Here is a 57,671-nt window from a genome sequence, read left to right as displayed (position 1 = left end):
CAAAGAGGCGAACCCGGACGTGACGATCCCGATCATCTATGTGTCGCTCGCCCTAGAGGGCGTGAGCCCTGAAGATGGCGAGCGTCTCTTGGTGCGCCCCATGGAGCAAGAGCTTCGTGGCATCGAGGGGCTGCGTAAGTTCACCGCACAGTCCAGCGAAGGGCACGGTTCGGTGACGCTGGAGTTCGACCCCGGATTTGATCCCGATACCGCGCTGGCCGACGTCCGTGAGCGTGTCGATATTGCCCGCAGCAGCCTACCCGACGAAGCCGAAGAGCCTCGGGTGATGGAGGTGAATGTCTCCGAGTTTCCTGTGCTGAGCATTGGCCTCTCCGGTGAGCTGGATACCCGCGAGCGCATGACCATTGCCCGGCGCTTGAAAGAGGAGATCGAAGGCATTGCCGATGTGCTCGAAGTGGACATCGCGGGGGAGCGGGAGGACCTGTTGGAAATCGTCGTCGACCCATTGGTGCTGGAGAGCTACGGCGTCGATTTCGATACGCTGTTCAATCAAGTGTCGCGTAATAACCGCTTGGTGGCCGCGGGCAGCCTGGATACCGGTGCAGGGCGACTAGCGCTAAAAGTGCCTGGGATCATCGAGTCGCTGAACGACGTGATGAACATGCCGGTGAAGGTCGAGGATGACCAAGTCGTCACCTTTGGCGATGTGGCTTGGATTCACCCGACCTACAAAGAGGCGGAAGGGTTCGCCCGGATCGATGGCCAGCCTGCCGTGGTATTGGAAATTTCCAAACGCGCCGGGGCCAATATCATTGCCACCATCGAGGCGGTGCGGGCCACTTTTGCCCAAGCAGAGGAGCTGCTGCCGGAGCAGCTGCGTGTCACCACCATTCTCGATGAATCGGTGACCGTGCAGAACATGCTCTCGGAGCTGCTCAATAACGTATTGACCGCCGTGGTGCTGGTGCTGATCGTGGTGGTGGCCGTGATGGGCTGGCGGATGGCGCTGCTGGTAGGGCTGACGATTCCAGGGGCGTTTTTGACCGGCATTCTGCTGGTGTGGGCGTTTGGCTTCACGCTCAACATCGTGGTGCTGTTTGCACTGATTTTGGTCGCGGGCATGCTCGTGGATGGGGCTATCGTCGTCAGCGAGTTGGCCGACCGGCATCTGCACGACGGCCAAGCGCCGCATCAAGCGTGGCTCAATGCCGCCTCACGCATGAGCTGGCCGGTCATCGCCTCTACGGCAACGACCCTCGCCGTGTTCATCCCGCTGCTGTTTTGGCCGGGCGTGGTGGGCCAATTCATGAAGTACCTGCCGGCTACGGTGATTCTATGCTTGCTGGCCTCGCTGGCCATGGCGCTGGTGTTTCTGCCTACGCTCGGCCGATTGTTCACCCGCACTTCGCACGCTAGCGGCTCCGGCCCGATAGACGAAAGCACGGCGCTCGGGCGTGGTTATCGTCGCCTATTGGGCCGCCTGCTGCAGCATCCGGCCTGGGTACTGCTGTTTGCGGTACTGCTCATCGCCCTGCTCTACACCGGCTATGCCCGTTTCAATCATGGCGTGGATTTCTTTCCTAACGTCGAACCCGACAGCGCCCAGGTGCTGGTTCGCGCTCGCGGTGATTTCTCGGCGGAAGAGACGGATGCCATCCTGCAGCGCGTAGAGCAGCGTTTGGAAGGCATGGGCGAAGTGGAAGCGCTCTATGCGCGCTCTTACGCCGTGCCCGATCAGCAGATGGGCAGCGATGTGATTGGCATGCTGCAGTTTCAGTTCATCGACTGGTACCAGCGCCGCCCGGCGCGCACCATTTTGGCGGACATGGCCGAGCGTACCCAAGACATCCCAGGCATTACGCTGGAATTCCAAGAGCAGGAAATGGGTCCCGGCGGCGGTAAGCCCATCGTGCTGGAAGTCAGCGCGACGGACCCAGAGGTGGCCGATGCGGGGGTCGATCAACTGACGGCCATGATGCGCCAGCTGGGCGGTTTCACCGATATTCAGGATAACCGCAGCCTGCCGGGCGTGGAGTGGCAGGTGAATGTGGACCGCGAAGCGGCCGCACGCATGGGGACCGACATCACCACGATTGGCAGTGCCGTGCAGCTACTCACGACCGGCCTGCAAGTGGCGTCTTACCGCCCGCCCATGGTCAACGACGAGGTGGACATTCGCGTGCGGCTACCGGAGAACTGGCGCACGCTGAACCAGCTCGAACGTTTGACCATCAATACCCCACGGGGCCAGGTTCCGATTTCCCACTTCGTCGAGATCACTCCTGCGCCCAAGGTGGGTACGCTCAACCGCATCGATGGCCGTCGCGCCATTACGGTCGAAGCCGACTTAGCGCCAGGATTCTTAGCCGATGAGCGGCTGCGCGCGCTATTGGACGCTGGCCAAGGCCAACTGCCCGACGGTTTGATGGTCAACGTCGCCGGTGAGCAAGAGGATCAGCAGGAGTCGATGCAGTTTCTGGTCAGCGCTTTCTTGGTTGCGATTGGCTTGATGGCACTGATTCTGGTGACGCAGTTCAATAGCTACTACCAAGCCGCGCTGGTGCTGTCGGCGATCGTTTTCTCGACCGCCGGGGTGTTGATGGGCTTGCTGATCACCGGCCAAGCCTTTGGCATCGTGATGGTGGGTATGGGGGTCATCGCGCTAGCGGGTATCGTGGTGAACAACAATATCGTCTTGATCGATACCTATAACGAGCTGCGCGCCGAGGGCATGCCCCCCGCTCAAGCGGCCTTGGAAGCAGGCTGTTTACGCCTGCGCCCGGTGCTACTCACCGCGATTACGACCGTACTGGGGTTGATGCCGATGGTGTTGGGCGTCAACGTCAATTTGTTTGCCCCGGCATTAGGTTTCAACGCGCCGTCTGCCCAGTGGTGGACACAAATGTCCAGCGCCATTGCCGGCGGCCTCACCTTCGCCACTGCCCTCACCCTCCTGCTTACCCCGTGCATGCTAGTGATAGGAGGTAAGTTAAGGCGTGATAAATAAATGGTGAGTGGTGAAGCATTGTGCATCAGGCAGCGGGCGCGCTGCCTGATGATGAGATGTTAGGCGGGGGATTTGGCCTGCTGGGGGCTGTGGGCAGCGTGCAAGCGGGCGATGAGCTGGTCTTCCAGGGCAAAGCGCTCGGTCAGGCCTTTGGCGAGGCGGTCGATCCAGGCGGGGAGGCGCGCTAGGTTTTGCTGGCAGCGTACTGAAGAGGCGAAGTCCTCGTCGAACTCCAGCACCATGGCCGTGGACATCTCTAGCCGTTCGAGCAATTTACCGGCGATTTGCAGCGCGCTATCGTCGTCGAAGGCTTTGGCTTCTTCCGCAAGCTGCGGATACACTTCGAAGTGACCCGCGCTGATGTAGTCCATCAGCAGCTCGCTAAAGGTGTCGATGCGCGCCTTGCTCACGGCTTCCAGCTCCGCGTCACAGGCATCTTTTAGCTCAATGAAGCTCACCAGCAGCGCTCGGCGTTGATCCAGCCAGCGGTCGATCAGGCTGTGCACGCCCCCCCAGCGCTCCAGGGCATTTTTGCAATCTTCGAGCATGGGGCTTTCTCCTTGCAGATAGCCGCCTTGAACAGGGCTAGACTCGCTTTTCCTTCTACCTCTGTCAATCCTGGCGGGAATGATTTCCTTGATACTGGAGAGTACGTCTTCGATAGTCAACGCTTGCGTTAGTCAGCCGTCGATAGATCGGCTGCCTAACGACTATGCTAGCGCTTGATGGCTAGCCACAGCATACGCAGCGGCGCCAGGGCCAGCACCAGAAAACCGATCAGCGTCCAGGCAGGCAGTGACAGCCCTAACAGCATGAAGTCGATCTCAGCGCACTCGCCTGACCCTGTCAGCACCATGGCGACAACGTCCTGCATGGGCAGGATATCCATCATGTAATCGAGCCCTGGGCCGCAGCTCGGCACTTCATCGGCAGGCAGCCCCTGCAGCCACACATGCCGCCCAGCAATGAAGGCACCAGTGCCTACGGCCGCCAGCCCCAATACGCCGTAGATGCCTTTGCCAACACCGCCTTTGGGGTTATGGATGGCCGCCATGGCTAGCACCAAGCCTGCCGCGATGACCGCTACGCGCTGAAAAATACATAGCGGACATGGCTCCAAGCCAGCAATGTGCTCTAGGCTCAAGGCAACGGCCATCATCAATACGCAAAAGGCAACACCGGCAAGTGCCGCCGGACGAATAGCGGAAGGGGTCATTAGGCATCCTCGGAGGGTAAAGCGGACAGCGCCCGTGACTCACGCGCCTTGGCAAAATAGCTCTCAAGAAACGCGCTGAAGCTCTCTTGGTCGGCCTCTTCGATATCCCGTTGCTGCTGATGCGAGGTATCGATCAACTGCGCCAGCAGTGCTTCGCGCGAGCGTAACATGGGCGTGGCTTTTAGCTTATCGGCTTGCGCCTGCGCCATTTCAAGCAGCGTATCGCTCAGTGAGCCATTGCTTTCCTGCAGACGCGCCAGCATCTGCCCTGACGGTGTTAGCGATGGATTCTGAAGGCGTGGCGCCAACTCGTCGAGCGCAGCAGCGTGGGGCTCGCCCTCTTCGACCGCATCGAGCAGCCGCGCCACATCGGCCATCTCCGCAAAGATTTGCTCGCCCCACTCAGGCAGTGTGACCGACTCGCCATCCCGCGTGAGACGAAGCTCCGGATCGCGCCCACGCTCTACCACTAAGCGACGGTTATCGTCCAAACGGTCGCACTCCTCGTCGGAAATCCATGGGCTATCGCTAAGTAGACACCACATCAAGAAGGTATCGACGAAGCGCATCTGCGTTTCGGTGACGCCCAGCGGGTCGAACGGGTTGAGGTCCAGGCAGCGCACTTCGATGTACTCGACGCCACGCGCCTCCAGGGCTTGGCTGGGGGTCTCGTTCTGTTTGGCAACACGCTTGGGCCGAATATCACTGTAGTACTCGTTTTCGATCTGCAGGATATTGGCATTGAGCTGCCGCCACTCGTCGCCGTTTTTCACGCCGAGTGCTTCGTAGTCGGGCCAGGGAGTGGAAATGGCATGACGCAGCGTATTGACGTAGTTCGATAGCGAGTTGAAACAGATTTTGAGCTGCGCCTGCACCTTGTTCTGGTAACCAAGATCCGACATGCGCAGTGTGGTCGCATAAGGCGCGTAATACGTGTCGTCGCTCAGCAACTGAAGTTTATCCGGCACGTGGCCATTCGGCAGAAAGCTCTTGTCGATGGCCGGCGAGGCGCCAAACAGATAGAGCAGTAGCCAGCTATGGCGACGGAAGTGGCGAATCATCCCGAAATATCGGGTCGAGCGGTAATCATTGAAGGGAATATTGGTGGCTTTTTCCATTTCCCGTAGGGCGTGCCACATATCCTCTGGCAACGACACGTTGTAATGCACGCCTGCAATGGCCTGCATGATACGCCCGTAACGCACGTCCAACCCTTTGCGGTAAACGTGCTTCATGGTGCCCACATTGGAGCGACCGTAATCAGCAATGGGTACGCTGTCGTTGCCAGAAAGACGTGCTGGCATGCTGCCCGGCCAGATCCACTCGCTGTCTAGATGATGATAGGTAAATGTGTGCAGATCAGATAAGAAGGCCAGTGCCTCCTTCGGCTCGGAGTAGACCGGGGTGATGTACTCCAGCAGCGCTTCGGAGTAATCGGTGGTGATATGCGGGTGCGTCAGTTTCGATCCAAGCGCGTGCGGATGAGGCGTTTGGGCGATATGTCCATGGGCATCGACCCGCAAACCCTCTTTTTCCAATCCGCGACGCAGGCGACCCAAACGCCCTAACCGCGCGCTCGGCAGCAGCCGCTCTACCTGGGCGGTGAGCGAGGGTGGCACAGTGAGTGGTTCAGACAAGGTGAACACTCCTTGTTAGTAAGGTCTGCATCGCGCAGGCCTCGTTGAGATCAGCTGGCATCGCCATAACCATTACCCTGCTTTCTAATCGAGAATAGACAGCAGGATATGGCGGCAATGGTGAAATATTCAAGACACGCGACTATTTGCCCCGCTTGGCTTTGAGCAGCGCAGCACCGAGCGCCCCCATGGCGGCAGGGGCTTCATCTTGCTGTCTCGCTGGACGCTTGCCACCTTGGCGCTGGCTTCGGGCAGGCTTGCGCGGCGCTGGCGAGGCCGGACTGCCCGACACCTCGGGCTGTTCCGGTTCGTCATCCAAGCGCATGGATAGCCCAACCCGTTTACGCGGAATGTCCACGCTCATCACTTTCACCGTGACGATATCCCCCGCCTTGACGATGCTGCGCGGGTCATCGATGAAGCGGTCGGACAGCGCCGAAATATGCACCAAGCCGTCTTGGTGAACGCCAATATCCACGAAGGCCCCAAAGTGGGTCACGTTAGTGACGGTGCCTTCCAACACCATGCCCAGCTTCAAATCGTTGAGGGTTTCGACGCCCTCACGGAATTCAGCGGCCTTGAACTCCGGGCGCGGGTCGCGACCGGGCTTATCCAGCTCTTTGAGAATATCGCTTACGGTAGGCACACCAAAGCGCTCATCGGCGAAGTCGGCGGGCTTGAGCGCTTTCAGAGTGGCGCTGTCGCCAATCAGCCCTTTCACGTCGCGGCTGTTCTGCTTGGCAATGCGCTCCACCAGCGTGTAGGCCTCGGGGTGAACCGCACTGGCGTCCAGCGGGTTCTCGGCGTTGCTGATACGCAAGAAGCCTGCGCACTGCTCGAAGGTTTTCGGGCCCAGGCGGCTCACTTCAAGTAGCTCTTTACGGCTCTTGAACGCCCCCTGAATGTTACGCTGCGCCACGATATTGTCGGCGATCGCCGCGCTGAGGCCTGCCACACGCGATAACAGCGCGCTGGAGGCGGTATTGAGATCCACGCCCACAGCGTTCACGCAGTCTTCGATGACCGCTTCCAGGCTGCGCGAGAGCTGCACTTGAGAAACGTCGTGCTGATATTGGCCAACGCCGATGGATTTCGGTTCGATCTTCACCAGCTCGGCCAAGGGGTCTTGCAAGCGGCGGGCAATCGAGACAGCGCCGCGAATGGTCACGTCGAGGTCCGGCAGTTCGCGCGCGGCGTACTCGGATGCCGAATACACCGATGCGCCCGCCTCGGATACCATTACCTTGCTCAGCCGATGGGCTGGGGCCAGCGCTTTTACCAGCTCGCCCGCGAGCTTGTCGGTTTCCCGGCTGGCGGTGCCGTTACCCACGGCAATCAATTCCACGCCATGCTGCTTGACCAACTTGGCGAGCACGCTGAGCGCCTCGTCCCAGCGGTTTTGCGGCGCATGGGGATAAATGGTGGCTTGGTCGACGAACTGGCCGGTGGCATCGACCACCGCTACTTTACAGCCGGTACGTAGGCCGGGGTCGAGCGCCAGGGTCACTTTCTGTCCGGCCGGTGCGGCGAGCAGCAGATCCTTCAAATTGGCGGCAAACACGTCGATGGCGGTCTGTTCGGCCTGCTCGCGCAGGCGGCCCAGCAACTCGGTTTCCAGCGCGGTATAAAGCTTCACACGCCAGGTCCAGCGCACCACTTCATTCAACCACTTATCCGCTGCACGCCCCTCATCGCTAATGCCCACCTGCTTGGCAATCGCTACCTGGGCGGGATGGATGGGCGCGTCGTCTTCGCCCGGCAAGCGGATCGCCAGGCTCAAGATGCCTTCGTTGCGGCCGCGGAACATGGCCAGCGCCCGGTGCGAAGGCACTTTCGCCAGCTTTTCGTCGTGCTCGAAGTAGTCGGAGAACTTCGCGCCCTCCTGCTGTTTGCCCTCCAGCACGCGCGCACTCAGCTCGCCCTCTTGCCATAGCCGCTCGCGCAGTTGACCAATGAGCTCCGGGTCTTCGGCAAAGCGCTCCATCAGAATCTGCTTGGCGCCATCCAGCGCCGCTTTGGCATCGTCGATGGCGGGGATATCCCCCTCGGCTTCACGCAGGTAGTGGGCGGCTTCGCTTTCGGGCTCGAGCGCTGGATTCGCCAGCAGCGCGTCGGCCAGGGGCTCCAACCCCGCCTCACGGGCAATTTGCGCTTTGGTGCGGCGCTTTTTCTTGAAGGGAAGGTATAAATCTTCCAAACGCTGCTTGGTATCGGCGGCTTGAATGGTCGCTTTAAGGCTCGCATCCAGTTTGCCCTGCTCATCGATGGCGGCTAATACCGCCTCACGACGCTCTTCCAGCTCGCGCAGGTAACGCAGGCGTTCGTCCAATTGGCGAAGCTGCGTATCGTCCAGCGCGCCAGTGACTTCTTTACGGTAACGGGCAATGAAAGGCACGGTAGCGCCCCCATCCAGAAGCTCTACCGTGGCGGCGACCTGTTCCGGCCGGACGCTTAGCTCTTCGGCCAAGCGTGCAGTAATGCGTTGTTTGACATCCATAACGTGCAACTAACTCATGCAGCATTCGAGGTGCCGACAAGGTACCACAAACCACCTAGGGTGGCATGGCTTGGGTCGCATGGGCTGCGTGGCCGACACCCGATACCGCTAGGCAGGCACGAAGCGCAGCGCCACGCCGTTGTTGCACCAGCGCAGGCCGGTTGGCTCGGGGCCATCTTCGAACACGTGCCCCTGGTGACCGCCGCAGCGGGCGCAGTGGTACTCGGTGCGCGGCCAGACCAACTTGAAATCCAGTTTGGTCAGCAAGTGACCTTCGACATGGTCGAAGAAACTCGGCCAACCGGTGCCCGAGTCGTACTTCATGGCGCTGGTGAAGAGCAGCAAATCGCAGCCTGCACACCGGTACTCGCCCTCACCGTACTGTTCATCCAGGGGGCTCGAAAACGCCGCTTCGGTGCCCTCTTCGCGCAGTACATAAAAGGCGTCGTCAGAGAGGCGCTCCCGCCACTGCTCTTCACTCAGCTCCAGCGTATCCAAATCCGGGGCGGCTTCGAGATCGAGACGGGGAAAACCGAACGAGACTCCCGGCAATACACCGGCCAAACCGGTCAACCCTGCCAGTCCTAGGAAGTGGCGACGTTTCATTGGCGTGACTCCCATCGACAACGGTCGAATAGCAAAGAGAAACAAGCAGATAAGAAAAAGGGACGGTGCCTACGCACCGTCCCTTTCTGACTACTTAGTTGCCCTTACGTTCGGCAACTGTTCGCGAGACGTAAAAAATCACGTCAGCTGCGGGCCTGCTTGAATGATCGCGTCGTTGACGCCTTCGAATTTCTTGAAGTTATCGACGAACTTTGTGGCCAGCTCCTGCAGGTGGCGGTCGTAGGCGTCGCGGTCTGCCCAGGTGTCACGCGGATCGAGCAGGCTGGAGTCGACGCCCGGCACGGCGACCGGTACATCTAGGTTCAGGCCGTCGATGTGTTTGGTCTCTACGTCACGCAGAATGCCCGACTGAATGGCGCTGATGATCGCGCGGGTGGTCGGAATGGAGAAGCGCGAGCCGCCTTCACCGTAGGCACCGCCGGTCCAGCCGGTGTTGACCAAGTAGACCTGAGCGTCTTTTTTCTCGACGCGCTTGATCAGCAGGTCCGCGTATTCACGGGCCGGACGCGGGAAGAACGGTGCACCGAAGCAGGTGGAGAACGTCGCCGCCAGACCTTCGGACGAACCCATTTCGGTAGAGCCGACCTTAGCGGTGTAGCCCGACAGGAAGTGGTAAGCCGCCGCTTCTTTGGACAATATGGAGACGGGTGGCAGCACGCCCGACATGTCGCAGGTCAGGAAGACAATGGCGTTCGGCTCACCTGCCAGGTTTTCCGCCACGCGCTTCTCGACGTGCTCCAGCGGGTAAGCCGCACGGGAGTTCTGGGTCAGGCTGTCGTCGGCGTAATCCGGCTCGCGACGGTCGTCGAGGACGACGTTTTCCAGCACGGTGCCGAACTTGATCGCGTTCCAGATGACCGGCTCGTTCTTCTCGGACAGGTCGATGCACTTGGCGTAGCAGCCGCCTTCCATGTTGAAGACGATACCGTCGCCCCAGGCGTGCTCGTCGTCACCGATCAAGAAGCGCGCCTGGTCGGCAGACAGGGTGGTTTTGCCGGTACCCGAGAGGCCGAAGAACAGGCAGGTCTCGCCATCTTCACCGACGTTGGCCGAGCAGTGCATCGGCAGCACGTCGGACGCTGGCAGCAGGAAGTTTTGGACGGAGAACATGGCTTTCTTCATTTCGCCTGCATAGCGCATACCCGCAATCAATACTTTGCGCTCGGCGAAATTGATGATGACACAACCATCGGAATTCGTGCCGTCACGGTTCGGGTCGCAATCGAAACCGGCAGCGTTAAGGATCGTCCATTCGTCTTTCGCAGCTTGGTTGTAGGCCTGAGGGCGCACGAACATGGTACGGCCAAACAGGTTCTGCCAAGCGGTTTCCGTCGTGACGCGTACTGGCAGGTAGTGCGTGGCATCGCTGCCAACGTGAAGCTCGGCGACGAAGTGATCACGACTCTCCAGGTGCTCTTCGACCCGTGCCCACAAGGCGGAAAACTTGTCGGCGTCGAAGGGACGGTTGACGCTGCCCCAGTCGATGCTATCGCGGGTGGTCGGCTCATCGACAATATAACGATCTTTCGGTGAACGCCCAGTGCGTAGTCCTGTATTGACTACCAGGGCACCATTGGCGGACAGGCGGCCTTCACCACGGGCCACGGCGCGCTCGATCAGTTCGGCGCTGCTGAGATTGACGTGGGCTTGGGGGGCGGCTTGAGTCGTGGTCATGTCGATTCCTGGGTCTCTAATTTACCGGGCGTCGCCGACGCCTTGAGAAATCATCCTAGCCGCTGGCAGGGTGGTCACAGCTGACTAGGTGCGCTGAAGTCCGGCGCATTATGGCAAAAAGAAAACCCCCGGGAAACGGGGGCTTCGAGCAAATATCTTGTAGTTAAACTACTACAATACCACTACATTTTGTGTTGCAGCGCAGTAACTTTTCAAACAACCGTTTGCCCGCCTGGCGCTAGACGGGACCACCTGGGAGGTCTAGACGATAGGCCAAACAACATGCCCAGCCAGCGCCGACTACACAATTAGTGAATCACCGGCGGCGGCGCACCTGGGTCTTCCAATAAAATTTCAATATCGGCGGCGGTGTAGTGATATTTCGTGTGACAAAAATGGCATTGAGTGTCGATGGCGCCTTGCTCGTGCAATATATCGCGCAGTTCGTCCTTTCCTAATGTATAGAGCGCGTGGCTCATGCGCTCCCGCGAGCAGGTGCAGCCAAAGCGGAGCGTTTTGGGATCGAAGACCCGTACGGTTTCTTCATGGTAAAGACGGTAGAGCACGTCACGCTGCTCCAGACCCAGCAGCTCCTCTGACTTGATGGTGTCGGCCAGGTACACGCTGCGCTCCCAGGCGTCGACGTCTTGATTTTGCGACGCATCCGGCAGGCGCTGAAGCAGCAGGCCGCCTGCCCGCTCACCATCGGCTGCGAGCCAAAGCCGGGTCGGCAACTGCTCGGATTGGCCAAAGTAGGCTTCCAGGCAGCCACCCAACGTGTCGTGGTCCAGCGCGACGATCCCTTGATAGCGGTGGCCCTCTCGCGGGTCTAGGGTAATCACGATTTGCCCCTCCCCGACCAGCTCGCGGAAGCTGGCGTGCTCGCTGGGCAGCGCGGCGTCTTCGGCAATGCGCGCGATCGCTCGCAGCTCGCCACCTGGGTTGGATTCCGCCATGAGCAGAGCGAGCGCCCCTTGGCCACGCACTTCGATACTGAGCGTGCCATCGAGCTTGACGGTATCGGTCAGTAGCGCCACCGCCGCCAGGAGCTCACCCAGCAGTTGGTTCACTGCCGGTGGGTAGGCGTGTCGGTCGAGTACCTCCTGATAGGCGGTACCGAGCGTGACGATTTCGCCACGCACGTTGGTTTGGTCGAACAGAAAACGTTGGATTTGATCGGACATAACGAGACCATGAAAGAGAGAGTCAAAAGAGAGCGCTGGGAGTCAGCCGCGGCTTACTCCCCTTGTTGACGCTGAAAACGCTGGATATCGCGCCGCTGCTTTTTGTCAGGACGCTTGAGGGGGTGCTGCATGACTTCATTGGTCAGCCGCCGCGCCTCGGCTTCTTTGGCACGTCGCGTCGCGCTCTCTTGGGTTTCTGCATAGAGTTTGCGCGCCTCGGGGGCACCCCGACGCTGATCCGAGAGCGCCGTTACCTCCACTTCGAAAATATCCCAGCCCTGCGGAACGCGGATCAGCGCGCCCAGTTCGACGTTCTTGCTGGTTTTGACGCGGGCGCCATCGTAGTGAACTTTTCCGCCTTCAATGGCTTTTTTGGCTAAGGCGCGGGTTTTGAAAAACCGCGCTGCCCATAGCCACTTATCCAAGCGAACGCTATCACTCATTCACGCTCTCCTCAGGTGGGTGGATGCTGCCCTGGCAGATCGGCTGGCAGCAGTTGGGCAAATCGATCCAGAGCGATGAATTCCTGCAGCTCTTTTTCGGGGCGCTGACTATCGGGCTGCTTGATACCCAACAGATGCTTGATACCGAACTCGCGAGCGCTCTCTAAAACGCGGGGGTTATCATCGATGAAGAGCGTACGAGCAGGATCGAACGGCTCCCGTTCTTGCAGAGCCAACCAAAACGCCTGCTCCTCTTTGGCTGCCCCCACGTCTTCCGATGAGATGATGGCGTCCAGGTAGTTTTCCAACCCCGTGAGGGGGAGTTTCAACGCTAAGCTTGCGCGGTCGGCGTTGGTCGCCAATACGACCCGGGGGTGCGACTGGTTTAGCCACGTCAAAAAATCGTGTGCATCGCTGCGCAGACCAATCAAGTGTTGCACTTCGCGCTTGAGCGCGACGATGTCGACATCGAGCTCGCGGCTCCAGTACGCCAGGCTATACCAGTTCAGCGTCCCCTGCTCCCCCATGATGCGGGTTTTCAACGCGTCTTGACTGGCTTGGTCTAACTGGTGCAGCTCGACGTAGCGACGTGGCAGATGCTCGAGCCAAAAGTGGCTGTCGAAGTGGAGGTCCAGCAGCGTGCCATCCATATCGAGCAGGACGGTATCGATCTCTCGCCAATCAATCATTGCCGCTCCAGTCTGAAAGAGTAAGCGTGCTATTGTAGCGTAACCCGTTTTTTGCAGCCACGGAGGCAGGATGTCACGCGACGATACAGCACACGGCGATACGCCAAACGGCTACCCACGCAAGCCGCAAATCCTGGGGCGCCAGCGTGTTGCGCAAAGCCGCTTGTTCCAAATCGAAGCGCTGGACTTACGCTTCTCCAACGGAGAGGAGCGACAGTTCGAGCGGTTGACCGGCGCTGATCGAGGCGCGGTCATGATCATTGCCATGCCCGACCCAGAGCACGTGTTACTCATTCGGGAGTATGCCGCAGGGTTCGAGGACTACGTGCTCACGCTGCCCAAAGGCTTGGTCGACCCCGGTGAAGACATCGTGACCGCCGCGAATCGCGAGCTAATGGAAGAGTGCGGTTTCGGTGCGCATCGCATCGAACCGCTGGTCGAGCTGTCGTTGGCACCTAACTACATGCGCCACCGTATGCAGGTTCTCATGGCGACGGACCTCTACCCCAAGCGCTTACCGGGCGACGAGCCCGAGCCGCTGATCGTCGAGACCCATGCCATCGAAGAGTTACCCGCGCTACTGATGCGCGAAGACTTCCATGAAGCGCGCGCCATTGCAGCGCTCTATATTGCGCGGGATAAGTTGCGCGAAGAGAAGCGCCGTAGTGAGATGGATTTGCTCTAACCGCCTGGTTCAACAGCCAGAACGCGCCGGGCGTTCTGGCTGTTGAGCATTACAGATGATGCTTGAGCGGAATCCAGCGACGCTGGCGGTGGCTGTCTAGGCCCGCTTCCAGAAGCGCCATGCTACGAAGGGCGTCATCGATATCCACTGGAAGCGGCGCTTTATCACGAATCGCCGCGCTCACCCCTTGGTAATAGGCGAGATAATCACCTGGCAGCGAAGGATGATCGTGGCGCACCAGTGGCGCCTCCTCGCCTTCTCCCTCGCGCAGCGTGAGTATGCCAGGGCCATCTGCGCCCCAAGCGGCTGACGGCGTCTCCCCGGCTTTCAGACGATCTTCCTGCGGGTCTAGGCCGTATTTGATGTAGCTCCCCTTCGTGCCATGCACGCGGTAGCGCGGCGTCGGCTCGGCCACCAGCGTACCGGCACTCAAGCTGACACGTCGATCGTCATACTCCAGCAAAGCGAGAAAGTCGTCGTCGGCCCTGGCACCGTCGCGGCGTGCGCCTAGCTCGAGCAAAATGGCACTGGGCATGCCAAACAGTTCGCAGGCTTGATCGAGGAGGTGCGGTCCTAGGTCGTACCAAATACCGCCGCCAGGGGTGGCTTTTTCCCGCCAGCGATCACGCACTTCGGGGCGAAAGCGATCGAAGCGCGACTCGAACCCCGTTACCCGCCCCAGCGTCCCTTTTTCCAAAAGCGCTTTGAGCGTCAGGAAATCGCTGTCCCAACGGCGGTTATGAAACACCGATATCAACCGCTCTTTGTCCATTCCCAGGGCTTTTAACTGCTTGGCCTCGGAGAGCGTGACGGTGAAGGGTTTATCGACCACCACGTGCTTTCCAGCAGATAGCGCCGCTTTGGCCAACGGGAAGTGAGTGTCGTTTGGCGTGGGGATGACGATCAGGTCGATATCCGGTCGCTTACATAGCGCCAGCGCTTGGCTTTCTACCTCTACATTGGGCAGGTCTGCCTGCACTTTGGCCGCATCGCTCGATGAGACGGCCACTAGGTCCATCCCTTCGGTTGCTTGGATGAGCGGGGCGTGGAACGTCTTGCTCGCAAAACCATAGCCAACGAGGCCAACGTTGATGATCGCCTTCATTACAATCCTTAGTCGATGTGACGGTTCAGGCTGGCAAAAAAACAGCCCGCACGAGACGGGCTGTGGTGTCACTTAATCTAGCTTGGACAGATCGCGCACCGCGCCTTTGTCCGCAGAGGTAGCGAGCAGCGCATACGCCTTGAGCGCAGGTGTGACCTTACGCGTGCGCTGCTCGACGGGCTTCCAGGCATCTTTACCTTTGGCGTCCATTGCCTCGCGGCGCTTGGCCAGCTCGGCATCGCTCAGTTGCACGTTGATCGCGCGGTTGGGAATGTCGATCAAGATGGTGTCGCCCTGCTCGACCAAGCCTATGGCGCCGCCCGCCGCTGCTTCTGGGGAAACGTGGCCAATCGACAGCCCCGAGGTGCCGCCAGAGAAGCGGCCATCGGTGAGCAGCGCGCAGGCTTTGCCTAGGCCTTTCGATTTCAAGTAAGAGGTTGGATAGAGCATCTCCTGCATGCCCGGCCCCCCTTTGGGACCTTCGTAGCGGATAACCACCACATCCCCCTCTTTCACCTTGCCATCCAAGACGTTGGCCACCGCTTGGTCTTGCGACTCCACCACGTGGGCTTTGCCCTCGAAGACCAGAATGGAGTCGTCGACGCCAGCAGTCTTCACCACGCAGCCATCCAGCGCGATGTTGCCGTAGAGAACGGCCAAGCCGCCCTCGCGAGAGAACGCATGCGCCAGGTCGCGAATACAGCCGGTGGCACGGTCGCCGTCCAGACTCGGCCAGCGGGCGCTTTGCGAAAACGCGGTTTGCGTGGGAACGCCGCCGGGGCCTGCTTTAAAGAACTCCACCACATCTGGGCTTGGCGAGCGCATGATATCCCACTCATCCAGCGCCGCTTTCAGGCTGTCGCCATAGACGGTCGGCACCGAGGTATCCAATACGCCCGCGCGGTCCAGTTCACCCAGGATGGCCATGATCCCCCCGGCACGGTGAACGTCTTCGATGTGGTACTTCTGGGTATTGGGGGCCACCTTGCATAGCTGCGGCACTTCCCGAGAAAGACGGTCGATGTCCGCCATGGTGAAGTCGATTTCCGCTTCTTGGGCGGCGGCCAGCAGGTGGAGGATGGTGTTGGTCGAGCCGCCCATGGCGATGTCCAGCGTCATGGCGTTCTTGAAAGCGGCTTTGCTACCAATCGCGCGGGGTAGCAGGTGCGCCTCTTCACCTTCGTAATAGCGTTTGGCCAGCTCGACGATGCGATGCCCCGCGGTCTCGAACAAACGACGACGGTCAGCGTGGGTCGCCAGCACGGTACCGTTACCCGGCAGCGCTAGCCCTAGCGCTTCGGTCAGACAGTTCATGGAGTTGGCGGTGAACATGCCCGAGCAGCTGCCGCAGGTAGGGCACGCACTGCGCTCGACTTCGGCGAGGGTTTCGTCATCGACACTGTCGTCGGCCGCCATGACCATGGCATCGACGAGGTCGAGGCCGTGATCCAGCAGCTTGGTCTTCCCGGCTTCCATCGGGCCGCCGGAGACAAAGATGACCGGAATATTGAGACGCATCGCAGCCATCAACATGCCTGGTGTGATCTTGTCGCAGTTGGAAATACACACCAGCGCATCGGCACAGTGGGCGTTACACATGTACTCGACGCTATCGGCGATGATGTCGCGGCTCGGCAGCGAGTAGAGCATGCCATCGTGGCCCATGGCGATCCCGTCATCCACGGCGATCGTGTTGAACTCTTTGGCCACGCCTCCCGCTTTTTCGATCTCGCGCGCCACCAGTTGTCCCATGTCTTTTAAGTGCACATGCCCTGGGACGAACTGGGTAAACGAGTTAGCAACGGCAATGATCGGTTTATGAAAGTCGTCGTCTTTCATACCGGTGGCACGCCAAAGGGCACGAGCGCCAGCCATATTGCGGCCAGCGGTGGTGGTACGGGAGCGGTACTCAGGCATGGTGTCCTCTACATCTTTATCGTGGCCTGCCGCATACGTGGCGGCAGGCAATTGAATCCAGCGGCCTTAGATTGTGGCATGAGCGCACCGCCTAGACTAGATGTAGAGGGCAACCAAACGCGTGGGGTGCTGATGCCTCCTTAAAAGGTCTCCCACTCCTCCTCGGCAGGAGCCGTTTCTCGACGCTTGGGCGCAGGTGTGGATAGCGCCTCTGCGCGCGCTTGTAACGCATGTTGCGACGGTAGGCCGGGAGCTGGATCGTTACGCTGAGACAGTCGCATCCGCGCTGTCTCGCTGCTCTCTTCCTCCGCGCCCTCTAACCGGAAGGCGGCAATGACGTTCGCTAGGTCTAGCGCTTCGTGGGTCAAGCGCTGGGCGGCGCTGGAAATCGACTGCACTTTGGTCGCGTTCTGCTGGGTGACATGATCCATTTCAGAGACCGCCGTATTGATCTGAGCAATGCCGCTGCTCTGCTCGTCCGAGGCGGTACTGATCTCTTCCATGATGTCGCTTACCCGCATCACTTGGTTGACCACCTGCTCGATAGATCGCTCGGCCTCTTTGACGGCATCCGCGCCACCGGCAATCTCTTGAGAGGAGGTATCGATCAATCGGCGAATCTCGCCCGCCGCATCGGCACTGCGCCCGGCCAAATTGCGTACCTCGTTGGCGACTACGGCAAATCCTCGGCCCTGCTCACCTGCCCTAGCGGCTTCGACCGAGGCGTTCAAGGCCAGGATGTTGGTCTGGAAAGCAATACCATCGATGACCGTGATGATATCGTTCATTTTAGCGGCGCTTGCCGCGATGCGCTCCATCCGCTCCACCAACGCCTGCATGCGCTCACCCGTTTCGCGGCTGGTCGTCGCATTTTGCATGGCCAGTTGATTGGCTTGACGCGCGTTTTCGGTATTTTGCTGCACCGTTGCGGTCATTTGGTCCATGCTGGAGGCCGTTTGCTGCAGCGACGAGGCCTGCTGTTCGGTGCGTGAAGCCAACTCCTCGTTTTGCTGATGGATGTGCTCCGAGGCGGGCGTGACGATCTCCACTTTGTTGCCGACTTCGGTAATCAATCCTGAGAGGCTGGCACGCATGGTTTCCAGAGAAGCCAATAGCTCGCCAAGCTCATCGTTTCGCTTGAGGGTGACCCGATTGGCCAAATTACCTGCTGCAATTTGAAACGTGACGCGACGTGCTTCATTGAGCGACTTGATCAACGACCGTAGCACGGCCACGCTGAGCCCTACCATCAGCAAAATACCGAAGAGTAAGACGCCCAACTGCCCCCACAAGAGCCATTGCTGCTGACGCTCTGCATTGGCCATGAGTGTTTGAGCCGCGGCACGCTCGTTATCGACCAGCAAATTGATGGTGGCACTAATGCTATCGGAGGTCGGCTTCACGACATCGTTGAACGCCTCGAACGCCGCAAAGCCATTGCCATCGCGTATCGCGGTGAATGCCGTCTCAGCGCCGCTCAAGAACGTCGTCAAATGCGCCGTCAGCCCCTGCTGAACGCCACTGGTTTCCGTGCGCTGGGCGGTGAACCCCTGCCATGTTTGGTTGATATCACCTTGGAGTGTGTTCAACTGCTCTTCGAGCAGATCCAGATCGGCACGTCGCGGGTTACGCACGGCAGGCTCCAGCGCCTGCAAGAGCTGGGCGGTACCCTGCTCGATTTGCTGCAGATTGGCCACCCCTTCGAGCCCGGTTTGGTTCAGTGTGCGCAGCCGGTCAGCAGAGCTGGTGATGCCATACACGCCGGCGGCCCCCGCCACGGCCAGCAGCGCAATAGCGGCAATGACCATCCCCATCAGTTTGGCCTGCATACTGCTGAAGCTAAAACGCTGCACCCATCCGCGCACCCCGGTGCGCCGTAATGCACCATGATGGAGCTTGAACCCTCGGCTTCGGCCCTGTTGCATAGTGCTATACGCCCTGGCGGCGCGGGCAATGGCTTTTTGTCCGGCTTTACGGCGAATCGCCGTATAGCCTGCCACTCGTTGACCATCGAGTAACGGTGCTACCGTGGTATGTACCCAATACGTGTCGCCATTTTTACAGCGATTTTTGACGACCCCTTGCCACGTTTTTCCCTTTTCGATGGTCGCCCACATATTGCTGAAAACCATCGCAGGCATGTCCGGATCACGAAAGATGCTGTGGGGTTCCCCCATTAGCTCTGTCTGCGCGTAGCCACTGACATCGACGAATGTCTGGTTCACGTAGGTGATCTTTCCCTGGCGGTCAGAGCGTGAAATCAACACCTGATCATCAGAGAGTTCGAATGCTGCTTGGCTGGATATGCTCATCAAGAACCCCACCTGTTATTTTTGAGAAAGGCCTGTTTTGCCTATGACCCAGCGACGTCCTTTTTACCAAGCCGTGACCTGACGTCGAGCCGCTTTCCGACCAACGCCTCACACCAAAAGATGCAGCAAAAAATATGCCACCCGGCGGGTGGCATATTCAAATGATCGATCATGCGATACATCAATGGTGATTAAACGCAGCGCTGCGCCTCACCTCATTCAAAACGCATCCCACTCCTTGTTCTCATTTTGAGCCGGCGTATGCCCGCGCTGGCGAGCGCTCGATTCTTGCGTCGGCGCGTCACTCGGCAGGGCTGCTACGTTCTGCTTGACGGCTTTCTGAGCCCGCGCCAGCTTTTCACGGGCCGTGCTGGTGCTCTCGGCCTGAGCGCCTTCGAGGCGGAAGGCATCGACGACGTTGGCAAGCTCGAAGGCTTCCAGCGCCAGGTTGTCTGCCGAGGCCGCGATCGACTGCACTTTGGTGGCGTTTTGCTGGGTCACCCCATCCATTTCGGCAATGGCGGCGTTGATTTGACCAATCCCGCTGCTCTGTTCGTTCGATGCCGTACTGATCGAGGCCATGAGCTCGCTGACGCGGCTGACCTGCGCCACGACGTTCTCGATGGCGCTCTCGGCTTGCTCGACAGCGCTACGCCCGCCGCTCACCTCTTGCGTCGTGCTATCGATCATTTTGCGAATTTCCTGGGCGGCATCGGCACTACGACTGGCTAGGGTGCGTACCTCACTGGCGACCACGGCAAAGCCCCGGCCATGTTCGCCCGCACGGGCGGCCTCTACCGAGGCGTTGAGCGCCAGGATATTGGTTTGGAAAGCAATGCTGTCGATGACGCCGATCATTTCGGTCATTTTTTCGGCGCTTTTGGCAATGCGCTGCATGCGCTCGACGAGCTGCTCCATTTGTTGGCGAGTATCCCGCGTGCTGGCGGCATTTTGCTGGGCTAGCTCCGTGGCTTGACGCGCATTGTCGTTATTCTGCTGAACGGTGGAGGTCATCTCCTCCATACTCGAGGCGGTTTGCTGCAGCGACGACGCTTGCTGCTCCGTGCGCGAAGCAAGCTCCTCGTTTTCGGCAGCAATTTGTTGGATCGCAGGCGTGACGACCGACACGCGGTTTTCGACGTCGCCCACGATACTAGAGAGACTGAAGCGCATCGTATCCAACGAGTAGAGCAGTTCCCCCAGCTCATCGTTGCTCTGGCGACGCTCACGCGCCGCCAGGTTACCGGCCGCGATTTGAAACGTCATATAACGCGCCCCCGCCAAACTGCGAAAGACCGACTTCAGAATGAACACGCTGAGCGCCACCAGTATGCAAAGACCGATCAACAGCAGTACTAGCTGAGCAATGAACATCTGCTGACGGCCTTGTCGTGCGTCCTCCACCAGATCGGCGGCACCGGCACGCTCGTCGTCCACTAGCTGGCTGTTGAGCTCTCGGATATTGGCCGTTGCGGGCAGCACCACGCTATTGAGCGCCTCGAACGCTGCAAAACCGTTGGCTTGATCGATCGCTTCGATGGCGCCCGTCACGCCGCCGCGCCAAGCGGCGAACGCTTCATCGAACCCCTGGAGCACCGTTGACGACGCGCTGCTGGTTTGGCGATACGCCTCCCATAGTGTTTGGGCACTTTGAGTGTTGGCCGCCAATTGTGACGATACCGTTTCCATATCGACACGACGCGGGTTTCTGACGGCGGGCTCTAGCTCCTCGACGGCCAGTCCAATATGGCGCTCGATGAGCTGCAAATCGGCGACGGACTCCAATCCAGAACGGTTGAGGGTTTCCAGTCGCTCACCAGACACGCTCAAGCCGTAAAGACCCAGTCCACCCGACAGCCCTAGCAACACGACGGCTGCCACGACCATCCCAATCAATTTGGCTTTGAGACTGGTGAATTGAAAGCGGGCGACAATGCCACCCAGCCCCCGGCGCTGCAATGCGCCTTGTTGTAGCGTATAGCGGCGCGACTTGCCCTTTTCACGTATGTCGGCGTACACCTGCTCGGCCAAGGCAATGCGCTTTGGCGACGCTTTACGGCGCAGGGAGGTATAGCCCACGATGCGATCGCCGTCTCGCAAGGGGGCAACGGTAGCGTTGACCCAATAGTGATCGCCATTTTTGCGACGATTTTTCACCGTTCCCTGCCACGTTCCGCCCGCTTGAATGGTTTTCCAGAAATCGGCGTAGGCCGCTTCGGGCATATCGGGGTGACGGATCAGGTTGTGCGGTGCTCCCAGCAGTTCATCTCTCGAATAGCCGCTGACTTCTACGAAAGCAGCGTTGGCATAGGTGACGTTCCCTTTCAAATCCGAGCGTGAAATGAGTACCGTCTCTTCGTCGAGCACGTATTCACGTTGCGTAACGGGCTGGTTATTGCGCATAGAAGCTCCCCAGAGGTTTTATTTTTAATAATTGATTTTGAACTATTATCACGAATTTACCGGGCGCCTAACCAGTGAATAGCTATAAAAAAGCGCCGCTCTCTTCAGAGCGGCGCAGGCGTGAACAGAAAGAGGGTCAGGCTCAATCGCTATTTGAAGACCACGTTGGCGACATCTCTATAGCGATTGGCAAAATGAACGGTCATGCCCTCTTTGAGATAGTCGGGCAACTCCTCGTAATCACGACGGTTGGCCTCAGGAAGAATCACCTCGAAGATATCGCTTCGGCGCGCGGCGATGACCTTTTCACGAATGCCCCCTACCGGTAGCACTTGCCCCGTGAGCGTCAGCTCCCCGGTCATGGCCAGCGGCCGGTCGATGGCCTGGTGTTTGGCCAATGATAGCAGCGCCGTCGTCATGGTCACGCCAGCAGAGGGGCCATCCTTTGGCGTGGCGCCTTCAGGCACGTGCAAGTGCACGAACGCCGAGTCGAAGAAGTCGGCATCCGCACCATACTCGGCCAAGTGACCCAGTGTGTAGCTGTAAGCAATGTTGGCAGACTCTTTCATGACATCGCCCAATTTGCCTGTCAGCTTGAAGCCGCGATCCAGAGAGTGCACTTTGCCCGCTTCGATGGGGAGCGTCGCGCCGCCCATGGAGGTCCAGGCAAGCCCCGTCACCACGCCTTCGCCTTTGAGCACTTTCTCTTTGCGGAAAAGCGGGGCACCAAGAAACTCCTCGAGGTTCTTCACCGAAATTTTAACGGTCTCGATATCCTCTTCCAGCAGTTTCACCGCCGCTTTGCGCACGATACGGTGGAGCTGCTTTTCCAGTTGGCGAACGCCAGCTTCACGTGCATACCCCTCGATGACCTGCTTGAGCGCGGCATCGCTGAGGTTGATGCGTTTTTTCGGCAAATTGTCGCGTTTGAGCAGCTTCGGCCAGAGGTGGTGCTTGGCGATTTGCAGCTTCTCTTCGGCGATATAGCCCGACAGGCGGATTTGCTCCATACGGTCCAGGAGCGGGCCAGGAATGCTATCCAGGGTGTTGGCCGTGCATACGAAGAGCACCTTGGACAGATCCATGCGTACGTCGAGGTAGTGATCCAAAAAGTCGACGTTCTGCTCAGGGTCGAGGACTTCGAGCAGGGCCGACGCGGGGTCGCCTTGGAAGGACTGACCCAGCTTGTCGATTTCGTCGAGCATGATGACCGGGTTCTCGACCTCGACCTCCTTGAAAGCCTGGACCAACTTGCCGGGCATCGCCCCTACGTAGGTGCGGCGATGACCTTTGATCTCGGCCTCGTCTCGCATGCCGCCCACGGAGAAGCGGTAGAACTCGCGACCCAGCGCCTCGGCAATGGAGCGGCCAATGGAGGTTTTCCCCACCCCTGGCGGGCCAACCAGCAGCACGATGGAACCGCCCACATCACCTTTGAAGGTGCCTTCGGCCAGAAATTCGATGATGCGCTCTTTGACATCTTTCAAGCCGTCGTGGTCGCGGTCGAGGATTTGACGAGCATGGGCAAGATCCAGCTTGTCCTGGCTGGTGACACCCCAAGGCAACGAGGTCAGCCAGTCGAGGTAATTACGCGTGGTGCCGTATTCTGGGGAACCGGTTTCCAACACGCTGAGCTTGTTCAACTCCTCACCGATGCGCGCCTGCACCCGCTCGGGCACCACCAGCGCTTCCAAGCGGTTTCTGAACGTATCGACATCGTTCTCTCGATCGTCTTTTGAGATGCCCAGCTCACGCTGAATGACCTTGAGCTGCTCGCGGAGGAAAAACTCCCGCTGACGCTCCTGCATCTGCGCGTTGACCTGCTCGCTGATCTCGCTTTGCAGTTGAGCCACGTCGATCTCTTTGCGCAGCAGCGGCAGTACTTTGTGCATTCGCTCCGCCACTGGCAGCGTGGCCAGCACATCCTGAAGCTCGGGGCCTTTGGCCGACGTAATGGCTGCAGCGAAGTCGGTCAACGGTCCTGGCTGGTGGGGGCTGAAACGGTTCAGGTAGTGTTTGAGTTCCTCACCGTAGAGCGGATTGATCGGCAGCAGTTCCTTGATGCCGTTGATGATCGCCATGGCGTAGGCACGGGTCTCTTCGTCTTCGGCATTGACCGGCTCTTTGGGGTAGGTGACTTCCACCAAGTACGGCGGCTCTTTGGAGAGCCATCGCTGAATTTTAAAGCGCTGAAGTCCTTGGGCGATGAACTGGATTTGCTGATCTTCGCTTTTGAGCTTGTGCACCTTGACGGCGGTACCAATCTCAGGAAAACCGTCGTGATCCAGGGAGTCGACGCCCTGCTCACCCACGAACGCGACACCAATGGTGTGGTGCGGAGTATTGCCAACGCGACGCATGGTCTCTTCCCAGCGTTCGCGGTTGATGACCAGGGGCTGCACCTGGGCGGGGAAAAAGGGGCGGTTATGAATCGGGAGCAAGTAGATGCGCTCGGGCAACATATCGCTGGCGGGCACGAGCGAACTTACCCGCTCACCGTCCGAACGGTAGGCCTCGCCGTGGGCGCTCTGCTCTTGAGCGTCCTGTTCCTGTGACTCAGCATCGGTGAGCCAATCTAGGGGTTCTTGATCGCGGTCGTAATCCTGGTCGCTCATGCGCCCTCCATCAACAGTAGCCTGCGGCTGTTGCCGCTTTGTATGTTGAAAGGAATGTGGGCAGGGTGGGAAAACTTCAACCCTAAAAGCGTTTTACCTAACCCTCGTTAGGCGGCCACAACGATGGCATGGGTCGACCGTTGACGCGCCATACGCCTCGAATCACGTCGAACTGCAGTTCACGGGTGCCCAGTGGTAAGCCCAGCCAGAGCGCTGCCACGGTAGGCGCATCGTGCCACACGAAGTCACCATCGATGCGCTCGATCCAGCGGGCGCGTTCGACTGGCTTATCCAGTGACGTTACGCTCAGCTCTTCCAAGCGACGTGCATCGAAGAACAGGGCCCCCTGGGCATTGACTTGCAGCCCCAATAACGGGCTGTCCAAGGCGATGGTGGTGATATCGAGGCGCGGAGAGTCACTCAATACTTGGCGCAGGTCGGGCTCCAAGCGAGCCAATAACCCTTCTGCCATGGGCAAGCTAGTGTCTCCCCAGGCGGCCTCTTGGCGCAGTCGACGGATCGTTTGCCGAACGGCATCCCCATTCAAACGCGAGAGTTCTGCCTCGATACGACCACTCAGGAGCGGGGTGTCAGGCGCTTCACTCGGCACATGCACGTCGCCAACGACCAGCTCGCCTTTTAGACGAAGCTCGCTCTCATCCAGCTCCATGTGACTATGGAGATCCAGAGGCGCTACGTTGATGTCGTAGGCAGGGTAATGCAACGCTAGCTGCTCGATGTGCAGATGGTCACGCTGGGCAAAGTGGTAGGCATCGTCGATGTAGGTATAGCGACTTTCCAAGGTGGCGGGACCCAGCGTGAGTTGTGATAGGCCGTCGGTCAGGGTGAGCTGATCGAGCAGTCCACGCAGGCGCCAATCCCCAAACACGCCTTCCAAGCGTACTCGGGCACCGCGAACCTCCAGCTCGCGCCCGTTTTGCTGAATGACGAAGGGAGCCAGTGCCAAGCGCAGCTCGGTATGACCGCTCAAGGTTTGATAGCGGCCCTGCCAACGGGGGACCGACGGTGCCGAGACTTCACCCACCGCCTTTTGTAGCACGCTATCCAAGCGCGGCAGCAGCGTGCCTTCGACATCGGTACTCAACACCCCGTGTCGTGCTCGGTAGGTGAGCTCTAGACGCCAGGGGCGTCCCAGCAGCGGCGAAAGAATCAGCCGCCCCCGAGAAGTGAGCCATCCTTGTCGATTCTCTACCTGGCTAACACGCCACTCGCCACGTGCCTCTAGATCTTCGAGCGCCTGACGGAGACTGCGCTCGAAAAGCACGCTGGATAGCAGTTGCGCGACCATCCACACGACGGCAATCGTCGCGAGAACAGGCACGATCAAACGTTCCTTGCGCATGCTATCTCCTTGAACGGCCCCTCATCGAGACCTGATTCCACGCCACCCGTCGATCAATGCAGCCAAAACCACAGGTGCATGGTACTCCAGGCGTAAATCCCTGCCATGACATCATCGATCATGATGCCAAACCCACCGGCCACTCGGCGGTCAGCCCAGCGAATGGGCCACGGTTTAAAGACATCGAAAATGCGGAACACCACGAACCCCCACAGCGCCGCTTCCCAGGAGAATGGCACGGCGGCCATGGTAATCCAATAGCCAACGAACTCATCCCAGACGATCCCCGAATGATCGTGCACACCCAGATCGTGGGAGGTTTTGTCACATAGCCAAACCCCAACGATAAATGCGGCCAGCACGATCCCCAAGTACCAACCGAGGGAAAGGTCGGCCATCATCCAGTAGAAGGGAATGGCCGCCAACGTGCCAAACGTGCCCGGCGCCCAAGGCACCGTCCCGCTGCCCAAACCGAAGGCAAAAAAGTGAGTGGGGCGTCGCCAAACGCTCGCTGGTGCACGGTTCATGATGCACCCCCTCGGAAGTGCTGCCAGCCCGTCGCTCCGCCGTCAGGCACGCCCGTCAAGCCCAACGTCTCCGTGCAGCGACCAATTACCCTCAGCGACAGGCCACTCTCGGCCAGTTTAGCAACCGCCTTAGTGACTTGATCGGGCGGTAGCGTGACCAAGAGTTCGTAATCGTCTCCTCCAGAGAGCGCTGCCGTCAGGGCTTGCTCGTGGCCGAGGCACTCGACCAGTCCCTCGGCCAGCGGTAGCGACTCGGGGGCCAGGTCGACCCCCACGTGAGACGCCTCTCGCAGGTGGGTCAAATCCGCCAACAAGCCGTCGGAGATGTCCATCGCCGCCGTCGCCACTCCGCGCAGAGCGATGCCGGCGTCGAGCCTTGGCTGTGGCATGAGGTAGCGCTGGAGCAACGGATGTGCGAGGTCTCGCTCACCCCGTTGCCACAGCGCTAGCCCGCCCGCGCCGCCGCCTAGCGCCCCGGTTACCGCCACGACATCGCCTGGACGGGCGCCTGACCGGGTCATTGCTGATCCTGCAGGCACTTCGCCCATGACCGTAACGCCGATACTCAACTCACCGGACGTGACATCGCCGCCCGCCAGCACCGTGGCATGCTGCTGGCAAAGCGCATGGAACCCCCTCGCGTAGCGGGACAGCCACCGTTCCGCATGAGCGTCATCCTCGAAGGCGCGCTGGTCGAGCGTCAGTGCCATTAAGCACCAGCGCGAGACGGCTCCCATGGCCGCCAAATCGCTGAGGGCCACCGCCAACGCCCGGTGACCGACTGCCTGAGCCGGCGCATCATGAGGGAAGTGTACGTTCACCACTGACGTGTCAACGCTCACGGCCAGCTCTTGGCCGACCTGAGGCATCAATAGGGTGGCGTCATCGCCGCATCCTAGGGCAACGCCATTCGTCGCTTGCGCCTCCTGCGGCGACATAAAGAAACGTCGAATCAGATCGAATTCGGCAAGCACAAAGGCCCCTTAAACGCTTGATCAGCCCCCTCCGCTTACAAGCGGCGGGCGCTGACTTCGGCACTTCGTAAGCGGTTGGCTAGCTTATCGAGAATGCCATTCACGTATTTATGGCCGTCGGTGGCGCCAAATGATTTTGCCAGCTCAACGCCTTCGTTAATCACTACGCGGTAAGGCACTTCCATTCGCCGGGAGAGCTCGTACGCTCCCAAGCGAAGAATGGCCAGCTCTACCGCGTCCAAATCTTCCAGGCGGCGATCCAACAACGGGGCGATTTCGCGGTCCAGCTCGGTTTTGAAGCGCACCGTGTTGTGTAAAAGCTCATGGAACAGCGCTTTGTCGGCGATTTCCATGACCTTGACCCAGTTCTCGTGATCTTCGAGATCGTCGTCGGCCACCTGACTGCGAAATTCCGCTTCGATGCTGGTAATCGATTTACCGGTCATCTGCCATTGATAAAGCCCTTGTACCGCTAACTCCCTGGCGGCGTGACGCCCCTGCTGTGCGGCTGAGGGCTTGCGCTCACGACGCTCACTCATTGGGAATCTCCCACCGGCAGGGCACGCAGTAGAGAGACCATTTCCATCGCCGCCATGGCCGCTTCAGTGCCTTTGTTACCCGCCTTGGTGCCGGCACGCTCGATGGCCTGCTCGATGGACTCGACGGTCAGTACACCGTTGGCTACTGGCGTATCGAACTCCAACTGAAGATGATTGATGGCCGTGTTGCAGCCCCCCGCCACGTACTCGAAGTGCGGTGTGCCGCCGCGAATGACCGCGCCCAGGGCGATCACCGCGTCGGGTTTCATCACGTTGAGCACGCGTTTGACGGCCAGCGGTAATTCCCATGCACCGGGGACGTGAACGATATGGATGTTTTCCATGTCCACACCGTGGCGCGTCAGACTGTCGACGGCACCTTCTACCAAGCTATCCACGACGTGGTGATTGAAACGGCCCACCACGATCACGTAGCGCCCATCGACGTCTACGAAAGTACCTTCAATTTGCGAAAGGGATTGCATCGATTTATTCCTGCTGAAAAGTTGGCTCGTCGGCCGTGTCATTGGGCCCCAGCCGCTCGACCACTTCCAGGTCGAACCCAGAGAGCGCTGAGAACTTCCACGGCGAGCTGAGTAGGCGCATTTTCCCCACGCCGAGATGGCGTAGAATTTGCGAACCCGTACCAATCGTTAAATAGTTGCCAGAGCCATCGGAGTCGCTGGTGCGCGGCTGACGCACGCGATCCAGATAGATATCTAGCTGGTCTTTCAAATCTTGATGTGGCCGCCCGTCATCGATCAGTACGAACACCCCGGCAGGCGCCTGGGCAATCTGTTCGATGGCGCGGTGGGCATCCCAACGGCATTGATCGCCCTTCATCAGCCCCATCACATCGCGCAGGGTATCGGCCAAATGCACGCGCACGGTAGTGGCCTGCTCGGGTGTGGGCTGGCCGTTCACGAGCGCGAGGTGGTGAGCGCCCTGAATACGATCACGGAACACATGCAGCGCCAGCTCACCATGGACGGTGGTCACTTGCGTCGTTTCTACGTGATCTACCGTTTGTTCGTTGACGATACGGTAGTGAATCAAGTCGGCGATGGTGCCCATCTTGATATCGTGTGCTTTGGCAAAGGCCTCTAATTCAGGGCGGCGGGCCATACTGCCGTCATCGTTCATGATCTCACAAATGACGCCGCTGGGATCCAATCCGGCCAGCGCGGCTAAATCGCAAGCGGCTTCGGTATGGCCTGCGCGACGCAGCACGCCACCGGGTTCGGCCATCAGCGGAAAAATATGCCCTGGCTGAACGATATCCGTCGGTTTGGCATTCGGCGCAACGGCGGCTTGCACCGTACGGGCGCGGTCGGCGGCTGAAATGCCGGTGGTGACCCCTTCGGTCGCCTCGATCGAGAGCGTGAATTTGGTGCCAAAACCGGAGCCATTATCGCGCACCATGAGCGGCAGATTGAGCTGCTCGCAGCGCTCACGGGTCATCGGCATGCAGATCAGGCCGCAGGCATAGCGCGCCATGAAATTGATATGCTCTGGCTTCACCATTTCGGCGGCCATGATGATATCGCCTTCGTTCTCGCGATCCTCATCGTCCATGAGAATCACCATTTTGCCCTGGCGAATGTCGTCTACCAGCTCAGCGATGGGGGATAAACCCTCTGAAGAGGAGTGCGCCATGGAATCTCCAAAAAATAGGCTCGCATCGTATGCGAATTCGGGCGTCAGGGTACCTTGCAATGACGGCTTGCGCTAGTCAGCGTGCGGGGCGGCTATGATCCACCAGTCGTTTCCCACGGTTCGCGACTCGAGGATCGTCAAGCGCTTTTGATCGGCCATCTGGGTCATTCCCGGCAGGGAAAACAGCGGTCTTGCCTCGCCGCCCAGCAATGTCGGCGCGACGAAAAGCTGCATTTCATCGACCAGGCCGGCTTCCAGCAGCGCGCCCGCAAGCGTCGCTCCCGTTTCTACCAAGAGTTCGTTCACCTGCTCATTATCTGCCAGCCAGCGCAGCATGTCAGCCAGGGCAATGCGCCCGCCTTCGGCTGGCAGCACGTGAATCTCGGCCCCGGCCTGCGCCAATCGATGCCGTTTCTCTTCGCTGTGCTGGTCAGTGGTGATGATCAGCGTGCGCCCGGGCTCGCGCAGACACGCTGCCGCCAGAGGAAGACGCAGGCGAGAATCGAGAATCACTCGCAGGGGTTGGCGCTGGGTGATGTCGTCGGCGTTGCCCAAGGCTAATTGGTCGGCCCGCAGCGTCAACCGGGAGTCATCCATGATGAGCGACTCCACGCCGCTCAGGATGGCGCTCGACCGCGCCCGCAGGCGCTGCACCTGCGTGCGCGCCTGGGGCCCGGTAATCCATTGCGACTCACCTGAGCCCATCGCGGTCCGACCATCCAAGCTCATGGCCATCTTCAGCCGCACAAAGGGCCGGCGGCGTTCCATGCGCGAGATGAAGCCGGGATTGAGCGCCCTGGCGTCGGCTTCCAGGAGGCCTACCTGCACGGCGATACCGGCGGAGGCCAAGTGTGCGATACCGCCACCACTGACCTGGGGATTGGGGTCTTGCATCGCGATCACCACGCGACGGATACCCGCCTTGGCCAGGGCCACGGCACAAGGACCCGTGCGCCCCGTGTGAGAACACGGCTCTAACGTGACGTACGCCGTCGCGCCCTGTGCAGCGTTGCCTGCCGCTTGAAGCGCATGGATTTCGGCATGGGGTTCCCCAGCCCGCACGTGATACCCCTCCCCCACGATGCGAGCATCTCCATCGCTATCGAAGCGCACGATCACGCACCCCACTCTTGGGTTAGGGTCGGTGGTGTAAAGCCCCCGCTTGGCCAGCTGAATCGCGCGGGCCATGTAGCGATGATCGGCAGTGGAGAACTCACCCATCATGACGCTCCGTTCGGTGATCCCTGCCCGGCCGGCTCATCGGAGGGCTCTTGGGAGAGCCGATCGATTTCAGCACGAAACTCATCCAGGTCCTGAAACTTGCGGTATACAGAGGCAAAACGAATGTAGGCCACTTGGTCGAGGCTACGTAACGCTTTCATCACCGCCTCGCCCACCTCCCGGGCGTTCACCTCACGGTCACCACGTGCGCGCAACGTTTGACGAATGCGCTCTACCGAGGCTTCGATCGCTTCGGCACTGACCGGGCGTTTTTCCAGTGCGCGGAGCATCCCCGCACGTAGCTTTGCTTCATCGAAACTCTCGCGAGAACCGTCGGACTTCACCACCCTCGGCATGATCAACTCAGCGGTCTCGTACGTCGTAAAACGCTCATGGCAGCTGGCGCACTGGCGGCGTCGGCGCACCTGGTCACCCTCTGCCACCAGCCTGGAATCCGTCACTCTCGTATCGTTTGCACCACAAAAAGGGCAATGCATGGCAGTCAACCTATTATCAGTACGCACTAAAACCAGTACGTGCAGCGTGTCAGCCTGAACGAAGGGACGCAGCGTCACGGTGCGTGCTCTACGAGCCCTTCGCTATTTTGTAAACTGTTTTATCGCCAGCTGTCGGCGGTAGCCGACCCGCCGAGCTATCGTATGGCGGTGTTATACAGCCCCTATCTCAACGTATTGTAACGATTTGGCACACAAGCTGCAGCGTTTGTCGAAGGATGATTGAAAGGACGCCCGTTATGACCGCTTTCGAAAAGACCGTTCACCACTACCTCACCCAGCTATACGGCCCGCGCGCAGGGGAAGTGCAGCGGCGAATAGGTCAACACGTCGCGCATTTTCGCGGGGGAGCAAACGCTGCACCGACCGTTAACGGTCAATCTGTCGATGCACCAATGTGGAGCGAAAAGGATCAGTGGGTCATCTGTTACGGCGACTCGATCGTCGATGAAGGAACGCCACCGCTAGCCGTGCTGGATACGTTTTTGCAACGTTATCTGGGAGACACCGTCAGTGGGGTTCACGTGCTGCCCTTTTTCCCTTGGAGCAGCGACGACGGCTTTTCGGTGATTCATTATCGTGAGGTCAATAGTGAGCTGGGCGCGTGGTCGGACGTCCAAACCCTAGCCAGCCACTACGACTTGATGGCTGACTTGGTACTCAACCATGTCTCCCGAGAGTCGCTCTGGTTCGTCGACTATCTCACCGGTAGCCTACCCGGGCGCGACTATTTCATAGAGGTGGAGCCAGACACGGACGTTTCCCAGGTCACCCGCCCGCGCAGCAGCCCGTTATTGGTGCCGATCTCGACGCGTCGCGGCACCCGCCACGTATGGGCTACCTTTTCGGAAGATCAAATCGATCTCAACTTCGAAAACCCGGACGTGCTGCTCGAGTTCGTGGGCATTTTGCTGTTCTACCTGCAGCAAGGCGTACGCATCATTCGCCTGGATGCAGTGGCCTTTCTATGGAAACGGCTCGGCACCCCGTGCATCCATCTGCCAGAGACCCATACCGTCGTGCGCTTACTGCGCGCTATCGTGGATGAGGTGGCGCCCGGCACGCTGTTAATTACCGAAACCAACGTGCCACACGCCGAAAACATTAGCTACTTCGGCTTGGAGCGGTTGACGCAGGGCACTCCCGACGAAGCCCACATGGTGTATCAGTTCGCCCTGCCCCCGCTTTTACTGCATACCCTGACCCGCGGGGAAGCGACGACGCTACAAACGTGGTTGAACAGCCTCCCGGTATTGCCGCCGCAGTGTACCTACTTGAACTTTACCGCCAGCCACGACGGTATAGGTGTACGGCCTCTTGAAGGCCTGCTACCCGACCACGAGCGTGACGCGCTGCTGGAATTGATGCACCGCTTTGGTGGGTTTGTCAGCATGCGCAGCAATCCTAACGGCAGCGACACGCCCTACGAGATCAATATCACATGGTTCGAGGCGATGCGCGGCACCCGCCGTGGCCCGGACCCGTGGCAAATTGCACGCTTTCTCTGCAGCCAAGCGATCATGCTCAGCTTGCAAGGGATCCCTGCGCTCTATATCCACACGCTCACCGGCACGCTGAACGATGTGGAAGGTGTGGAACGTAGCGGCCGCCTGCGCTCGATCAACCGCCGACGCTGGCAGCTCGATGAGCTTGCCTTGTTATTAGAAAGCCCCGCCACCCCGACTCATGACGTTTTTCATGCCCTGCATCGGCTGCTAACACAGCGTCGCCAAGAGCCTTGTTTCCACCCCAACGCCCCGCAGCGCGTGATCGACACTCCCTCTGAGCTGCTCGCCCTCGAGCGTGGACCCCTGCCTAACGGTCGACGCCTACTCGCGCTCTACAACGTGACCGATGGCAAGGTCGATCTCACTCACGCAGGGGATGCCCTCCATCAAACGCTTACTCAGCATGACTGGCAGCCGATCGGCAGTGCGAGTACTCACCATGACGCGACGCTGCCACCCTATGCCGTGTGCTGGCTGGTGGCTGACGCTTGACGCTTGCGACATAACGACTCAGGCATCCATGATCGTCACTCTTACATAATCATCCGCTGCGATACTGTGTGACGATCATGTCACGAGGCAAGGAGGCGCGAGTGCCCCACGCCGTTTTACTGAAAGGATTATGCGATGTCATGGGTTTCATTAAAAAGTCTCGGTCGTGTCAGCCTACTGGCCGCGACAGCTAGCACTGCCGGTGTCAGCTTCGCTGACGAGCTGCCCGCGCCCATTCAGGCGCTCGCCAACCAGGGTTTGACGATTCATGGTCAGTTCGATGCACCGGGCGGAATGCGCGGCTTTGGGGCCAGCGTGCAAGGGCAGGACATGGCGATTTATCTCACCCCCGATGGAGAGCATGCGATCATTGGCACGCTGGTCGACGGTGAAGGCACCGACCTGACTGAGGCCCAGCTCGATGAGCACGTACGAGCGCCGCTGGAAGCCGACACGTGGGCGCTGCTCGAAGAGAGCCACTGGATCCAGGATGGCAACCCGGATGCGCCACGCGTCATCTACACCTTTACCGACGCCAACTGCCCTTATTGCCGCCAACTATGGCAACAAACCCGCCCATGGGTAGAGGCTGGCAAGGTCCAGCTGCGCCATATCATGGTGGGTATTCTAGCCCCCAATAGCCCGGCACTCGCCGCCACGATACTGGGCGCCGAGGACCCATCCGCCGCGCTACATCGCCATAGTGAGGGCGATGAACTCTCCCCCAGCGCACAGCCACGAGACATCGAAGAGCAGGTCTACGACAACAATCAACTCTTCGAACAGCTCGGCCTCTACGCCACTCCCACCAGTGCGTTTCAACGCGAAACCGACAGCGGCACGGTCCGCATAGACCGTATTCAAGGCCTGCCCAGCGACGAGCGCTTCATCGAGATGATGGGTAGCGAAGCGCCATGAGAGCGTCGATGCGGCTGGTATTGCTGCCCATTTGGCTAGCGGGACAGCCGCTGAGCAATGAACCAGCCCAACACCATGGCCGCCAACAGCGCGAGCAGCGGCAACGTTGCTCCGCCGATGGAGGCGATCGCAGGACCAGGGCAATAACCCGATAGCCCCCAGCCCACGCCAAACAGCGCCGCGCCGCCTAACAGTTTGGCGTCCAGCTCTTGCTTGCTCGGCAGTTGGAAGTGGGTGCCAAACAGCGGCGTGCCGCGAGCGAAGACCACGCGATAGCCCACGAACGTGGTGCCGACGGCGCCACCCAGTACGAACATCAACGTCGGATCCCAGGCACCAGCCACATCCAAAAAGCCGAGCACGCGCGCGGGGTCGGTCATCCCGGAGATCGCGAGTCCTACACCGAACAGCAGGCCAGCGAAATATCCCGCCGCTGTTTTGACCGCTGGAACCCTCATGCTCCACCTCCCATGACATGGCGAACCACATAGACCGTCGCGATGGCCGCGACCAGGAAGGTGACGGTGGCCGCTATCGACCGAGGCGCCAAACGCGCCAAGCCACATACGCCGTGACCGCTGGTACAGCCACTGCCAAGTCCCGTGCCTACCCCTACCAGCAGGCCTGCCAACAGCATGAGCGGCACGCCGCCTGCGGGTTCACCGATCACCGCACCGGGCACGCCTGCCACGTTACCCAGCCCGCCCCCGGCCGCCATCACCAGCAACGGGCCGCTGACTAGCCCAGCCAAGAACGCCATGCGCCACGCGCTGTCTCCTCTCGGGCGCTGGGTCATCAGCCCTCCAATGATGCCGCTAATACCGGCAATACGGCCCAGCGCCCCCATTAGCCATACCGCTGAGAGGCCTATCAACACGCCTCCCATCAACCCTTGCAAACTTGCCAACCCATTGGCTGTTTCATTCATGACTGATGATCTCGCCTTCTACTTTCCAACATCAAAACCGGTTGATCGGCACTTTTAAATACACTTGCCCGTCATCTTCTGCTGGGGGCATTTCCCCCGCCCGCATATTGATCTGCACCGAAGGAATGATCAGGCGCGGCATACCTAACGTGGCATCCCTCTCGGTACGCATCTTGACGAACTCCTCTTCGCTAATGCCGTCATGCACATGGACGTTCGCTCGGCGCTGCTCGGCCACGCTCGTCTCATGTTGATAGTGCTCACGTCCAGGTGCTTGATAGTCGTGGCATAAAAACAGCCGCGTTTTTTCGGGTAGCGCCAGCACTTTCTGAATGGATTGATAGAGCGTGCGTGCGTCGCCGCCGGGGAAATCGCAGCGCGCGGTACCGTAGTCCGGCATGAACAAGGTATCCCCCACAAACGCGGCGTCGCCTATCACGTAGGTCAGACAGGCGGGCGTGTGGCCCGGCGTGTGCAGCACCCGCCCTTCGAGCCCACCAATGGCGAAGACATCGCCCTCTTTGAAGAGCGCATCGAACTGGCTGCCGTCTCGGGCAAACTCCGAGCCTGCATTGAAAGCCTTACCGAATATTTCCTGCACATCGACGATATGGGCACCAATACCGGTCTTGCCGCCTAGCGCCAAGTGTAGATAGGGGGCCGCCGACAGATGATCGGCGTGTACGTGCGTTTCTAAGATCCATTCCACCGTCAACCCCTGGCGGCGCACAAAGGCGATGATCTGCTCCGCCGAGCGAACGTCGGTGCGGCCAGCGGCGTAATCGAAGTCCAGTACGGAGTCGATGATGGCGCACGCAGCACTGTCGGGATCTTGCACCACATAGCTGAATGTATTGGTAGGTTCGTCGAAAAAGTGGGTCACGATGGGGCGTTGCATCGAGAGCCTCCCATTGATGGATAACTGTCGTTGAGTACGTGCCCTGAGTGTAGCGCAAATAAAGTTATATATTTATATCATTAAAGAATTAATAGTGCTTTCCATCCCTACTTTTCGATTCACTCGACTAAGGTATGAACGATAATGGCCGATAACAGTGAGGGCTTACTTACTGCTTGGAATTTTTTATAGGGACACCATGAACCGTTTGACAACGACACAGAAACTTTGGGGCACGCTGGGCATCATTTGGGTGGCGATGCTACTGCTGGTGGGGTGGTTAGCGTGGGAAAACCGCCAAACCATCGAAAGTGAACGACGCGACAGTATTCAGCATATCGTGAGCAGCATCCATGGACAGTTAGAAGCGCTACAGGCACGCGCCGAGAGCGGCGAACTGACCGAAGAAGAAGCGCAGCAGCGAGCCATCGACAGCATCGCCAGCGTTCGTTTTGGTGAGGGGGAGTACGTCTTTGCTTTCGATGACGATTTAGCGATCGTTTCGCACCCTAACCGCCCCAGAGGCGAGGATATGAGCGCCTATCAAGACGCCAGCGGTATGCGACTCTATTCAGCCTTTTTGGACGTTGCCCAAGCCGGTGGTGGCCACGTGGACTACTACTCACGGCGTATTAGCGGTGACGACCAAGTGCCTAAAGTGAGCTATGTTGCCTACCTGCCAGAGTGGGGCTGGTCGCTGGCGGCTGGCGTGTATGTCGACGATATCAATGCCGCCTTCATTGCCCGGTTGATTCGTTCCGCCTTCATCCTCTTGGTGATCGGTGTACCGGTCACCCTCCTGATGGGCTGGGTCATTCGTGACGTTGCCCGCCGACTGGGCGGTGATCCACGCTATGCCGCCACGGTAGTACGTCACATCGCCGATGGCGATCTTACTCAAGCGGCCACCCTCTCCGCTAACGATCAGCATAGCTTGCTGTATGACATCAACCGCATGCGCGAAACGCTGGCGGGCACCATCAGTGACATCCACCACGGCGCGGATCAGGTGAATCACGGCGTGGAGCAAATCGTTGGCGTCAACGAAGAGCTTTCCACCCGTACCGAAGAGCAAGCTGCGTCGCTGGCGGAAACCGCCTCCAGCATGGAGCAGCTAACGGCAACGGTGAAGCAGAACGCCGACCATGCTGACCATGCTCGTACCCTCGCCACCAAAACGGCGGAAAGTGCTCAACGTGGCAGCGACGCCATGGCGTCGGTGATTCATACCATGGAGAACATCAACAACAGCGCCACGCAGATGAGCAGTATCGTCAATACCATTGATGCCATCGCGTTCCAGACCAACATTCTGGCACTTAACGCTTCTGTAGAAGCAGCCCGCGCGGGGGAGCAGGGGCGTGGTTTTGCGGTGGTGGCCAACGAGGTTCGCCAGTTGGCTAGCCGCTCGGCGTCTGCTGCCCAGGAGATCAAAGGTTTGATCGAAAACGCGGATGCTCAGGTGGTCGCAGGCAGCCGCCAAGTTAAAAACACGGGTGAAATGATCAACGGTGTAGTGGCTGACATTCAGCAGCTCAGCACGCTGGTGCAGGACATCTCGGCAGCCACCATCGAACAAAGCAGCGGTATCGAGCAGGTCAATCAGGCCGTGACACAGATGGACCAAATGACGCAGCAAAACGCAGGGTTGGTACAGCAGAGTAACCACGCGACCCAGCAACTCGCGCAGCTGAGCACCCAGCTCCGCCATTTAGTGACGAACTTCAAGCTCGACCACCAAGCACCACAGGCCGCCATTACCCCACCTATGGCCCGCTCCTCCTCCTTTAGCGATTTTTAATCGCCCAGACATGGCCTCCGCCTAGCACGGCGGAGGCCATGCCATGCCTAATACGCCTCGACTAGACCTTGCCTTGATTATCCAGCTCTACCGCCTCGTGCATCCTGGCCAACAGGTCGGGCACGGCGGCTTGTACGCGGTTCCAGCTAGGAATGAAGGGCCGCTCCCGGGGATTGTCCAAAAACAGGTTTCCCGCTTCCAACAGGTTGCTGGCAAACAGCTCTACCGCCTGCTCTTCACAGTGACGATCCAAACTGAGGCCATTCATGGTGGCGTCGTGATCGTAGGCTTCGATCAAATCGAGCGCCAAACGATAGTACGTGGCTTTGAGCGTGCGGAAGTCTTCACTGCTAAAGCTCACTCCTTGCGTCGCTAACTTGCGATACAGGGCCTTGGCGATGTCCAAGCTCATTCGGTTCAGGCCACCGGTAGCATCCCCCTCGCTGACGGGTTGATGCTTGTGGTCATAGGCATCGGCAATATCCACCTGACATAGTTGACGATGAGAGTAGTTACGCTGGAGTTCGGACAGCACGCCGATTTCAAGCCCCCAGTCGGCGGGAATACGAATGCCTTCCAGCACGTCGCTGCGCATTGCAAACTCGCCCGAGAGCGGATAACGAAAGCTATCCAAATAATCCAGATAAGGCAGCGGCCCGCATACGGTCTTGAGCGCCCGCAGCAGCGGCGTCACCATCAACCGCGACACGCGGCCATTCAACTTTCCTTCGGCAATACGAGGGTAATACCCTTTACAGAAGCTGTAGTTGAAGCGCGGATGCGCCACGGGATACATGAGCCGCGCCAGCAAGCTACGGTCATAGGTGAGAATATCGCAGTCGTGTAGGCCTACCACCGATGAACGGCCGGAGGCCAATACGTATCCCGCGCAGTACCACACGTTGCGTCCTTTGCCGGGCTCTAGTGCGCCCAGGCCGTGGCTCTCCAGCTCGGCATCGAGTTCGCGCAAACGTGGGCCGTCGTTCCATAAAATGCGCGTGTGCTGAGGCAAACGGGAGAAAAACTCGCGGGCATACAAAAACTGTTCACGGTCGGCACGATCCAGGCCGATCACGATTTCATTGAGATACGGCACCTTTACCAACTCATCGACGATCGCCGATAGCGCGGGTCCCTCCAACTCGGAAAACAGCGACGGCAGGATGAGCCCCATCGGTCGACGGTTGGCGAACTGGCTTAGCTCTTGCTCGAGCGCCTCGACCGGGCGACGGGTAAGATTATGAAAATCGGTGATGACGCCGTTTTGATGGAAGTCACTCATACGCGAACCTCTTGATGGGTTAGGCCGTGACGGCTAGCAGTACTGGGGCCGCCGCTAGTCGGCGGTCGTCTCGCCCCCACCAGTAGGCCACCCCCTCGGCCCAGCCGGCGGGTCCGGCCGCTCGAGTGCGATACAGCGCTTCATTCGACGGGGTGACGGCCAGTTCGTGGCACCCTTTGATGACCACGGCCTGATCGACCGCCTCGAGCATGGATATATCGTTGGGGCCATCGCCCAGGCCTAGAGATAGCGGCGGACGGCCGCGCAGCGCAGTAAAGCGCTTGATGAGCCAATCGACGGCGCTGCCTTTATCCGAAGCGTTGCCCATTACATGCCAAAAACGCCCACCTTGAGTCAGCATCAGGCCGTCGCCCTCTAGCGCTAAGCGGAAATTTTTTAGGGCAGTGTCGTCGTCTTGCCAGATGAGCGGCTCGCTGCCTTCGCGCTGTCGGGCAGCTCTCGCGCGCGTCTCATCCAATCCCGTCAGCGACATGACCTCAGTGATATCGAGCTCGCTCATTCGAGTGAAACGCACGCCCAGCCGCGTGCGCCACACGTTCAGTCGCGCGCGGATGAACCCAACGTCCACGCCGGTGTGCTTGACGACCACCCCATCTCGACCGCTACCAGGGCGATCCAGCCGCGCATGGCACCAGCCTGGGGGCAAGCCAATCACTGCGCCGTTTTCCGCTACGAATGGCGTTGCGGTCAGGCCCAGCGACTCACGCAACGTCACTAGTTCGGCACGGGTTTTGCTGGTCACCGGAATCACCGGCACGCCCAGCTGTTTCAGGCGTGCGAGCCAAGGTGCTGCAGGCGAAAAATCGTAGCTATGATGATCGAGCAGCGACCCGTCGAGATCGGTCACCACCAAACGTGGTGTCAGCGCCGGATCAGGGCTTCCAAGAGGCTGGAGAGGAAGACTCGCCAACATGGGAGGAGTCTGTGTCGTGCGGGAGTGTTCGTTCATGGCGCCACCTTATCGCAATCTGAAAAGCCGTTACTCAGGCGTCGTTCTCAGATAAGCAATAAAGCAGAATGTGTGCCAACACTATTTATATAAAATAAATCAAAAACTTAAAAAAGAATCGGCATGACCGATTACGAGAGCACCAAAATAGAGCACCTAAAATGCACTAACATAGTGCGGTTTAGGGCGTCATAAACAACCCCAGTCGTGAAATATCTAGTCGTGAAATACCTGTAAAAAAGTTGCACAAGGCCTTGGCAAACGCTCGCAAATAGCTATACTCGAATTGTACCCACTGACAACCTTGTACACCCCCTCACCTGATGTCAGTGGGCTGCAGTGAGCCAAGCCCTTTCATGCCCGCCTCCCCCGGCGGGCTTTTTTTTCAGCTCACTCCTCCCACACGCTCATTTAGTACATCCCCCTTCGACGAAAACATCACTCTACGTGAATCACGACTTCGACACGGCGATTACGCGCCCTACCCTCTGCGGTGCTGTTGTCTTCGAGCGGCTGCGTCGCGGCTAACCCCACGGCTCGCAAGCGCTCTGCAGCAACGCCAGCCGCTTCCAAGGCTTCGACGATGGCGATGGCACGGGCGCTGGAGAGTGCCCAATTGGACGAAAATTCCGGGGTGTTGATAGTTTGGCTATCGGAGTGGCCTTCGACCCACACCTCCCCCTCGTAACGCTGGATCGTTTCCAACAGACTACCCACCAGCGAGGCACCTCCCTGGGTCAGTTCGGCGGTTGCCGAAGGGAACAGCAGCCTATCTTGCACCCTCAGACTAATTCCCTCTGCCACACGCGAGACTTCGACACCCTCCAGGTTGGGTAAGTAAGGCGAGGTATCGACCCGTTCAGCGAGGTTGTCCATCAGCGCAAGCGCGCCACTGATTGCCTCATCGCTCACCTCGCGGACGTTCACCGGCGGCCGGTCCGTGAGCAGCACCATATAATCGGCCAAAGGCAGTGCCTCCGACGGTGCTTCTACCTGGACCAGTGGCGTGGGCAACCGGGGAAGCGGCTGTGACAAAGAGGGAGACGGCCGCCTGGCCTGGCGACTGTCCGTCAGCGATGCGACCAGGTTCCACTCTGAACTGGGCTCTGCATCGGCATCAGCGGGAAGCGCCAATAAGGGCGGCGCGCTGGGCGAACGTGCGACGCGTGGCGGCAGTCCTGCAACACCCAATGCGGCGCTGATCGCCATGGGGTTGAGCTCACCCGGCACCACTGTCGGCATCAGCGGACGTGACTGGCGCCGCTCCTCCAGCAGGGTCGGCAAAGGCACTTCCAATGGTGTCGTATGGGCCGTGCTTGTGTCCGCTACTGGCTCGTCAGGGGCCCAATTGGGACCCGTGACGCCGGCGGCGGCGATAATGATGACGAACAGCGCGACGAGGAGCGTCATGATATCGATATAGCTAATCATCCATCCGCTGTTGCTATCGTCCTCAGGGTATGTCGATAGCAGCGAATCATGACGCGGGCCGCTACGGTGGTCCTCAAGCATGGGGGTGATTACTCATTCAAGTTTTTAACCTCGTGGCCGATCTATGCTAAGCATGGCAAACTAGTCTATCAAAAAGCCGATTAGTAGCGATAAGGAACTACCAGGTGCGCACTCGTCCTATGACACACCCCATTGCCCGTTATTTACGCCCCGTTGGCCTGGGACTTGCGAGCCTGATGCTCAGCGGCTGTTTTTACGCCAGCACTTCCCAAGCGCCCATTGCTACGACATACCCCTATTCGGAACAGCAAAAGATGCAGGCAGCCCAGCATTGGGAGGTCCTTGCACAGCATGAAGCCGCGGGCATTTTATCCAGCGAACGAGTGCGTTTTCGCGACTTGCACATTGCGGCGCCGGAGCATGAGCAGTACGGCTCCTATTACAGTGGCGGGGAATTCGAGCGTGGCTTTAGAACACTGCTAACCAGCGAGCTCGTATCCGGCGGCGGTAGCGTCACGACACAGCCACGTGCCAACGGCGCCACGATTCAAATCGATGTGGAAGTCGTCGAGCATCGAGATCGTGGCTATACACGACCGCCCTTCGGCGCTTACACGGCCTTAGCGAGCGGCATCGCGGTGGCCAGTATTCCTTTAGGTAACTGGAGTGAACCAGCACTTGCGCTCATCCCAGCGGCGATGGTGGCCGATACCACCAGCGGTAGCTGGACACCCAAAGGCAATGAAGAAATCATCATCACCACCCAGATAGTGGAACAGGATCAAATCCTCTACTCCTCCTCCAATATCTATTACATTAACTCGGGTGATCGCCGCCAATACGCCCCGCATCGGGTACCTAGAACGCCTACGACGCCGACTGTTTCTATCACTGATACTTGGTAATGTTTATGTCTCTACGCTCGATCTTTGCGTTACCGTCGGTGCGCCTGCTTCGCACTGACATGTTGGCTACGCTTTGCATGACGCTACTGCTGGCAGGCTGCGCTAACCTAGGCAATAGCGCCCAACCTCAAGAACCAGAACCAGACTTGTCAGAGCTCGCCCATGAAGCGGCGCAGCGGATGGTCGCTAACAATCCTGACTTGACTCGCTATAGCCCGATGATTGCAGCCACGTTCGTCAGTATCGATAATCTGAGTCAATCGTCGACCTTTGGTCGGATCAGTTCCGAGATCATGGCCTCGGCACTCGCCCAACAAGGCATGCAGGTTCGCGAAGTCAAAATGCGCGATAGCATGTTTATCGAAGAGAGCGTGGGGGAATTGATTCTATCGCGCCAAGTTCAACGGCTAAGCTCTCAGCACAATGCGCGCTCCATCCTGATGGGCACCTACGCTCAGGGCCAGGACTATTTATACGTAAGTGCCCGCGTCGTACGCGCTGGTGATGCCATGGTGTTAGGCAGTGCAGACTTCCAGCTACCTTTGGATAATAATATGCGCAGCCTGTTAGAGGCTCAGGGCGGATGGTAAAACACCCGATTTGACGCACCGTACCTTCTGAAAGCCTAGCCGATACGCTAGGCTTTTCATTTGCTCATCGAAAGGACGACTATGTCTCTACGTCGCCGTACCCGCCAGCCTCATATTGTGGCCATCAGCCGGGTGATCAAACTGTTTGCCAACATTACCAAGATGCTGAGCTATGGGTTTCACGCGCTCTTTCCTGCCAAGCGCTTTACCCTGCCAGAAAGAGCAGCCCCTTGGCTTTCGTCGAAGCAAGAGAGCAGTATCCCTCGAATCATTTGGCAAACCAACTTTACGAACCGAGTCACCCTGCCGGTGTATCTCAACTATTTGTTCAACCGCCTGATGGCACCGCGCTTTGAGTATCGATTCATGATCACCCAAGCGCGCCACGGCTTCATCGAAAAGAACTTCAGCCCAGAGTGGCTCGAGAGCTACGACAAGCTGCAAATTGGTGCTGCCCAAGCCGATTTTTGGAGGCTATTGGCGCTGTATAAACATGGCGGCGTTTACCTGGATATCGATGCCCACGCTATCTGGCCGTTGGGTCGGGTCGTACCAGCAGATATCGACGAATTATATGTGACGACACGTAAAGGAGAGTTGAGCAATTACTTCATCGCCAGCCGCCCGGGCAATCCCAACCTGCTCAAATTGATCGAGCAGGTACATCAAAACATTGTCGAGAATCAGCTGACCAACGTCTTCGAGCTGACCGGGCCAGGCGTTTTCATCAAGCTATTGGATCAAGCAGACGTGCCCACGGTTTCCTACCGTCACGCTTGCAACCAGGGAAGCTTCACCAACGAGCATTTCCAGTACATCGACAAGAAAGCAGGCAAATGGACCAAAGAGCAGCAAAAGGTAAGCATCATTCGCCAAAATCCCCCCTCGGCCTGATAGGTGCGCTTCAACAAAAAAAGCGCTAGCCCGCTAGGGCTAGCGCTTCTGCATACCACGTGGCAATGCAGTGCTTATTTATACACCGGGAAACGACCACATACGTCTGCGACTTTATTCAGCACGTCGGCTTCGATCGCGCTGGTGTCTTCGCCTTTGGCGAGCACGTCGAGAATGTCACAAATCCACCCGGCAAGCTGTGCGCACTCTTGCTCGCCAAAACCGCGAGTGGTCACGGCGGGGGTGCCGATACGCAGACCAGAGGTGACGAACGGACTTTGCGGGTCGTTCGGCACGGCGTTCTTGTTGACAGTGATATGGGCGCGGCCAAGCGCGGCGTCCGCATCTTTGCCGGTCACGCCTTGCTTGATCAATGACAGTAGGAACAGGTGGTCTTCAGTACCGCCTGAGACGATATCGTAACCACGCTCGATGAAGACCGACGCCATGGCTTGAGCGTTCTTGACCACCTGCTGCTGGTAGGTTTTGAACTCGGGCGCCATGGCTTCTTTGAAGCAGATCGCTTTGGCCGCAATCACGTGCATCAGCGGGCCGCCCTGGCCGCCCGGAAACACCGCTGACTGCAGCTTCTTCTCGATGTCCGGGTCGTTCTCTGCCGACAGAATCACGCCGCTGCGTGGGCCACGCAGGGTTTTATGCGTCGTGGAGGTCACCACGTGAGCATGGGGCAGCGGGCTGGGGTAGACGCCTGCAGCGACCAAGCCAGAGACGTGGGCCATATCGACCAGTAGGTAAGCACCCACTTCATCGGCGATTTCACGGAATTTCGCCCAGTCGACGATTTGCGAGTAGGCAGAAAAACCGGCGATGATCATTTTCGGCTTGTGTTCACGGGCCAGCTCGGCGACTTGATCGTAGTCGATCAGGCCTTGCTCGTTCAGGCCGTACTGAATGGCATTGTAGTGCTTGCCGGAGAAATTCGGCTTGGCGCCGTGGGTCAGGTGGCCGCCCGCGTCCAGACTCATACCGAGGATGGTGTCGCCCGGCGTGACCAGCGCTTGGAACACGGCGCTGTTGGCTTGCGAGCCCGAGTGCGGCTGCACGTTGACGTAGGTCGCGCCGAACAGCTGCTTGGCGTAGTCGATGGCCAGGTTCTCGGCGATATCGACGAATTCACAGCCGCCGTAGTAGCGCTTGCCGGGATAGCCTTCGGCGTATTTGTTGGTCAGCTGGCTACCTTGTGCTTCGAGTACGCGGGGGCTGGCGTAGTTTTCGGAAGCAATCAGTTCGATGTGGGCTTCTTGGCGTGCCACTTCTTTTTGCATTGCATCAAACAGCGCATCATCGAATCCGGCAATTGTCATGTCACGGCTGAACATCGGCGGGAACCTCGTTACGAAAGGATCATCATGGAGAAGCGAGGCGGCTATGATACCGCAGCCGGACGCGACTTTCATCGCATCCGCGTCAGGTCTTGCATGAGCATGTTTCATGTTGCCAGCCGCGCTAAAAACTGACCGACTGGACAACCACGCTACTTGAGTTCGAAGGTAAAGGTGAGCCGCTCGCTGCTGCCCATGGGGTCGAGTATGAATTGATTGAGCATAAAGGGATTGGGTACCGCCACGTGAACGGTCAGCGACTGGGCCTTTCCGGCCATGATATCCACCATCCCTACCATCAGTTTGGTGAGCTGTGGGCCTACGAGCGGCCCGAGCTGCTGGGCCTGCGACCAGGCTTGCGAAATCGCCTGTTCTTCGCTGATCCTCCCTTGTGCCGCCATTTCGGTGGCTATACGCGGCAGCAACCCCTCATCGCGGTAAGCCACGGTCGCGTTGCCACCGTAAAGCGTCGCTGCTTCGAACAGCGAGGGGTTTTTGCTGGCCTGCTCTAGTGTGGCTCCCTTCGGCAGGCTAATGGGCACATCCATGGAGAATTCGAGCCCGCCTGCGCCGTCCAGCTGTAGATAGCCTTCGGAGGTGAGGCGCGCACGGCCGTTCGCTTCGCCGGGTTCGGGCTCATGCCACTGGGAAGCACTCTGCCCTTCGGCACTCAAACGCCCGGTTCCGCCCGTCAGCACACGATTCAACGCCTGCAGCTCATCGCGTTCGGAAGGTGGCGCTAGGTCAATCAGCCCACCCAGATCGAATTCGGCACCGCGAAAGCCTGCTTCGCCTAGGTAGCTGTTACCTTTGACCCAAGCGTTATCCAGCAGCACGCTCCACTGCTCGCTGGTCAAGCTGAAACCGTTCAACTCGGCATGTTCGAGGCGCTCTTCGCCGGGCTGGTCGAGCCCTTCCAGCGCCTCGATCCGCATGTCGCCTAACGCCAGCGTTGCGGAGATGCCGGTGGCGAGATCATCGAACTCCCCACTCACCCCTTGCAGCGCAATCAAACCCACGGCGCTACGGCTCACTTCCTCCAGCTCGAGAGCGTCAATGGAGAGATAGCCAGCAAGCGTTTGGCTATCGAACTCGGCGGCTAGTTCATCGCCCAGGCTACCCTCCAACCGAAAGGTCATATCGGTCAAGCTGAGTGCATTGAGGGTACTGTCTTCGGTCTCGAAAGAGGCCAGTGAGGGAACGGCCGCGCTAGGGTCTCGCATGACCAGCTCGCCCACCGTTAACACGGGCGTGTCGAATCCCAGCTCCGTGAGGCGGATGCCGTCTAGCGTAATCGACTCGGGCTGCGCGTATCGACCGTCCACGCGATAGCGGTCGATCGAGAGCAGATCGCCGTTGGGGTAGGTAACGGCTACATCCTCTGCGACATAGCCATTGGCTTCTTCCACCAGTTGCCCAATCGCCATTCGAGCATCGTCGCCCGCCAACTCCGCCTGCAAATCCGCCTCGAACTGCTCTAGCGACGCATGCGCAGTCCCTATGACCAGCCAAAATGACACCCCTGCAACGCCCCATGTCATTACCTTACTACGCATACCCTGACCTCCCTGTTGAAAGGCTTCAGCATATCACCAAGTCACGATACCGCCACTGCCGTCCAGGTAGTAAAAAGGCGGCTCGTGACCGCCTTTTGTAAGAGAGACGCTACGCCTCGCCTAATAATCCCAGACTCGCCGCGGGGGCTTGTTTGCGCAGGCTGTAGGAGAGTGCGTGGCCAATCAAACCAATCAGCAGCGCGCCGCCAATGGGAAGTGCTAGCCACAGACCCAGGTGCAGGCGGGGTGTAAGATCCAGCCAATAGAGGTAGAGCGCCGCGGTAGCGAGCTCTGCCAATAGGGCTCCCAACACGCCGCTGGCAAACCCGAGCAGCGCGTATTCGGCCCCCTGCACGCGGGAAATCATACGGTTACCTGCACCAAACACCCTTAGCAGACCACTTTCATGGGCACGCACCGGGCGGCTGGCGGTAAGCGCGGCGTAAAGCACGCTGACACCCGCTAACAGGACCAGAACCAGCACGAGTTCTACCGCCCGAGTGACCTGGGTCAGCACGTCGCGCACCTGCCCTAGAATGGCATCCACATTGAGCAGAGACACCCCAGGGAAGTCGATGACCAGCTCGCGCACCAGCCCCTGCTCTTGATCCGGCAGGTGGAAGGCGGTGATAAAGCTATGGCCGAACGACTCCAACACGCCGGGCGGGAAGATCACGAAGAAGTTGGGATTGAAGCTATCCCAGTTCAAGCTGCGCAGGCTTTGAATATGCGTGGTGATGCTATCGCTCCCCACGGCAAACGTGATTTCGTCTCCTATCCCCAAACCAAGGCGTTCAGCCAAACCATCCTCTACCGAAATAGGGACGGTTTGCGACTCGCTGGAGACGGTGGCATCCACTTCGCTCATCCAGCCTTGGGGCTCCGCGACAAACCACTGCCCCGCCACCACCTGGTTCCCTTCGGGCAGCTCTGATTGCCAGGTGAGGTTCAACTCACGGCGTAGCGAGTTATCGCCTCGAGCATCAGGAGGTACGGCCTCCCTGGGTGCTTGGCCGTTAATCTGTGTAATTCGCCCACGTACCATCGGGTAGAGTGTGCTTTGGGTCTCTACTCGAGGCGCGACCGCCTGCTCGAAAGCATCGCGTTCGCTGGGCTGTATGTTAATGGCAAAGTAATTGGGCGTGTCAGCGGGCAGTTGATCTTGCCATGTCGTGAGCAGATCGCCTCGCACCAACACGATCATCGCCATGGCAAAGAACGTGACCGAAAAGGCAAGCAGTTGGCCTAGCCCCGCCTGTTTACGACGGGCTAACTGTCTTCCCCCCAAACGCAACGCCTGCGCCCATTCACTGCCGCCCGTCAAGCGCTGGAGGGCACGTAGCATGCCTTTCAATAACAGGGAACTCACGCCCCATAGCAACGACAGGAGGGCTGCCCCGCCCACCAGCAGCGCCAAGGCCAGCGAGAAGCTGCCCGAGTAGAGCCACAGCAGCCCTCCAAAGACGATGCTAGCCACGCCGACCACCAGCCACGCCGCGGGCGGGAGCGGGTCTAACTCACGTCGCAGTACTTTGAGCGCGCTCACCTGCTTGATACGCAGCAGCGTTGGCCCGGCAAAGCCGACCAATACCGCCAACGCCGTGAAAATACCCAGCCATAGCGGCATGATGCCCGGCGGCGGCAGTGTCATGGGCAGGAAACTGGTCAGTAGCCACAGCAGCACTGCTTGCCCCACCAAGCCCAACAGCGCGCCGATGAGCGAGGCCATCAACGCCAGTCCCAGCAGCTGTAGGCTAAAGATCGTCACCAGCTGATACTGGCTGGCACCGAAACAGCGCAGCAGCGCAGCGGTATCTAGGTGGCGCTCTACGTAACGGCGGGTCGACATCGCCACCGCAACACCCGCCAGCAGCACTGCCGCCAAACCGGCCAAGCCTAAGTAGCTTTCTGCCCGTTGCAGCGCATTACCCAACTGCGGACGATCGACTCGAACATCACGCACCTCGACACCGTCACGGCGAAGCTGCGTCAACAACCCTTGAACCTGATCCAATGCCTCGGGTGGACCAGCGGCCAACAGTTCGAACTCGATACGGGACCCTGGCTGTACCAGCCCGGTTGATTCGAGATCAGCGGTATTGAGCATCAAGCGCGGGTTGAAGTTACCAAAACCGGCGGACTGGTCCGCTTCGCGTTCGATAATCCCGCTAATGGTCAGCTCCGCTTGCCCCACCTGTACGCGGTCGCCTATCGCGATCTCGACCAACTCGGCCAGCCGAGGATCGGCCCAGGCTTCGCCCGGTGGCGGGCCTGACGCGATTTGCTCAACGCCGTTTCCTCGGTCCACATGTGACACACCATAGTGCGGATACACATCATCGACTGCCTTGAGGCTGGCGGGCTGAAAGCGCTCCCCTTGGCTGATCATGGAGACTAGATCCACTTGATCGCTCAGCGTGAAGCCAGCCTGCTCCAGAGTGGCGCGCAGCTCGTCTGAAAACGGGTCGCGCTGTTCGAGGACTAAGTCGCCCCCTAGCATCTGACCCGCTTGACGCTCCAAGCCACGCTCTAAGCGGTCAAGGAAGAACGCAATCATGGTGGACGCGGCCACCGCCAAGACCAGGGCCACGAACAGCGCTCGCACGTCCGCCGCGCGAAGGTCGCGCTTGAGGCTCCGCGCGGCTAATCGCCAGTTGATATCACTCATCGCCTTCCTCGCTGTTGACTGGGGCCGGTTCGAACGGCACGAGCTGGCCGTTGGCCAGCCGCAGGCAGCGGTCGCAGCGGCGCGCCAAGGCGTGGTCGTGTGTCACGAGAATCAGCGTCGTGCCCGCTTCTTTATTGAGCGTGAACAGCAGGTCGATGATCTGCGCACCGGTATCCGGGTCTAGGTTGCCGGTAGGTTCATCGGCGAACACCAGCTCGGGGTCCGTCACGAAAGCGCGCGCAATGGCTACCCGCTGCTGCTCTCCGCCGGAAAGCTGCTTAGGCTGATGAGACGTGCGCTCCCCCAACCCTACACGCTCCAACCACTGCTGGGCAGCGTGCGATTCTCCGGCTCGAGGAGAGAGCTCTAGGGGCAGCAGTACGTTTTCCAGTGCGCTGAGCGTCGGCAGCAGTTGAAAGTTCTGGAACACGAAGCCCACTCGCCCCGCCCGTAATGCCGCACGACCATCTTCATCCAAGCGACTCAAGGCATGGCCAAAAAGAGTCAATTCGCCGTCGCTGGGCGTATCCAACCCGGCCAGCAAGCCCAGCAACGTGGATTTCCCCGCGCCGCTTTTGCCCAATATTGCCACACTCTCCCCGGCCGCTACGCTCAACGATAAGTCATGTAAGATAGTCAGCGTGCGTTCCCCACTGGTCACCCGTTTGGCGAGCTTTTCAGCCTGCAGGACGGGCTGGCTAGCGGCTGCTTGGGGAACATTCTGGTCTGCAGATGGGTCGGTGTAGAGCGAGCGCAACGGCGCACCTTCGGTCACGGTATGGGATGTAGGGTCAGAGGAGTAAGACATGAAGCGTAAATTCCCTGTAGCTCTTTGGATATTAGCGATACAAAAACGCATGGTTCCAGCATGGTTGACGCAGATACTGACCTTTCAGTCGTGGCAAATGGCCATTCGTGGTGGTCTATCAAGCACCCTTCTACTGGTCGTATTCTTGGGGGCCGCCCCGCTGCAAGCCAGCACTGCCGAAGAGGGCTTGCCAACGCTCCTCGTCATGGGAGACAGCCTGAGTGCGGCTTATGGTATCGAGCAGGAGCAGGGCTGGGTGTCGCTGCTGGCAGAGCGCCTCGACGGTGACGCACAGGTGGTGAACGCCAGTATCAGCGGAGAGACCACCTCAGGCGGTGCCCAACGTTTTGCCGATATTATCGGACAGCGTCAGCCGGATATCGTTCTTTTAGAACTTGGCGGTAACGATGGTTTACGCGGTTTACCTCCCGCTCAAATGCGCGCCAATTTAGCCACTATAATCGAGCAGAGCCAGCAAGCGGGTGCGGAAGTATTACTCCTAGGGATCGATATTCCGCCGAACTACGGTCAAGCCTACCGCGATGCCTTCACCGGGGTCTATCACTCTCTGGCACAGGAGTACGAGCTCTCGCTGGTGCCCTTCTTGCTGGAAGATATCGCCCTCAATCAACAATTAATGCAAAGCGATGGCATCCATCCTACCGCTGACGCACAGCCCATTATCTTAGATAACGTTTGGCCCGCCCTTGAACCCATGCTGGAAGAGACGTATCAGGCCTCTTCTCAGTAGTATACTTGGTGCACAGCACCGACTGGCTAAGCACCGGTTTTTCATAGCTTGCACGCATGTAGTCTAAGAACTACAATATTTTTATGATCGCTATTAAACAGACCGACACTTACCGACGGTGGGAACGTAAGCTCCGTGATTCGCGCGCAAAAGCACTGATTGCTGCTCGTATTTTCAGGCTAGCCAACGGATTAGCTGGCGATGTAAAACCCGTTGGCCAAGGCATCAGTGAACTGCGTATTCATCATGGTCCAGGATATCGTGTCTATTTTAAACAACGCGGTAACGAGCTTGTCATCCTGTTATGTGGTGGCGATAAAAGCACGCAGCAAAACGATATCGATACAGCGCAGCGTCTGGCAGCACAATGGGAGGAATCATGAGCGATAAGATTTACGACTATGACCCGGCAGCAGCATTAGAGAACGATGAAGCCATCGCTCTCTTTCTCGCTGATGCGCTGGAAACCGGAGATGCCACTTATGTTGCTAAAGCGATGGGTATCGTAGCGCGTGCTAAGGGAATGACAGAACTTGCTCGCGAAACTGGCCTCTCCCGTGAACAGCTCTATCGTTCGTTCAGCGAGCAAGGCAACCCAACGCTGAAGACGATGTTAGCTGTCATGCGTGCACTGGGTATGGACTTAACGGCAAAACCACACCAAGAAGAACCCGTCATGTAAACATTGGTACTTTCTACTGAGGAGATATAGCGCTTTTATGCCTTAGCTTGTAGTCTTAAGCGATATTTGACCAACGCTAATGGCGTCCATGTCGACTTCATCATCCCCTCCATGCTGCTCCCTATCGCGCCGGCAATTTCTGGCTTCTGCTGGCGCGTTGTTATTGGGCGTTGGGCTGGGGATCAATCCCAGCTCTGCTGTGGCGTTCAACCCGCAACGGCTTCGGCAAAGTATGCAGCAGCTATATGGACAGGGGGGGCTCAACGTTTTAGAAGAGTGGTTCGCCCTGCTGGAGCGCTTGCACGGCCAGGATGTACAAGCCCAACTGCGTGACGTGAATGATTTTTTCAACCGCCGCATCCGCTGGGTGGAGGATATTCGCGTTTGGGGAGAGGAGGACTTTTGGGCCACCCCCCTGGAAGCGCTAGGTAAAGGTCAAGGCGACTGTGAAGACTACTCCATTGCTAAATACATTACCTTAAAGCAGTTGGGAGTACCGGGTGAGCGCTTGCGTATGATCTACGTTCGCGCCCGAATTGGCCGTAGTCAAATCACCCAAGCCCACATGGTGCTAGGTTACTACTCGACGCCGAACGCCGAGCCACTGGTACTGGATAACATTGCGCCTTCTATTTCTCCCGCTTCCCAACGTAACGATCTAGATCCCGTTTTTAGCTTCAACAGCGACGGGCTTTGGGCAGGTGGCGGTTCAGAATCCCGTGCCGACCCACTGGCACGACTGTCGCGCTGGCGCAGCGTGATCGGGCGGATGCAATCACAAGGATTCATTTAAGAGGACTGGCGCTATGTCGCTGATTAAACAGCTTTGGCTGGCCATTATTGCGCTCTTACTACTGTCGTTCGTAGGTAGCTTAGCGATCAGTATTACTAGCAGCCGTGACTACATCGAGCAGGAAGTGCGCATCAAGAACGCAGACAATGCCACCACCTTGGCCATGTCCATGAGCCAGCTCGACAAAGATCTAGTGATTCTGGAGCTGCTGATCTCTGCACAGTTCGATACCGGCTACTATCGTTCGATCATTCTGCGTGACGCCGAGGGCGAAGTTCTTGTCGAGCGCCGCGCCGATGGATATAGCGGCGACGTGCCTGCATGGTTTAGAAGCTTAGTGCAGTTTGATGTCCCCACCGGTACTGCAACGATTCAAGATGGCTGGCGACAGTTCGGTACACTGGAACTAGAGAGTCAGCACAGCTACGCCTACGCTTCTCTATGGCGCAGTATGCTAGAGCTTGCCGGCTGGTTTTTGCTGGCAGGTGCCATTAGCTTGGCGATTGCCACCGTCTTGGTGCGGGGCATCAAGCACCCGCTGGTACGCGTTGTGGCTCAAGCTAAAGATATCAGCGCGCGACGCTTCACGACTATCCAAGAGCCCCGCACCTTAGAGCTACGCGAAGTCGCCCAGGCGATGAACGTGCTGTCCGCTAATGTACGCCAAATGCTGAGCCAAGAGAGTCAAAAGCTCGATGAGCTGCGTCGCGATTTGCAGCATGATCGGGTGACGGGCGCACTGAACCGTGATGTGCTGATGGGCAGATTGGCCTCACTTTTGGGTAGCGACGATGCCCGTGCCACCGGCCTGATGGTCATGGTGCGTGTACAGGCGCTAGAGCACTTGAACGATCAGCTTGGCCACCAAGCCACCGACCAACTGCTCAGTACGTTGGTTAAGGCACTTGCCGCCCTGGAAACCAGCGCCGACGAGGCGCTCATCGGCCGTTTGAACGGCAGCGACTTCCTGCTCATGCTACCACTCGAAGAGCAGCCGGATGCCCTGCTGCCCCGTTTGCAGCAAGCGCTGGCCACCGTTACTGCCAGCGCCCCTCAGGCCGATGTACGCTTGGCCACCGCGATCGTAGCGTATCACTCAGACGACGAACGCGGGCCGTTACTGGCTACCTTAGACGACGCCCTGGCCGAAGCCGAAAGCGGTAGCAGCTCAACGAATATTGCCCTACGCCAACGGGAACAAGGGTCGCTATTTGGCAACCATAACGAGTGGCGAACCGCACTGACCGTGGCCATCGAACAAGGCCCACAGTTGGCGTATTTCCCCGTGATCGATGCCCAGAACCAGGTGCTTCACTATGAATGTCCCGCACGATTGGAACTTGCCAATGCTTGGCAGACCGCCGGTATCTTCATTCCTTGGGTAACGCGCTTCGCTCTCGAGCCCGCGCTGGATATGGCCGTCGTCAAAAAAGCATTGGGACAACTCGAGGCAAATCCTGATCAGCGTATCGGTGTTAACCTCTCGATTGCATCGATCAACAATGCCCAGTTCGTCAACGAGCTGCGTTTACTGTTAGAAAAGCAGCCCGCTCTCGCCAGCAAGCTGTGCTTCGAAGTACCCGCAACGTTAACGGCCCACTCCATTGGTAGCCTACGCGGATTGTGTAGTGCTCTTCGCCCACTCGGCTGTCAGTTCGGCATCGAGCACGTGGGTGCCGAATTCACCAAACTCGCTGACTTGCACGATGTGGGGCTTGCCTACCTGAAGGTCGATAGCAGCTTGATTCGTGGGATTCACGTCTCGAACGAGCAGCAGACCATCGTGCGCGGCATGGCCACGCTGTGCCACTCCCTGGGTATCCAGGTCATCGCTGAGGGGGTCATTGACTCGGAGGAGTTACAAAGCCTATTCCGCACAGGCGTGGACGGTGCAACGGGGCCCGGTGTTCGCTTGAGCTAACACGGAAGACGACTCGAAGAAATAACACGATAGGAATGACGCGGCACCTGCCGCGTCAGATAATACCGCCATCATCACCGATCAAGTTGACATCGTTCTTAGAACGAAGCGACTTACGCTCCATCACCTTGCTCTGAGCGGCAGCAGGCAAGTCGGTAAAACTGAGCACGCCCTTCTCCAGCAACACTTCCAGCATATCTTCGACGACCCGTACAAACGCCAAATCCGACGCGATCATTTGCGCCGACTGCCCCGTTTGCTGGGCCAGAAAGGCAAACACCTCCGGCGAGTCCGCCGCGATGGTGTCATTACACTCAGGCGAGGGCTCTTTGCTGAGCATCACAATCTCCCCACGGGCATTTCGTTTGATGTAGAGCATAGCGGCTTCCTCTGTAAGTAAACGCGCCGATTGGTTGCGAAACGTAAACCTTCGTTAGAGACAACAAGGCCGCCCGGAGGCGGCCTTTGAGTTGGGTGAGGGGTTATTGATCGATTTTGAGCTGGTCGTTATTCAACATATGCTGAATGACATCCTGAGCACTTCCGCCGCCGAAGTCAGAGAAGCTCTTACCTTCTAAGCGAACCACTTGGTCTGCGTTCTCTTTATTGCCGGCCAAGTTGCCGTCCGAGCTGATATACAGAACCGTGTCCGTCCCCTCCTCTTCTGCAACGATATAGGTACTCAGATCGGTGGCATTCTCTTCGTTCTGAAGCAACTCAGAGATATCCAACACATCCCCTTCACTGGCATTGAAGTCCATCACCGTATCAGTGGAAGGTTGATCGGTAGTGCCTTGATCATTGAGCTCCCACTTGAAAGTATCGGCACCGAGTCCGCCAATCAAGATATCGTCTCCTTGACCTCCAATCAGCGTGTCATTGCCACCTTTAACAGGGTCCGGATCTACCAAGCTCTCATAGTTATCCTTGATGTAGTTGTAAATATCATCCGTTGTTGGCACACGGCCCAGATCATCCTCAAGGAACGCTTTCAGAGCCTTCAATCCAGAACCATCTGGAAGCTCAGCCGAGTCGCGTCCCTCCCATGTCAAATTATCAGTGAAGATAGCATCGCCAAAGATAATATCGTCACCCTCACCACCACGGAGTATATCGTCCCCGACGTCTGCCAACTCCAGTTCGGTAGATCCTTGGTTCAACGCAACAGAGAGTTCATCTGCTGTATTGACGATTTGTGGTTGGCCAATAGCGGCTGTCACGGGTACAGGAGACACTAGGCCAATTTCATTCAAAGACATCGTTGCATTGGAGTTATTGTTACTCCGGTCATCTACAGAGTAGACAAGCCTGTAGTCACCTGCAGCCAGATCATTGATGACAATGGTAGAGCCACCCGTTCTACTCAAACCGCTATTGATGAGCGAGTTCCAAGAGCCTCCAACCAATTTTTGAAGCTGATATCCAAAGACGTCACTTGAGTTACTAAAAGTGGAGTAAGAGAAACGTAACTGGCTACCATCGGCGGCCACGTTAAACTGATCGCTCGTAACAGAGAAGGCACCCTGGTTTCTTGAATCTGAAATTTGCAGATAGCCTTGATCGATGACAAAGCGACCATTACTGCCAGCTCCTGCCCAATTAGACGCTCTGTCAAGTACGTCATTACTGCCACTAAAATCAGCCAACGTAACGGTATCGATTACACTGACAGTTCCTTGACCTAAGCTATTGGTATTGTCAAAGAAGTTCAAATAATCTTGATTGACCCCATTTCCAATGCCTACGCCATAGACCTTCGTGCTACTAGCCTGCACCAACGATCCATAAGCATCGATAGAGGCGCGCAACACGTCAGCATTTGTTGAGTTCCCTGGGCCTTGATCATTAGCCCCGTAGAAGGTGGGATCACCATCGGTTAAAAAGAAGGTTAGGTTCTCATACCCAGCCTTGGCATCACTACCGCTAAACCACTGCTCGGCGGCATTGAACGCGGCAGAATAGTTCGTACCGCCGTTAGCACTTAACGTATCAATGGCGTCAGTCAAGTTCTTAAGAAGCTCGCCACTTTGTAAATCTTTTACCGATGCTTTGATGGACGTTTGTCCGCTACCGGCAAACGGTATCAGTGCAATATTGATGACGCCGGAATGGCCCGCAAGCTCGGTAACAAGTTGTGAGAGCGCCTGCTTGGCTAGCTCCATCCGAGTTAGACCGGCGGTGCCCGAAGCATTACCCATACTCCCCGAGACGTCGACGATTAGGGCAATATTATAGTTACCGCCTGGCTCAACAGTCACTTTCGCCCCTCCGACATCACCAATGATGACGTCGTTACCAGAGCCACCTTGAATCACACCACTATTGGGCTCTTGCGGGTTAGGCGTATTATGTGCTGGCGGCGCCGCTTGGCTACCATCATCATCTAGGTTACTGCCAACAACCAACAGGCCTTTGTAGAGAGTGGCACTTTCTGGCACAGCTACTGATTCGAAATTGCCATTGACTTCAAGCACTGTTGCTGTCAGGTCGCTATTCCCGTCCGCACTTACCGATAGCGTCCCCTTACCATTGCGGTCAAGGTTAACTAAATACTGTGTACCGGCCACTTCCACGAGTGCAGTTGGGAAAGTGTATTCAAAATCATATTGGCTCACATCCGGCGGATTGGACGTCTGTATATCAAAGACGACGTCAGAAGGACCATCAATCGTAGCCGCATCTTCAGACAGCACTTCTTTATACTTGATAGCATGTATCAAGTAGTCATCATCATGACCAACAGCTGTAAATTCAGCTCGATTAAAGAGCAAGCCGCTTCCAGGCTCGAACGTATAAGCGTTATCTACCCTATCAGAGCCACCCGGCGCATGTTCTGTTTTTGTGACATTGCCTTGAGCGTCGTAATAAGTCACTAACGCATCTGTGGCACTGCCACCGCCCGACACGACAGCCCAACCAACAGAGTTCCCTTCGCTGTCAAAGAAGTCTACACGTGCCTTCTCAGCATTATTTCGCCATGCAAACTGAACGTCAAAAGACTTGACCTGGTTGTTAAATTCAACCGCAATCTTCTCACTCTGGCCATTTCCAACGTAGCCAAGCTCGCTGCTGGCTGCACCGCCCGATGAAGAGCCAACCACACCAAAGCCATCATGGACGGTTCCCGTGACCTTAGAGATCTGCCCCACCTCACCGTTACCTTTATAAGCAGTTACGGTAAAACTGCTGGTCGTATCAACGTTACCTACGTTGATTTCAGACGTTTTAGTGACAATCGCACTGATACTGACGGTCGTCGTATCAACGGTATCGTTCACTGTCACAGTAGCTTTATCGCTGATATCCAAGCTTTCGAAATTATGATCGCCTGAATCACTCACTGAGACTTCATAGCTTTCACTATCGAGGTAAACATCATCACCTTGAATAGCAAACGCAGTCGAGGTGCTTTCCGTTGCTCCAGGAGCAAACGTAATGGTCGCTCCATTACTCAACGTCACCGTGAATTCTTTACCCGCTGGATGGCTCAATGTGGCACTGATCGTAGCCGTTCCGCTGCCTTCGTTCACAGTAATGTCGTGGAGGGCAATGGTGGCAGCGTCAGTGTCATCGCTGATGGTGACAGCGGCAGTGGCGTCACTGTCCAGAGCTTCGTAGCCCCCACTGTCAAGCTAGTTGGAGTGTCAGCGGCTGTTAGACTCTGAACGATGTGGGGCGTGACGAGGTTCCGATGAAGTACTCCGACGAGCGCCGGGAAGCCATCCTCAAGAAGCTGCTCCCGCC

Annotated in this window: 47 protein-coding genes (1 of these 47 running past the window's edge); 13 read left to right on the top strand and 34 right to left on the bottom strand. The window is 58.3% G+C overall.

Annotation, left to right across the window (positions count from 1 at the left end):
• Positions 1-2,968, top strand: the 3' portion of a protein-coding gene (locus MHM37_RS10050; protein WP_219861270.1) for an efflux RND transporter permease subunit. Its footprint begins 101 nt before the window's first position; the window shows 2,968 of its 3,069 coding nt (coding positions 102-3,069); its start codon lies beyond the left edge, outside the window; it ends in the stop codon at positions 2,966-2,968.
• Positions 2,969-3,027: 59 nt separating this feature from the next.
• Here the strand turns inward: MHM37_RS10050 and rsd are convergent, their stop codons facing one another.
• From rsd to yrfG, 9 genes are all read right to left on the bottom strand, one after another.
• A complete protein-coding gene (gene rsd / locus MHM37_RS10045; RefSeq protein ID WP_139526997.1) occupies positions 3,028-3,516 on the bottom strand; it encodes a sigma D regulator in 489 nt (162 codons plus the stop codon).
• Between the two features lie 167 nt (positions 3,517-3,683).
• Positions 3,684-4,184 (bottom strand): disulfide bond formation protein B, encoded by a 501-nt coding sequence (locus MHM37_RS10040; protein WP_219861272.1) that lies wholly within the window; start codon positions 4,182-4,184, stop codon positions 3,684-3,686.
• A complete protein-coding gene (gshA, locus tag MHM37_RS10035) occupies positions 4,184-5,821 on the bottom strand; it encodes a glutamate--cysteine ligase (protein ID WP_219861274.1) in 1,638 nt (545 codons plus the stop codon). Before gshA ends, MHM37_RS10040 begins: the two co-directional genes overlap by 1 nt.
• Before the next feature lie 142 nt (positions 5,822-5,963).
• Positions 5,964-8,318 carry a Tex family protein gene (locus MHM37_RS10030; RefSeq protein ID WP_239296542.1) on the bottom strand — a complete coding sequence of 785 codons (2,355 nt, stop codon included), beginning with the start codon at positions 8,316-8,318 and terminating at the stop codon, positions 5,964-5,966.
• Between the two features lie 108 nt (positions 8,319-8,426).
• Positions 8,427-8,924, bottom strand: a complete 498-nt coding sequence (gene msrB, locus MHM37_RS10025; protein WP_153842746.1) for a peptide-methionine (R)-S-oxide reductase MsrB — start codon at positions 8,922-8,924, stop codon at positions 8,427-8,429.
• Between the two features lie 138 nt (positions 8,925-9,062).
• Entirely contained in the window at positions 9,063-10,619 is a 1,557-nt protein-coding gene (locus tag MHM37_RS10020) for a phosphoenolpyruvate carboxykinase (protein ID WP_219861278.1), read from the bottom strand.
• Between the two features lie 308 nt (positions 10,620-10,927).
• Entirely contained in the window at positions 10,928-11,803 is an 876-nt protein-coding gene (hslO, locus tag MHM37_RS10015) for an Hsp33 family molecular chaperone HslO (protein ID WP_139526989.1), read from the bottom strand.
• A 53-nt stretch (positions 11,804-11,856) separates the two neighbouring features.
• The gene (gene hslR, locus MHM37_RS10010) at positions 11,857-12,246 is read right to left on the bottom strand and encodes a ribosome-associated heat shock protein Hsp15 (RefSeq protein WP_139526988.1); all 390 of its coding nucleotides are present in this window, start codon (positions 12,244-12,246) and stop codon (positions 11,857-11,859) included.
• 11 nt (positions 12,247-12,257) lie between these two features.
• Positions 12,258-12,935 carry a GMP/IMP nucleotidase gene (gene yrfG / locus MHM37_RS10005; protein ID WP_219861280.1) on the bottom strand — a complete coding sequence of 226 codons (678 nt, stop codon included), beginning with the start codon at positions 12,933-12,935 and terminating at the stop codon, positions 12,258-12,260.
• A 70-nt stretch (positions 12,936-13,005) separates the two neighbouring features.
• On the opposite strand from yrfG, the gene nudE reads away from it, so the two are divergent.
• Positions 13,006-13,620 carry an ADP compounds hydrolase NudE gene (gene nudE, locus MHM37_RS10000; RefSeq protein ID WP_139526986.1) on the top strand — a complete coding sequence of 205 codons (615 nt, stop codon included), beginning with the start codon at positions 13,006-13,008 and terminating at the stop codon, positions 13,618-13,620.
• Positions 13,621-13,669: 49 nt separating this feature from the next.
• Here the strand turns inward: nudE and MHM37_RS09995 are convergent, their stop codons facing one another.
• From MHM37_RS09995 to nrdR, 13 genes are all read right to left on the bottom strand, one after another.
• Positions 13,670-14,725 (bottom strand): oxidoreductase, encoded by a 1,056-nt coding sequence (locus MHM37_RS09995; protein WP_153842743.1) that lies wholly within the window; start codon positions 14,723-14,725, stop codon positions 13,670-13,672.
• 72 nt (positions 14,726-14,797) lie between these two features.
• On the bottom strand, positions 14,798-16,642 hold the full coding sequence (gene ilvD / locus MHM37_RS09990) for a dihydroxy-acid dehydratase (RefSeq protein WP_239296541.1): 1,845 nt from the start codon (positions 16,640-16,642) through the stop codon (positions 14,798-14,800).
• 140 nt (positions 16,643-16,782) lie between these two features.
• A complete protein-coding gene (locus MHM37_RS09985) occupies positions 16,783-18,954 on the bottom strand; it encodes a PAS domain-containing methyl-accepting chemotaxis protein (protein ID WP_239296540.1) in 2,172 nt (723 codons plus the stop codon).
• Between the two features lie 219 nt (positions 18,955-19,173).
• The gene (locus MHM37_RS09980; RefSeq protein ID WP_239296539.1) at positions 19,174-21,357 is read right to left on the bottom strand and encodes a PAS domain-containing methyl-accepting chemotaxis protein; all 2,184 of its coding nucleotides are present in this window, start codon (positions 21,355-21,357) and stop codon (positions 19,174-19,176) included.
• A 149-nt stretch (positions 21,358-21,506) separates the two neighbouring features.
• Complete coding sequence (lon, locus tag MHM37_RS09975) at positions 21,507-23,972, bottom strand: endopeptidase La (RefSeq protein ID WP_239296538.1); 2,466 nt, start codon at positions 23,970-23,972, stop codon at positions 21,507-21,509.
• Between the two features lie 97 nt (positions 23,973-24,069).
• Positions 24,070-25,335 carry a DUF945 family protein gene (locus MHM37_RS09970; protein ID WP_239296537.1) on the bottom strand — a complete coding sequence of 422 codons (1,266 nt, stop codon included), beginning with the start codon at positions 25,333-25,335 and terminating at the stop codon, positions 24,070-24,072.
• Positions 25,336-25,388: 53 nt separating this feature from the next.
• Positions 25,389-25,862 carry a phosphatidylglycerophosphatase A gene (locus MHM37_RS09965; RefSeq protein WP_139526979.1) on the bottom strand — a complete coding sequence of 158 codons (474 nt, stop codon included), beginning with the start codon at positions 25,860-25,862 and terminating at the stop codon, positions 25,389-25,391.
• Complete coding sequence (gene thiL / locus MHM37_RS09960; RefSeq protein ID WP_239296535.1) at positions 25,859-26,836, bottom strand: thiamine-phosphate kinase; 978 nt, start codon at positions 26,834-26,836, stop codon at positions 25,859-25,861. The genes MHM37_RS09965 and thiL overlap by 4 nt, the downstream gene beginning before the upstream one ends.
• A 35-nt stretch (positions 26,837-26,871) precedes the next feature.
• Positions 26,872-27,375, bottom strand: a complete 504-nt coding sequence (nusB, locus tag MHM37_RS09955) for a transcription antitermination factor NusB (RefSeq protein WP_139526977.1) — start codon at positions 27,373-27,375, stop codon at positions 26,872-26,874.
• Positions 27,372-27,860: a 6,7-dimethyl-8-ribityllumazine synthase gene (ribE, locus tag MHM37_RS09950; RefSeq protein WP_139526976.1), complete on the bottom strand. Its 489-nt coding sequence runs from the start codon at positions 27,858-27,860 to the stop codon at positions 27,372-27,374. The genes nusB and ribE overlap by 4 nt, the downstream gene beginning before the upstream one ends.
• Positions 27,861-27,864: 4 nt before the next feature.
• Positions 27,865-29,031 (bottom strand): bifunctional 3,4-dihydroxy-2-butanone-4-phosphate synthase/GTP cyclohydrolase II, encoded by a 1,167-nt coding sequence (gene ribBA, locus MHM37_RS09945; RefSeq protein WP_139526975.1) that lies wholly within the window; start codon positions 29,029-29,031, stop codon positions 27,865-27,867.
• 72 nt (positions 29,032-29,103) lie between these two features.
• Positions 29,104-30,252, bottom strand: a complete 1,149-nt coding sequence (gene ribD, locus MHM37_RS09940) for a bifunctional diaminohydroxyphosphoribosylaminopyrimidine deaminase/5-amino-6-(5-phosphoribosylamino)uracil reductase RibD (RefSeq protein ID WP_239296602.1) — start codon at positions 30,250-30,252, stop codon at positions 29,104-29,106.
• Positions 30,252-30,749 (bottom strand): transcriptional regulator NrdR, encoded by a 498-nt coding sequence (gene nrdR / locus MHM37_RS09935; RefSeq protein ID WP_139526974.1) that lies wholly within the window; start codon positions 30,747-30,749, stop codon positions 30,252-30,254. The genes ribD and nrdR overlap by 1 nt, the downstream gene beginning before the upstream one ends.
• Positions 30,750-31,006: 257 nt before the next feature.
• Here nrdR and MHM37_RS09930 point away from each other — a divergent pair, with 257 nt between their 5' ends.
• Together MHM37_RS09930 and dsbG are read left to right on the top strand one after the other, a co-directional pair.
• Positions 31,007-32,767 carry a sugar phosphorylase gene (locus tag MHM37_RS09930; protein ID WP_239296534.1) on the top strand — a complete coding sequence of 587 codons (1,761 nt, stop codon included), beginning with the start codon at positions 31,007-31,009 and terminating at the stop codon, positions 32,765-32,767.
• A 135-nt stretch (positions 32,768-32,902) separates the two neighbouring features.
• A complete protein-coding gene (dsbG, locus tag MHM37_RS09925; RefSeq protein WP_239296533.1) occupies positions 32,903-33,685 on the top strand; it encodes a thiol:disulfide interchange protein DsbG in 783 nt (260 codons plus the stop codon).
• Between the two features lie 35 nt (positions 33,686-33,720).
• Here the strand turns inward: dsbG and MHM37_RS09920 are convergent, their stop codons facing one another.
• Genes MHM37_RS09920 through MHM37_RS09910 form a run of 3 tightly spaced genes read right to left on the bottom strand, consistent with a single transcriptional unit; the run spans position 33,721 to position 35,511 of the window.
• Positions 33,721-34,143 carry a DUF6691 family protein gene (locus MHM37_RS09920; protein WP_239296532.1) on the bottom strand — a complete coding sequence of 141 codons (423 nt, stop codon included), beginning with the start codon at positions 34,141-34,143 and terminating at the stop codon, positions 33,721-33,723.
• Positions 34,140-34,613, bottom strand: coding sequence for a YeeE/YedE family protein (locus MHM37_RS09915; RefSeq protein WP_239296531.1), 474 nt, complete (start codon positions 34,611-34,613; stop codon positions 34,140-34,142). The genes MHM37_RS09920 and MHM37_RS09915 overlap by 4 nt, the downstream gene beginning before the upstream one ends.
• A 31-nt stretch (positions 34,614-34,644) precedes the next feature.
• Positions 34,645-35,511, bottom strand: a complete 867-nt coding sequence (locus MHM37_RS09910) for an MBL fold metallo-hydrolase (protein WP_139526967.1) — start codon at positions 35,509-35,511, stop codon at positions 34,645-34,647.
• Between the two features lie 199 nt (positions 35,512-35,710).
• Between MHM37_RS09910 and MHM37_RS09905 the strand changes: the two genes are divergently transcribed.
• Positions 35,711-37,312 (top strand): methyl-accepting chemotaxis protein, encoded by a 1,602-nt coding sequence (locus MHM37_RS09905; RefSeq protein ID WP_239296530.1) that lies wholly within the window; start codon positions 35,711-35,713, stop codon positions 37,310-37,312.
• Between the two features lie 61 nt (positions 37,313-37,373).
• On the opposite strand, the gene MHM37_RS09900 is transcribed toward MHM37_RS09905, so the two are convergent.
• From MHM37_RS09900 to MHM37_RS09890, 3 genes are all read right to left on the bottom strand, one after another.
• Positions 37,374-38,594: a glycosyl transferase gene (locus MHM37_RS09900; RefSeq protein WP_139526964.1), complete on the bottom strand. Its 1,221-nt coding sequence runs from the start codon at positions 38,592-38,594 to the stop codon at positions 37,374-37,376.
• A 19-nt stretch (positions 38,595-38,613) separates the two neighbouring features.
• A complete protein-coding gene (locus MHM37_RS09895; protein WP_239296601.1) occupies positions 38,614-39,528 on the bottom strand; it encodes an HAD-IIB family hydrolase in 915 nt (304 codons plus the stop codon).
• Between the two features lie 474 nt (positions 39,529-40,002).
• The gene (locus tag MHM37_RS09890; protein WP_239296529.1) at positions 40,003-41,076 is read right to left on the bottom strand and encodes an OmpA family protein; all 1,074 of its coding nucleotides are present in this window, start codon (positions 41,074-41,076) and stop codon (positions 40,003-40,005) included.
• Between the two features lie 104 nt (positions 41,077-41,180).
• Here MHM37_RS09890 and MHM37_RS09885 point away from each other — a divergent pair, with 104 nt between their 5' ends.
• From MHM37_RS09885 to MHM37_RS09875, 3 genes are all read left to right on the top strand, one after another.
• Complete coding sequence (locus MHM37_RS09885; protein WP_331250791.1) at positions 41,181-41,921, top strand: hypothetical protein; 741 nt, start codon at positions 41,181-41,183, stop codon at positions 41,919-41,921.
• A 5-nt stretch (positions 41,922-41,926) separates the two neighbouring features.
• The gene (locus MHM37_RS09880; protein WP_239296528.1) at positions 41,927-42,511 is read left to right on the top strand and encodes a FlgO family outer membrane protein; all 585 of its coding nucleotides are present in this window, start codon (positions 41,927-41,929) and stop codon (positions 42,509-42,511) included.
• A gap of 81 nt (positions 42,512-42,592) precedes the next feature.
• Positions 42,593-43,405, top strand: a complete 813-nt coding sequence (locus MHM37_RS09875) for a glycosyltransferase (RefSeq protein WP_239296527.1) — start codon at positions 42,593-42,595, stop codon at positions 43,403-43,405.
• A gap of 74 nt (positions 43,406-43,479) precedes the next feature.
• On the opposite strand, the gene glyA is transcribed toward MHM37_RS09875, so the two are convergent.
• From glyA to MHM37_RS09855, 4 genes are all read right to left on the bottom strand, one after another.
• Complete coding sequence (glyA, locus tag MHM37_RS09870) at positions 43,480-44,745, bottom strand: serine hydroxymethyltransferase (protein WP_139526956.1); 1,266 nt, start codon at positions 44,743-44,745, stop codon at positions 43,480-43,482.
• Between the two features lie 155 nt (positions 44,746-44,900).
• A complete protein-coding gene (locus MHM37_RS09865; protein ID WP_153842732.1) occupies positions 44,901-46,304 on the bottom strand; it encodes a hypothetical protein in 1,404 nt (467 codons plus the stop codon).
• 109 nt (positions 46,305-46,413) lie between these two features.
• Positions 46,414-48,972 (bottom strand): FtsX-like permease family protein, encoded by a 2,559-nt coding sequence (locus MHM37_RS09860; protein WP_239296526.1) that lies wholly within the window; start codon positions 48,970-48,972, stop codon positions 46,414-46,416.
• On the bottom strand, positions 48,965-49,780 hold the full coding sequence (locus MHM37_RS09855) for an ABC transporter ATP-binding protein (RefSeq protein ID WP_239296525.1): 816 nt from the start codon (positions 49,778-49,780) through the stop codon (positions 48,965-48,967). Before MHM37_RS09855 ends, MHM37_RS09860 begins: the two co-directional genes overlap by 8 nt.
• Between MHM37_RS09855 and MHM37_RS09850 the strand changes: the two genes are divergently transcribed.
• From MHM37_RS09850 to MHM37_RS09830, 5 genes are all read left to right on the top strand, one after another.
• Positions 49,779-50,531, top strand: a complete 753-nt coding sequence (locus MHM37_RS09850; protein ID WP_239296523.1) for an arylesterase — start codon at positions 49,779-49,781, stop codon at positions 50,529-50,531. The genes MHM37_RS09855 and MHM37_RS09850 overlap by 2 nt on opposite strands.
• A gap of 83 nt (positions 50,532-50,614) precedes the next feature.
• Positions 50,615-50,914: a type II toxin-antitoxin system RelE/ParE family toxin gene (locus tag MHM37_RS09845; protein WP_239296521.1), complete on the top strand. Its 300-nt coding sequence runs from the start codon at positions 50,615-50,617 to the stop codon at positions 50,912-50,914.
• On the top strand, positions 50,911-51,213 hold the full coding sequence (locus MHM37_RS09840) for an addiction module antidote protein (protein ID WP_044630743.1): 303 nt from the start codon (positions 50,911-50,913) through the stop codon (positions 51,211-51,213). The genes MHM37_RS09845 and MHM37_RS09840 overlap by 4 nt, the downstream gene beginning before the upstream one ends.
• 79 nt (positions 51,214-51,292) lie before the next feature.
• Entirely contained in the window at positions 51,293-52,006 is a 714-nt protein-coding gene (locus MHM37_RS09835) for a transglutaminase-like cysteine peptidase (protein ID WP_219861304.1), read from the top strand.
• 13 nt (positions 52,007-52,019) lie between these two features.
• On the top strand, positions 52,020-53,927 hold the full coding sequence (locus MHM37_RS09830; protein WP_239296519.1) for an EAL domain-containing protein: 1,908 nt from the start codon (positions 52,020-52,022) through the stop codon (positions 53,925-53,927).
• A 55-nt stretch (positions 53,928-53,982) separates the two neighbouring features.
• Here MHM37_RS09830 and MHM37_RS09825 read toward each other — a convergent pair whose 3' ends face one another.
• Positions 53,983-54,306, bottom strand: a complete 324-nt coding sequence (locus MHM37_RS09825; protein WP_139526945.1) for a tryptophan synthase subunit beta like protein — start codon at positions 54,304-54,306, stop codon at positions 53,983-53,985.
• A 103-nt stretch (positions 54,307-54,409) separates the two neighbouring features.
• On the bottom strand, positions 54,410-57,478 hold the full coding sequence (locus tag MHM37_RS09820; protein WP_343218247.1) for an immunoglobulin-like domain-containing protein: 3,069 nt from the start codon (positions 57,476-57,478) through the stop codon (positions 54,410-54,412).
• Positions 57,479-57,671: the final 193 nt, after the last annotated feature.

The sequence above is a fragment of the Halomonas sp. MMH1-48 genome, assembly GCF_022348105.1.
Lineage (GTDB): Bacteria > Pseudomonadota > Gammaproteobacteria > Pseudomonadales > Halomonadaceae > Vreelandella > Vreelandella piezotolerans.
Note: the sequence above shows the minus strand (reverse complement) of the source record. Positions and strands in the feature narration are given on the sequence as shown.

Coding starts and splice junctions, on each gene's coding strand:
- rsd (WP_139526997.1), bottom strand. CDS start 3,516: ATGCTCGAAGATTGCAAAAATGCCCTGGAGCGCTGGGGGGGCGTGCAC.
- MHM37_RS10040 (WP_219861272.1), bottom strand. CDS start 4,184: ATGACCCCTTCCGCTATTCGTCCGGCGGCACTTGCCGGTGTTGCCTTT.
- MHM37_RS10030 (WP_239296542.1), bottom strand. CDS start 8,318: ATGGATGTCAAACAACGCATTACTGCACGCTTGGCCGAAGAGCTAAGC.
- msrB (WP_153842746.1), bottom strand. CDS start 8,924: ATGAAACGTCGCCACTTCCTAGGACTGGCAGGGTTGACCGGTTTGGCC.
- MHM37_RS10020 (WP_219861278.1), bottom strand. CDS start 10,619: ATGACCACGACTCAAGCCGCCCCCCAAGCCCACGTCAATCTCAGCAGC.
- hslO (WP_139526989.1), bottom strand. CDS start 11,803: ATGTCCGATCAAATCCAACGTTTTCTGTTCGACCAAACCAACGTGCGT.
- hslR (WP_139526988.1), bottom strand. CDS start 12,246: ATGAGTGATAGCGTTCGCTTGGATAAGTGGCTATGGGCAGCGCGGTTT.
- yrfG (WP_219861280.1), bottom strand. CDS start 12,935: ATGATTGATTGGCGAGAGATCGATACCGTCCTGCTCGATATGGATGGC.
- nudE (WP_139526986.1), top strand. CDS start 13,006: ATGTCACGCGACGATACAGCACACGGCGATACGCCAAACGGCTACCCA.
- MHM37_RS09995 (WP_153842743.1), bottom strand. CDS start 14,725: ATGAAGGCGATCATCAACGTTGGCCTCGTTGGCTATGGTTTTGCGAGC.
- ilvD (WP_239296541.1), bottom strand. CDS start 16,642: ATGCCTGAGTACCGCTCCCGTACCACCACCGCTGGCCGCAATATGGCT.
- MHM37_RS09985 (WP_239296540.1), bottom strand. CDS start 18,954: ATGAGCATATCCAGCCAAGCAGCATTCGAACTCTCTGATGATCAGGTG.
- MHM37_RS09980 (WP_239296539.1), bottom strand. CDS start 21,357: ATGCGCAATAACCAGCCCGTTACGCAACGTGAATACGTGCTCGACGAA.
- lon (WP_239296538.1), bottom strand. CDS start 23,972: ATGAGCGACCAGGATTACGACCGCGATCAAGAACCCCTAGATTGGCTC.
- MHM37_RS09970 (WP_239296537.1), bottom strand. CDS start 25,335: ATGCGCAAGGAACGTTTGATCGTGCCTGTTCTCGCGACGATTGCCGTC.
- MHM37_RS09965 (WP_139526979.1), bottom strand. CDS start 25,862: ATGAACCGTGCACCAGCGAGCGTTTGGCGACGCCCCACTCACTTTTTT.
- nusB (WP_139526977.1), bottom strand. CDS start 27,375: ATGAGTGAGCGTCGTGAGCGCAAGCCCTCAGCCGCACAGCAGGGGCGT.
- ribE (WP_139526976.1), bottom strand. CDS start 27,860: ATGCAATCCCTTTCGCAAATTGAAGGTACTTTCGTAGACGTCGATGGG.
- ribBA (WP_139526975.1), bottom strand. CDS start 29,031: ATGGCGCACTCCTCTTCAGAGGGTTTATCCCCCATCGCTGAGCTGGTA.
- ribD (WP_239296602.1), bottom strand. CDS start 30,252: ATGGGTGAGTTCTCCACTGCCGATCATCGCTACATGGCCCGCGCGATT.
- nrdR (WP_139526974.1), bottom strand. CDS start 30,749: ATGCATTGCCCTTTTTGTGGTGCAAACGATACGAGAGTGACGGATTCC.
- MHM37_RS09930 (WP_239296534.1), top strand. CDS start 31,007: ATGACCGCTTTCGAAAAGACCGTTCACCACTACCTCACCCAGCTATAC.
- dsbG (WP_239296533.1), top strand. CDS start 32,903: ATGTCATGGGTTTCATTAAAAAGTCTCGGTCGTGTCAGCCTACTGGCC.
- MHM37_RS09920 (WP_239296532.1), bottom strand. CDS start 34,143: ATGAGGGTTCCAGCGGTCAAAACAGCGGCGGGATATTTCGCTGGCCTG.
- MHM37_RS09915 (WP_239296531.1), bottom strand. CDS start 34,613: ATGAATGAAACAGCCAATGGGTTGGCAAGTTTGCAAGGGTTGATGGGA.
- MHM37_RS09910 (WP_139526967.1), bottom strand. CDS start 35,511: ATGCAACGCCCCATCGTGACCCACTTTTTCGACGAACCTACCAATACA.
- MHM37_RS09905 (WP_239296530.1), top strand. CDS start 35,711: ATGAACCGTTTGACAACGACACAGAAACTTTGGGGCACGCTGGGCATC.
- MHM37_RS09900 (WP_139526964.1), bottom strand. CDS start 38,594: ATGAGTGACTTCCATCAAAACGGCGTCATCACCGATTTTCATAATCTT.
- MHM37_RS09895 (WP_239296601.1), bottom strand. CDS start 39,528: ATGTTGGCGAGTCTTCCTCTCCAGCCTCTTGGAAGCCCTGATCCGGCG.
- MHM37_RS09890 (WP_239296529.1), bottom strand. CDS start 41,076: ATGCTTGAGGACCACCGTAGCGGCCCGCGTCATGATTCGCTGCTATCG.
- MHM37_RS09880 (WP_239296528.1), top strand. CDS start 41,927: ATGTCTCTACGCTCGATCTTTGCGTTACCGTCGGTGCGCCTGCTTCGC.
- MHM37_RS09875 (WP_239296527.1), top strand. CDS start 42,593: ATGTCTCTACGTCGCCGTACCCGCCAGCCTCATATTGTGGCCATCAGC.
- glyA (WP_139526956.1), bottom strand. CDS start 44,745: ATGTTCAGCCGTGACATGACAATTGCCGGATTCGATGATGCGCTGTTT.
- MHM37_RS09865 (WP_153842732.1), bottom strand. CDS start 46,304: ATGCGTAGTAAGGTAATGACATGGGGCGTTGCAGGGGTGTCATTTTGG.
- MHM37_RS09860 (WP_239296526.1), bottom strand. CDS start 48,972: ATGAGTGATATCAACTGGCGATTAGCCGCGCGGAGCCTCAAGCGCGAC.
- MHM37_RS09850 (WP_239296523.1), top strand. CDS start 49,779: ATGAAGCGTAAATTCCCTGTAGCTCTTTGGATATTAGCGATACAAAAA.
- MHM37_RS09855 (WP_239296525.1), bottom strand. CDS start 49,780: ATGTCTTACTCCTCTGACCCTACATCCCATACCGTGACCGAAGGTGCG.
- MHM37_RS09845 (WP_239296521.1), top strand. CDS start 50,615: ATGATCGCTATTAAACAGACCGACACTTACCGACGGTGGGAACGTAAG.
- MHM37_RS09840 (WP_044630743.1), top strand. CDS start 50,911: ATGAGCGATAAGATTTACGACTATGACCCGGCAGCAGCATTAGAGAAC.
- MHM37_RS09835 (WP_219861304.1), top strand. CDS start 51,293: ATGGCGTCCATGTCGACTTCATCATCCCCTCCATGCTGCTCCCTATCG.
- MHM37_RS09830 (WP_239296519.1), top strand. CDS start 52,020: ATGTCGCTGATTAAACAGCTTTGGCTGGCCATTATTGCGCTCTTACTA.
- MHM37_RS09825 (WP_139526945.1), bottom strand. CDS start 54,306: ATGCTCTACATCAAACGAAATGCCCGTGGGGAGATTGTGATGCTCAGC.